Genomic DNA, 57,671 nt, shown 5'->3' on the forward strand with positions numbered 1-57,671 from the left:
TGGCTAAACATCTAACAAGCTAGCAAAGAAGCGAAAAATAGCTTCTCTTCTTAGAGTTGGCCAAAAGCAGATCAAAACATGGTGTAGAGTGGGGACCTTGACAGTTTCGTTCATATCAGGAGGCTCAGCGCCCACCCCGCGGAAAGCGAACACCTGGAGCGCAAATCAACCTCTACCAACTACATTTTATTTAGTGATATTTATTAAAACAGGCTAATTTTATAAAAGAACAATTGAACGGAGGATACAACAATGACTGTAAAAAAACTAATGGTAATCGGTGCTGGTCAAATGGGTTCCGGGATAGCACAAGTATGTGCGCAAGCTGGGTACACTGTTTTATTAAATGATCTTAAGCCAGAGTTCGTTGAAAGAGGACTTGGTGTCATCAAAAAGAATCTCTCCCGCCAAGTAGAAAAAGAGAGAATGACAGCACAACAAATGGAAGAAGTACTAAGTAATCTCACAGCATCTACTGACTTAAATGATGCAGCAAACGTGGATTTAATCATCGAAGCAGCAGTCGAAAATATGGAAATCAAAACAAAGATTTTCAATCAACTGGATGAAATTGCACCAGCACATGCCATCCTTGCTAGTAACACATCTTCACTGCCTATTACAGAAATTGCAGCTGCTACAAAGCGTCCTGAAAAAGTAATTGGCATGCATTTTATGAACCCTGTGCCAGTGATGAAACTTGTTGAAATAATCCGCGGCCTGGCAACAGCTGATGAAGTCTATCAAACCATTGAGGATATGACAAAGACATTGAAAAAAGTCCCAGTTGAAGTAAATGACTTCCCAGGATTTGTTTCAAACAGAATTCTCATGCCAATGATCAATGAAGCAATCTTCACCTTATACGAAGGGGTTGCGACAAAGGAAGCCATTGACGAAGTAATGAAGCTTGGCATGAATCATCCAATGGGCCCATTAACATTAGCTGATTTCATCGGACTAGATACATGCCTATACATTATGGAAACCCTCCACGAAGGCTTTGGAGATGACAAATACCGCCCATGCCCACTACTAAGAAAATATGTTAAGGCAGGCTGGCTCGGAAAGAAAACAGGCAGAGGTTTTTATACTTACGAATAACACTAACCAAGATAAACGTTCGACGAAACTATAGCTTTGACATGCAATATGAATGGAAATGGTTGACTAAAAAGCTCGGTTGATTGGAGCGGAAGGTGGCGAGACTCCTGCGGGAAGAGTGGGACAGCTGAGACCCCGCAGACGCTTTAGCGTCGAGGAGGCTCAGCGCCCACCCCGCGGAAAGCGAGCCGCCTGGAGCGCAAATCAACCTCTACCAACTACATTGTATCTAGAAACAAAACTCTTAAATATCACCGAAGATTAAAGTCTGGAGGGGAAACAGATGAACTTAAGATTTACAGAAGAACAGGAAATGATGAGAAAAATGGTGCGTGACTTCGCACAAACAGAAATCGCACCATTCGTAGAAAATATGGAGAAAGGCGAGTTTCCACGTGAGATTTTGCGGAAAATGGGGGAGCTTGGCTTAATGGGCATTCCAATTCCTGAACAGTACGGCGGATCTGAAATGGACTTCACCTCTTATATTATCGCGATCAATGAATTATCAAAGGTAAGTGCAACTGTAGGGGTTATTTTATCCGTCCATACATCAGTTGGTACGAACCCAATTTTATATTTCGGAACAGAAGAGCAGAAACAAAAATACATTCCAAAGCTTGCAACAGGTGAGTACCTTGGGGCATTCTGCTTAACTGAACCGAGCGCAGGCTCAGACGCAGGAAGCTTAAAATCAAAAGCGGTTAAAGATGGCGACCATTATGTCATTAATGGCTCAAAAGTGTTTATCACAAATGGCGGTGAAGCAGATGTGTATATTGTCTTCGCTTCAACCAATCCAGAGCATGGCAGCAGAGGAGTTTCTGCATTTATAGTGGAAAAAGATACGCCAGGACTAGTCATTGGAAAAGATGAGCATAAAATGGGACTGCATGGATCAAGAACCTTACAGTTAAGCTTTGAGGATATGCGTGTTCCGGCTGAAAATCTGCTTGGTGAAGAAGGGCAAGGCTTTAAGATTGCGATGGCAAACCTTGATGTCGGCCGCATCGGAATTGCAGCACAAGCCCTTGGTATTGCAGAAGCAGCGCTTGAGGCCGCAGTGGGGTACGCAAAAGAACGTGTTCAATTTGGCAAACCAATTGCAGCCCAGCAAGGAATCGGCTTTAAGCTAGCAGATATGGGAACAGCTGTTGAAGCAGCAAAGCTATTAATCTATCGTGCCGCAGACCTTCGCCAAAGAGGAATCAAATGTGGGAAGGAAGCATCCATGGCAAAGCTTTTTGCTTCACGCACAGCAGTAGAAGTAACAACAGACGCCATTCAAGTATTTGGCGGCTACGGCTACACAGAAGATTACCCAGTAGAGCGCTACTTCCGTGACGCAAAAATCACCGAAATCTACGAAGGCACAAGTGAAATCCAACGTATTGTAATAAGCAAACAGCTGTAATAGAGCGAGGCAGTTTCTAAAATATTGTAGTTTGCGAGTAAGCTGTCAATTGCCAGAAAAGCTTTGTTGATTGGAGCGGAAGGTGGCGAGACTCCTGCGGGACGTGTGGGACAGCTGAGACCCCACAGGCGCTTTAGCGCCGAGGAGGCTCAGCGCCCACCCCGCGGAAAGCGAGCCACCTGTAGCGGAAATCAACATCTACCAACTTTATCATCATTAGCAAATGAATTTACGGAAAAATCCAAAATATACATTTGATAATCAAAATGGGGGATAGACAAATGAACTTTCAATTAACCGAAGAGCATGAAATGATTAGAAAAATGGTACGAGATTTTGCGAGAAATGAAGTAGCCCCAACAGCAGCTGAACGTGACGAAGAAGAACGATTTGACCGTGAAATCTTCGACAAAATGGCAGAGCTTGGCCTAACAGGAATCCCATGGCCGGAAGAGTACGGCGGCATTGGCAGCGACTATTTAGCCTACTGTATAGCGGTAGAAGAACTTTCAAGAGTGTGTGCTTCCACAGGTGTAACACTGTCAGCACATACATCACTTGCTGGCTGGCCAATTTATAAATTCGGCAGCGAGGAACAGAAGCAAAAGTATTTAAGACCAATGGCTCAAGGAGAGAAAATTGGCGGCTACGGCTTAACAGAACCTGGCAGCGGATCAGATGCTGGCGGAATGAAAACAACAGCCCGTCTTGAAGGGGACCACTACATTTTAAACGGTTCGAAAATCTTCATTACAAATGGTGGCATTGCGGATATTTATGTTGTATTTGCGCTTACAGATCCATCCTCTAAGCATAAAGGAACAACAGCATTTATTGTAGAAGCTGATTTTGAAGGTTTCTCTGTTGGTAAAAAGGAGAAAAAACTAGGCATCCGTTCATCACCAACAACAGAAATTATTTTTGAAAACTGCAAGGTACCAGTTGAAAATGTGTTAGGTGAAGTGGGCGAGGGCTTTAAAGTTGCGATGATGACGCTTGATGGCGGCCGTAACGGGATTGCAGCTCAAGCTGTGGGAATTGCACAAGGTGCTTTAGATGCATCAGTGGAATACGCGAAAGAGCGTGTACAATTCGGAAAGCCAATCGCATCACAACAAGGCATCGGTTTTAAGCTTGCAGACATGGCAACAAGCATTGAAGCATCAAGACTACTAACCTATCAAGCAGCATGGTTAGAATCAGCTGGACTTCCATACGGAAAAGAATCAGCTATGTCTAAATTACTTGCAGGGGATACAGCCATGAAGGTAACTACAGATGCGGTACAAATTTTTGGCGGCTACGGGTATACGAAGGATTACCCTGTTGAGCGCTTCATGCGGGATGCAAAAATCACCCAAATTTATGAAGGAACACAAGAAATTCAGCGCCTCGTTATCTCACGTATGCTGACTAAATAATTAAAGTTGACTTTTTCTAAAAGTTTGTTGTTTTTTTGTTAAATTTCTCGTTTGTCAAAAAGCTTGGTTGATTGGAGCAGAAGGTGCGAGACTCCTGCGGGAAAAGTGGGACAGTTGAGACCCCACAGGCGCATGGCGCCGAGGAGGCTCAGCGCCCACCCTGCGGAAAGTGAGCCGCCTGAAGCGGAAATCAACCTCTGCCAACTACATTTAAATTAGCAACAATTTTTACAAAAACAGCCTTTACATGAAAGCAGGATGCCTCGAGAAAGTTCGTCTTAGTCTGCCAAAACCTGCTGAAGTCTTGCCATCATGGCATATTGGAAATTGGGGATGCAAAAAGGCGGTAGGAATATGAAAAAACGCGAAGTACAGGCGTCGGTTAAAGATGAACGCCTTGTTAAAAAGAGGCGGGATCAAATGATTAAAGGTGCGGTAACCCTTTTTATTCAAAAAGGGTTCCACCGTACAACAACAAGAGAAATTGCAAAGGCCTCCGGGTTTAGCATCGGCACATTATATGAATACATACGGACAAAGGAAGATGTCTTATACCTTGTCTGTGACAGCATTTACGATCAAGTCAGTGAGCGTCTGCAAAAGGATCTTGATATGAACCGGGGAACACTTGAAAGCTTGAAGCTAGGGATTGCTGATTATTTCCGCGTTGTTGATGAGATGCAGGACGAGGTGCTTGTCATGTATCAGGAAGTGAAATCCCTCTCTAAGGATGCACTGCCATATGTACTGAAAAAAGAAATCGAAATGGTTGAGATGTTTGAAAAACTCATTAATGGCTGTATAGAGAATGGTGAGTTAGACCTAGTGGAGGACCAGGTCAAGATGATTGCCCATAACATCTTTGTGCAGGGGCAAATGTGGGCCTTCCGCCGTTGGTCCTTGAAAAGAATATACTCAATAGACGATTACATCAAACTGCAAACAGACTTGCTTTTTCAAGGAATCCTTACTAAAAATGCCTTATAAAATTGCTTGAAATCAGCAATTGTTCGATAACTACCTGAAGTTGCTCGATAAAATTCAAAAAACAAGAAATCAATTATAGGGGGAGAAGAATGAGTAATCCAGAAGTTTATAAGCCAAAGAATCATATTCGTTTTGTTACAGCTTCCAGCCTTTTTGATGGTCACGATGCCTCCATTAATATAATGAGAAGAATTATTCAGGCGAGTGGTGCAGAGGTCATTCACCTTGGCCATAACCGTTCGGTTGAAGAAGTAGTCAATGCAGCGATTCAAGAGGATGTGCAGGGAATTGCGATTTCTTCCTACCAAGGCGGACATGTTGAATACTTTAAATATATGTATGATCTTTTAAAAGAAAAAGGTGCCCCACATATCCGAATTTATGGCGGTGGTGGCGGCGTTATTATCCCTAAGGAGATAAAGGAGCTGCATGAGTACGGAATCGCAAGAATTTTCTCTCCAGAGGATGGACGCCAAAATGGCCTTCAAGGCATGATCAATGTAATGCTTGAAGAATGTGACTTCCCTACATTCACTGCAGAAGCAACAGAGCAAATTGAAAAGCTTCAAGGCGGGCAAGTGAATGCAATTGCGAAGCTCATCACGCTTGCTGAGCATCATGTCAGCATGGAAAAAGAAGCGGCAGCTACACTGGATTCAGTAATGGAGAAGGTAAAGTCACTTGAAAAAACAGTTCCTGTACTAGGGATTACTGGAACAGGCGGAGCAGGAAAAAGCTCATTAACGGATGAACTAATCCGCCGATTTATTAATGAAATTCCAGAAAAGAAAGTTGCGATCCTATCAGTCGACCCGACAAAGCAAAAAACAGGCGGCGCACTTCTTGGAGACCGAATTCGCATGAATGCGATCTTTAATCCTCGTGTATATATGCGAAGCCTGGCAACAAGAAAGTCTAAGAGCGAACTATCACTTGCCATTAAAGATGCAATATCCGTTGTAAAAGCAGCAGGCTTTGATCTAATCGTTGTTGAAACAAGCGGTATTGGCCAAGGGGATGCTGAAATAACTGAAATTTGCGACGTTTCGATGTATGTCATGACTAGCGAATTCGGTGCTCCGTCCCAGTTAGAAAAAATCGACATGATTGATTATGCCGATTTAATTGTTATTAATAAATTCGAGCGAAAAGGCTCTGAGGATGCACGTCGTCAAGTTCAAAAGCAATACCAAAGAAGCCGGATGCTGTTTGAAAAAGAATTCGATGACATGCCTGTATATGGTACGATTGCAAGTCAATTCAATGACCCAGGAACAAACGCGGTGTTTGCTGCCTTAATCGAAAATCTGAATGAAAAATGTGGAATAGACTGGCAAACGAGTTTTTCGAAAAATGCTCTAGTTGAAAAACAAAATGTGATTATCCCGAATGAGCAGCGCTATTATTTAAGAGAAGTATCTGAAACTGTTCGCGGCTATCATAAGAAGGCAGAGGAGCAGGCGGATTTAGCACGAAAAGTGTTCCAGCTTGAAGGCGCAATTCTTGCAGTGAAAGAGCAGGATGCGAACGAGGAGGTACTTGCAGCTCTTGTGGCGCTCAAAACAAGCACTGAATCTAAGCTTACACCAGAAACGCAGAAAATTCTTGCTGGCTGGGAAGAGTTAAAGGAGAAATATACAGGTGATCAATTTGTCACAAGAATTCGTGATAAAGAGATTGTGACGATTTTAAAGACAAAAAGCTTGTCTGGTCTTTCCATTCCGAAGGTGGCCTTGCCGAAATACAAGGATTATGGAGAAATCATCCGCTGGGTATACAGAGAAAACGTTCCAGGATCCTTCCCATATACAGCAGGTGTTTTCCCGTTCAAGCGTGAAGGAGAAGATCCGAAGAGACAGTTTGCCGGAGAAGGAACACCAGAAAGAACGAATCGCCGCTTTCATTACTTATCGAAGGATGACTCAGCTAAGCGTCTAAGCACAGCATTCGATTCGGTTACGCTTTATGGGGAAGATCCAGATTACCGCCCAGATATTTATGGAAAAGTTGGCGAAAGCGGAGTTAGCATTTGTACATTGGATGATATGAAAAAGCTTTATGATGGCTTTGACCTTTGCCATCCATCAACATCTGTTTCGATGACGATCAATGGACCAGCACCAATTATTTTGGCGATGTTTATGAATACAGCGATTGAGCAGCAAATAGAAGCGAAGGAAAAGGAGCTTGGCCGAATTTTAACAGAAGCAGAATTTGCTGAAGTAAGAGCGATTACCTTACAAACAGTAAGGGGTACGGTTCAAGCAGATATTTTAAAAGAGGACCAAGGACAGAATACATGTATTTTCTCAACAGAATTTGCACTGCGGATGATGGGCGATATTCAGCAATATTTCATTGACCAAAAGGTTCGCAATTACTACTCTGTGTCTATTTCTGGCTATCATATTGCTGAAGCGGGAGCCAATCCGATTTCACAGCTAGCATTCACATTAGCGAACGGCTTTACGTATGTAGAATACTATTTAAGCAGAGGAATGAACATTAACGATTTTGCTCCGAATTTATCGTTCTTTTTCTCAAACGGCTTAGATCCAGAGTATACGGTGCTTGGCCGTGTAGCTCGCCGCATTTGGGCAACAGTCATGAGGGATAAATATGGAGCAAATGAAAGAAGTCAGAAGCTGAAATATCATATCCAAACTTCTGGTCGCTCACTTCACGCTCAGGAGATTGATTTCAATGATATTCGCACAACATTGCAGGCGTTAATGGCCCTTCAAGATAATTGTAATTCACTGCATACAAATGCTTATGATGAAGCGATTACGACTCCGACCGAGGAATCAGTGAGACGTGCGATGGCGATTCAAATGATTATTACGAAAGAGCATGGATTAACGAAAAATGAAAATCCGCTGCAAGGGGCATTCATCATTGATGAATTAACCGATCTTGTTGAGGAGCAAGTGCTTCAGGAATTCGAACGAATCAATGACCGCGGCGGCGTGCTAGGCGCAATGGAAACACAATATCAGCGCGGAAAAATTCAAGACGAATCCATGTACTATGAAATGAAAAAACATACAGGTGAACTGCCGATTATCGGTGTGAACACTTATTTAAATCCAAATCCTCCATCTGAAGAGGAAATGGACAATATGGAGCTTGCGCGTGCAACAAAAGAAGAAAAAGAAACACAAATTCAAAACCTGCGCAGCTTCCAGGAACGAAACAAAGAAAAAACAGCAGAAGCACTTACACAATTAAAACAAACAGCAGTCAGCGGCGGAAACATCTTTGCAGAATTAATGGAAACCGTCAAAACAGCCAGCCTTGGCCAAATCACACAAGCCCTTTACGAAGTAGGCGGCCAATACCGCCGGAATATGTAAGTGTGAAAAGATATATTATTAATGATTCTTTTTTAAAAAACTTGTAGCCCACGCTACAAGTTTTTTGCAATATTTTTATAACTTGCTTATACTTTTTATCTTGAATCCGATATAATCGAGATAATAATGGAGAGTTGTATGAATGACTTCACAGTTTTTAAAGAGCAGGGTGTGGAATAAGTGAAACGGTTATTGACTTTTATTGGCCTACTAGGGATTATTATCGGATCAATTTATCTTTATCAAAAGCAACTTGGGGCAATCCCTTTCTTATTATTATCCATATACTTTTTTGCTCAAGCCTTTAAACAGCTCTCAAACAAACCAAAACAAAGTGATGAAGTAGAAAAAGAGAATAAAAACGATAGATATAGCTAGCATAAACAGAAAAATTTTGTTTATAATGAAGAATATGCATTCTAGAGGATGCTTATTAAAGCTGGGAAAAATATAGTTTTAATGAAAATGTGTAATATGTATGATTAAGGCTGTTTTCTATAAGATTGTTGTTTTGAATAAATTGCATGAATGGAAACTTTTCTTAGAAAAGATTGGTTGATTGGAGCGGAAGGCGCGAGAATCCTGCGGGAGAAGTGGGACAGGTGAGACCCCACAGGCGCTTTAGCGCCGAGGAGGCTCAGCGCCCACCCCGCGGAAAGCGAGCGTCCTGGAGCGGAAATCAACCTCTACTCATTCATGTAAAAAGCAACAATGTTTGCGAAGAGAGTCATGATTAAACATGGTTGAAATTGCCTAAAGATATGTAGGCAAACTTTGACATTCAACATAAGAGTTTTGCAAAGTTGTTCCTTCAAATGGAATTTAGTGAAGGCGTTACATAGAGAAAGGAAGTGCTTGTAATGAGTTTAGAAACGTATTCAAAAGAGGAATTGCACGAAATGTCTTTAATTGAAATAACATTTGAGTTATTAAAGGGTAAAAAAGAAGCAATGCCTTTTAAAGCAATTATGGATGAGCTAACAAGCCGTCTAGAGCTTACTGATGAACAAGTGAAAGCGAAAATTGCCCAATTCTATACTGATCTAAATATTGATGGACGTTTCCTTGGTTTAGGGGATAACACATGGGGCCTTCGTGTTTGGTATCCGTTTGAGCAGGTAGAAGAGGAAGTCGTAACAGATATTAAGCCGAAGAAGAAAAAGGCGAAAAAGGCTAAGGATGAAGAAGATTTAGATTTAGAACTAGATGATTATGATGAGTTGGATGAAGAAGATATCGATTATGATGATATTGATGATTTAGAGGATGACGAGTTACTAGATGAAGATGACGATGATGATTTGTTAGACGATGATGAAGAAGAGCTAGAGGATGAGGATCTTCTCGATAAAGACGAGGAGTTTGACCTTGGCGATGAAGATGAAGATCTAGACGATGAAGAAGCTGAACTTGATGAGGAAGAAGATTTATAATCTTGACTTTTTCCCTACAGGCTTGTAGAATCATTTTTGGGCTCCTTTTAAAAAGGAACGATAATTAAAAGCGTATAGCGCTCCCTTACTTTTTATAAGTAAGCGGGGCGCTTTTTATTTTTGAATGGCATCGTAACCCTCTAATTGGAAAAAAGAATCCGGTGATTCGGAAACGGATGATTTCGTTAATTATGTCTTTAAATAAAGGCGATTATGTACAAACTGTTACTTAAGGGGGAATAATGATGACAAAGTATATTTTTGTGACAGGCGGCGTGGTGTCGTCACTAGGAAAGGGTATTGTAGCTGCTTCACTTGGGCGCCTTCTAAAAAACAGAGGGATGAGTGTAACAATTCAGAAGTTTGATCCCTACATAAATGTGGATCCAGGAACAATGAGCCCGTATCAGCATGGAGAGGTTTTTGTAACAGATGATGGTGCGGAAACGGACTTAGACTTAGGTCATTATGAGCGTTTTGTTGATATCAATGTAACAAAGTATAGCAGTGTGACAACTGGTAAGATCTATTCAACAGTGCTTAGAAAAGAGCGCCGTGGGGATTATAACGGTGGAACGGTTCAAGTCATTCCACATATTACAAATGAAATTAAAGATCGTGTTTTCCGTGCAGGCCATGAAACAAACTCAGATGTGGTCATTACTGAAATTGGCGGAACAGTAGGGGATATAGAATCTCTACCTTTCCTAGAAGCGATTCGTCAAATTAAAAGTGATGTTGGCCGAGATAATGTGATGTACATTCACTGTACATTAGTTCCGTATATTAAAGCGGCAGGAGAAATGAAAACAAAGCCAACCCAGCATAGTGTGAAAGAGCTAAGAAGCTTAGGGATACAGCCGAATGTCATTGTTGTTCGTACTGAAATGCCAATTTCTCAAGATATGAAGGATAAGCTTGCTTTATTCTGTGATATTGATAAAGATGCCGTTATCGAATGCCGAGATGCTGACACATTGTATTCCATTCCACTAGCTCTCCAAGATCAAAATCTTGATAATATTGTCTGCGAGCATTTGAAGCTAAATTGTGGAGAAGCAGACATGACTGAATGGAAGCAGTTAGTTGATAAAGTAACCCATTTATCTAAAACAACAAAAATTGCCCTAGTCGGAAAATATGTGGAACTTCAGGATGCCTATATTTCTGTCGTTGAAGCATTAAAGCATGCAGGTTATGCCCATAACTCAGATATTCAAATTGAATGGATTAACGCTGAAGAGGTTACAGAAGGAAATGTAACTGAATTATTAAAGGATGTAGATGGAGTCCTTGTTCCTGGCGGTTTTGGCGATCGTGGAATCGAAGGGAAAATCCTTGCGATTCAATTTGCCCGTGAACAGAAGAAACCTTTCCTTGGGATCTGCCTAGGTATGCAATTAGCATCGATTGAATTTGCACGAAATGTGTTAAACCTTAAAGGAGCACATTCAGCAGAAATCGATCCGTCTACTGAACATCCAATTATTGATCTTCTTCCAGAGCAAAAAGATATCGAAGATCTTGGCGGAACATTAAGACTTGGTTTACAAGCTTGTAAACTTATTGAAAATACAAATGCGATGCATGCTTACCAAGATGAAGTTGTTTATGAACGCCATCGTCATCGCTATGAATTTAATAATCACTATCGTCAAGAAATGGAAGAGAAAGGCTTTATTTTCTCAGGGACAAGCCCAGACGGACGTCTTGTTGAGATTATTGAAGTCAAAGATCATCCATGGTTCGTGGCATCACAATTCCATCCTGAATTTATTTCAAGACCTAATCGTCCACAACCATTGTTCCGCGAGTTTGTTGGTGCATCATTAAAGTTTAGTGAGAAATAATAAAAATAGCCCTACTAGATGATTTAGATTCTAGTGGGGCTTTTGTTTAAATATAGGTAAAATTGATAACTGACGGGTAAAGTAGAGTAACCGATTGGTAAATCAATTAAAGTGACGGGTAAAATAGAGTAACTGACGGGTAAATCAGTAAAACTGACCGGTAAAATAGACAAAGTGACGAGTAGATCAGTCATACTGCCCGAAAAATTCAAAAAGAAACGAAAAAATCCATCTAAATGGACTTACATATTAAAAATTCTCTAGAAATCATTCATAGTCTGCAAGTATTTCTTCTATTGTAAATCGAATGCCGTAATAAACATATAAAGCAGCCATTGATGCAGGGAAGCCAAATCGATTTCCTTCATCGTCTGGCAGAAGCCCCTTTGACACGGACAAATCGATATGAACATCCGCTAAATGAACCAAGCTTTCACCCTCAACAGTAGAAACGGTAGAGATAGCGGTGAAGGGAATCCCCTTTTCTAATAAATATTTCCCCATCTTTACAGCTTCTTCATCAGTTGAGTATCTAGAGACGATTAGAAATCGGTCTGCTTCGGAAATTTCGTCCAAGCCATTTTTTGAATCCCATATGCTGCTCTTCTTTAAAGGCTCCTGACTTAATGTAGCCTCATAAGCGACAGCATTCATTTCCTTTGTTGCAAATATGTATAACTGCCCGCTGCCAATAATGGCTTGTGCCAATAAGCGTGCACTGTCTTCCATCGCCAATTCTTCTTTTTCCTGAATCCTTTTGAACAACCCAGTAAGCTGAGTAGTAAACATCTTTAACATCTTCTCGCTCCTTAATCATTTAGTAACAGTGTGAAATTTAGGCTCTTTTTTAAAATTGCTGTTTTAAATAATGAAAACAGTCGACAAAAAAGGTCGTTGATTGGAGCAGAAGGTGCGAGACTCCTCGAAAATGCATCCGCATTTCCTCGTGCGGTGTCAATTCAAGAAGCCTATTCAACGTCCTGCGGGAGTAGTGGGACAGGTGAGACCCCGCAGGAGCTTTTGCTCCGAGGAGGCTCACCGCCCACCCCGCGGAAAGCGAGCATCCTGGAGCGGAAATCAACTTCTATCAACTATATGTTATTAGCAACAATGTTTAGGGAAATAGCCTAAATTTAATGCCTTTCAATTAACTATTATAAGGAACGCTGGTGAAAAGGTAAAATTCCTATGATGAAATAATTGAACAGGCAGGAATTGTCAGAGTGGGGGTAGAAATATAGGAAGGGGAGTAAAAAGGAAAGCCGGCGAAGACATCATGGTGAAAAAAAGAAACAATCGTTTTGATACGAAGGGAAGAGGTGGCTTAATGAAGGGGAAAATTTTAATTGTTGATGATCAATTTGGGATTCGTATTTTACTTAACGAAGTATTACAGAAAGAGGGGTACGATACATACCAGGCTGCCAATGGCATACAGGCACTGGAAATTGTCACAAATCATTCACCTGATTTAGTCTTGCTTGATATGAAAATACCTGGAATGGATGGTATTGAAATATTAAAGCGAATGAGAGTCATCGATAAGGAAATTTGCGTAATCATTATGACAGCTTATGGAGAATTGGACATGATACAAGAGGCAAAAGACCTTGGGGCTCTAACCCATTTTGCAAAACCTTTTGATATTGACGACATCCGTGCTGCTGTAAAAAAATATTTACCAATCGCTAAATCACTTTAAAAGAAGCCCTTTTTAGGCTTCTTTTTAAATGGTTACAATAATGAAGGCTGCACTGTTAATTATTGAACCTTGTTGATTGGAGTGCATGGAGCGGAAATCAACAAGCAAGTTTTAAAGAGCCATAATGAAAAAAGTGTGGGATTAATAGCAATTCTTTTTCTGTTTTGGTATGATACAAATGAATTCCAAAGGATTGGCTTCATTTGGGCACGGATAATTCGTACATATTCATTTGAAATGCAGGAAAGACTTTAATAAGAGTATCCGTGAAAAAAAGAACCGTTCATTAATAAGGAGGAAAAAAGATGCCTTTAGTTTCAATGACTGACATGCTTAACAAAGGAAAAGCCGAGGGCTATGCAGTAGGTCAATTTAACTTAAATAATCTTGAGTTCACTCAAGCAATTTTACAAGCAGCAGAGGAGGAAAAATCCCCTGTTATTCTTGGTGTCTCCGAAGGTGCTGCCCGCTATATGGGTGGGTTTAAAACGGTTGTGAAAATGGTAGAAGGATTACTAGAAGATTATAAAATCACCGTTCCTGTAGCGATCCACTTAGATCATGGATCAAGCTTTGATAAATGTAAGGAAGCCATTGATGCAGGTTTCACTTCTGTCATGATTGATGCTTCACACGATCCGTTTGAAGAAAATATTGCTACGACTGCAAAGGTTGTAGAATATGCACACGCAAAAGGAGTATCTGTAGAAGCTGAGTTAGGTACAGTAGGTGGACAAGAAGATGATGTCATTGCAGATGGCGTTATTTATGCAGATGCAAAAGAATGTGAAGAGCTTGTCAAACGTACGAAAATTGACTGCTTAGCACCTGCATTAGGTTCAGTACATGGTCCATATAAGGGAGAGCCAAACTTGGGCTTCGCTGAAATGGAAGAGATCGGAAACCTAACTGGTGTTCCTCTTGTTCTACACGGCGGTACAGGAATTCCAACGAAGGATATTCAAAGAGCTGTTTCTTTAGGCACAGCAAAAATTAATGTTAATACAGAGAATCAAATTGCTTCCGCGAAAACCGTTCGTGAAGTATTAGCTGCAAATCCAAATATTTATGATCCACGCAAATACTTAGGACCAGCACGTGAGACCATTAAAGAAACGGTTATCGGAAAAATGCGTGAATTCGGTTCATCTGGTAAAGCTTAATACAACTGACTTTTAAGTGGAAACCGCCATCTAGACAAGAGGCGGTTTCCATTCATTTGTCATCTATTTTAAATGAAAGTATAGGAGGAAATATAAATGAAGTTTTTTATTGATACAGCAAACATGGATGAGATTAAAGAAGCCTTTTCATTAGGTGTAGTAGCAGGAGTAACAACAAACCCATCATTAGTAGCTAAGGAAAAAAACGTTTCTTTTCCTGACCGTCTACGTGAAATTACCGCTCTTGTTCCTGGCTCAGTTAGTGCGGAAGTAATCGCACTTGATGCAGAAGGAATGATTAAAGAAGGAAGAGAATTAGCGGCTATCGCACCTAATATTACGATTAAAGTACCGATGACTCCAGATGGCTTAAAAGCAGTCAATGTTTTTGCAAAAGAAGGAATTAAAACAAATGTTACCTTAATCTTTAGTGCAAACCAAGCATTGCTTGCAGCAAGAGCTGGAGCAAGCTATGTTTCACCTTTCGTAGGAAGACTAGATGATATTGGCCATAATGGACTTGATTTAGTTTCTGCGATTGCTGAAATCTTCGCCATCCACGATATTGAAACAGAAATCATCGCAGCGTCTATTCGACACCCACAGCATGTCACAGATGCAGCTTTAAGAGGGGCGCATATTGCAACGGTTCCTTATAAAGTAATTCAGCAATTATTTAATCATCCGTTAACAGATAAAGGGATTGAAGCCTTTCTTGCGGACTGGAATGCTCGTTCATAAAAAGCTATGTTCACGTTGATTATTGATTAAGAGCCATTGGTGTACATGCGAATGGGTTTTATTCGTATGAATAACTTAATGAGCGGGTATACCAATGGCGATTTCGTGCACTATTTAATAAAGTTTAATAAAAAGGGCTGTGGGATTTATATCATCTCTCACTAGGTCTTCCGACTTAATTTAAACTTTTTTGCATATCCATACATGAGATTTATATTTTCGTGTAAACTAGATGATATGGATATTGTCGGACTGCGTAAAAATATGGTAATAGCATTCTTTAGCGTGTTCGTCCATCATCTTTTTATCATGCTTAAATAGGACAATCCTATTCAGATTCTAATAAATTTTTTTAATGAGATGTTGAGGTATGCTGAAAAAAACATGCCTCACCTCTTTAGAAAGACGCGCAGCGTTTTTCTTCATACATCACGGCTTAGAAAGGGGTTAACAATGGAAAAGCTTATGATTGCTGGCGGCTATCCTTTGAAAGGAACTGTTCGAATTAGCGGGGCGAAAAATAGTGCAGTGGCGTTGATTCCAGCTACGATACTAGCGGATTCTCCCGTCACAATTGAAGGGCTGCCAAATATTTCGGATGTTCAAATTTTGAAAGGGCTGCTTGAAGAACTTGGAGGAACGGTTCATTTCGATGAAAATGATATGACTGTTGATCCATCTTCTATGATCTCCATGCCCTTGCCGAATGGAAAAGTAAAAAAACTGCGCGCCTCTTATTATCTAATGGGTGCCATGCTCGGACGCTTTAAAAAGGCAGTCATTGGTCTTCCTGGCGGGTGCCATCTAGGGCCAAGACCTATCGATCAGCACATAAAGGGTTTTGAAGCCCTTGGTGCCAGTGTGACAAATGAGCAGGGTGCGATTTACTTGCGTGCAGATGAACTTCGTGGTGCACGGATTTATCTAGACGTTGTCAGTGTAGGTGCAACGATAAATATCATGCTTGCTGCCGTGAGAGCAAAGGGAAGAACAATCATTGAAAATGCCGCTAAAGAGCCAGAAATTATTGATGTAGCTACCCTTTTAACGAATATGGGAGCAAAAATCAAAGGTGCGGGTACAGATGTCATTCGGATTGACGGGGTCGATCAGCTCCATGGATGCCAGCATACAATTATTCCAGACCGAATTGAGGCTGGGACCTATTTGATACTTGGAGCAGCAGCTGGTGAAGGGGTACTCATTGATAATGTCATCCCTCAGCATCTCGAATCCTTGATTGCTAAGCTAAGGGAAATGGGTGTCCCAATCGAAGCTGGGGATGATCAAGTTTTTGTAGGGCCAGCAAAGGAAATGAAAGCGGTTGATATTAAAACGCTTGTTTACCCTGGATTCCCAACGGATCTTCAGCAGCCCTTCACCTCCCTGTTAACAGGTGCTATTGGGACAAGCATGGTGACTGATACAATTTATAGTGCTCGATTTAAGCATATAGATGAGTTAAGAAGAATGAATGCTAATATTAAGGTAGAAGGTCGTTCAGCTATCATTCATGGCCCGATCAAGCTTCAGGGAGCAAAAGTGAAAGCCAGTGATTTACGGGCTGGGGCTGCATTGGTCATTGCAGGCTTAATGGCTGAAGGTGTGACTGAAGTGACGGGTGTTGATCATATTGATCGTGGATACAGCCATTTAGTGGAAAAATTAAATGGGCTAGGCGCAACAATCTGGCGTGAAAGCTTAACAAAAGAAGAACAAGAACAATTCAAAAACGCGTAAGTAGAATAGAAAAGTGTAGGCGACTGTTCAGGGGCGACAAGCATAAGACAGGCCGTCGGGAAGGTTGTACTTTAACCTTCATGACGGAATGGCTTATGACCTCGAGCCCCTAGGAGCCGGAACTGGACAAAAAAGTGTAGGCGACTGTTCAGGGGCGACAAGCATAAGACAGGCCGTCGGGAAGGTTGTACTTTAACCTTCATGACGGAATGGCTTATGACCTCGAGCCCCTAGGAGCCGGAACTGGACAAAAAAGTGTAGGCGACTGTTCAGGGGCGATAAGCATAAGACAGGCTGTCGGGAAGGTTGTATTCTAACCTTCATGGCGGAATGACTTATGACTTCGAGCCCTTAGGAGCCGGAACTGGACAAAAAAAGTGTAGGCAACTGTTTAGGGGGAAATAAGAATGGAACGAAGCTTAACGATGGAACTTGTCCGTGTAACAGAGGGTGCTGCTTTAGCATCTGCACGCTGGATGGGAAGAGGGAAAAAGGACGAGGCGGATGATGCAGCAACTTCTGCTATGCGAGATGTGTTTGATACCGTTCCGATGAAGGGAACAGTTGTTATTGGTGAAGGGGAAATGGATGAAGCACCAATGCTTTTCATTGGAGAAAAGCTTGGTACTGGATACGGCCCACGAGTGGATGTAGCTGTTGATCCAGTTGAGGGAACGAATATCGTAGCATCTGGTGGATGGAACGCGCTTGCTGTTCTTGCAATTGCTGATCATGGCAATTTGCTGCATGCACCAGATATGTATATGGACAAAATTGCAGTAGGTCCGGAAGCAGTTGGACAAATAGATATTAATGCATCTGTTTTAGACAACTTGAAAGCTGTAGCCAGAGCAAAGAATAAAGATGTCTCTGATGTAGTGGCAACTATTTTGGATCGTCCGCGACATGCACATATTATCAACCAGCTGCGTGAAGCAGGTGCCAGAATCAAATTAATAAACGACGGGGATGTAGCAGGTGCATTCAATACAGCATTTGACCATACTGGCGTTGATATTTTATTCGGACAAGGCGGAGCACCAGAAGGCGTTCTTGCTGCCGTTGCACTTAAATGTCTTGGCGGAGAAATTCAAGGAAGACTTCTTCCACAAAATGATGCTGAAGTTGAGCGTTGTATAAAAATGGGCTTAGATGTGAATAAAGTTTTACTGATGGAAGACCTTGTAAAAGGCGATGATGCCATTTTTGCTGCTACAGGTATTACCGATGGGGAATTGTTACGTGGTGTTCAATTTAAAGGCTCATACGGCTCTACCCATTCAGTTGTTATGCGCGCAAAATCAGGCACAGTCCGCTTTATTGAAGGCAGACACAGTTTAAACAAGAAACCCAACCTTGTCATTCGTTAATAGAGTGAATTAAATAAAGGCTATTTTTAAAAAATAATGTTGCTTTTGAAAAGGTACTATGAATGAAAATTGCTAAAAAAAAGATTGGTTGATTGGAGCGGAAGGCGCGAGACTCCTGCGGGAGTAGTGGGACAGTTGAGACCCCACAGGCGCTATGCGCCGAGGAGGCTCAACGCCCACCCCGCGGAAAGCGAGCGTCCTGGAGCGGAAATCAACCTCTACCAACTATTTTTCATTAGTAACAATATATTATAACGGCAAAATATAAAAAGGGTCTGGCAAATAGCCAGACCTATCATCTCTTCCTCCTTCCAAATATACAAATCATTCTCATAAAAAAGCGGAAAGTCTATTATTTTATATTAATAAACACTTCATACTCTTCCATCAATCAAAATGTAGTTGTTAAACCCCGAATTAAGGGGTAAAATAGTAATTGTTTTTCAAATAGTAGAGGAAACCCTCAATATATGACCATTCAACTTAGTTTGTGATAGAAAACATAGCTCCTTATTCGGATCTATCCTCGGTATCCTTATTTACTTTGTAACAGATATTTATTGCCTCAATAAAAGTTAAATTCCTATTTCTTTCCATATGTATGGTTTGTTTGTGGAAAAAGAGATTGAAAATTCAAAAGTGTGGTGTCGATATGGGATTAAATATTTCAAGTTTAGATAATATGAAGTTAAAGGAGCTTTATGAGCTTGCACGCGAATATAAAGTTTCTTATTACAGCAAATTAACAAAAAAAGAATTGATTTTTGCTATTTTAAAGGCAAGGGCTGAGAAGGAAGGGTACTTCTTTATGGAAGGTGTCCTTGAGATCATTCAATCAGAGGGCTTTGGATTTTTGCGGCCGATTAACTATTCACCAAGCTCTGAAGATATTTATATATCTGCTTCCCAAATCCGTCGTTTCGATTTAAGAAATGGGGACAAGGTTTCTGGTAAGGTTCGTCCGCCAAAAGAAAATGAACGCTATTTTGGGCTTCTGCAAGTGGAAGCAGTTAACGGGGATGACCCTGAAACGGCAAAAGAACGTGTGCATTTCCCTGGATTAACTCCTTTGTATCCGGACTGTCACATGAAGCTTGAAACAACGCCAAAACATCTTTCGACCCGAATCATGGATGTACTTGCTCCAGTTGGATTTGGTCAGCGTGGATTAATTGTTGCCCCTCCAAAAGCAGGTAAAACAATGCTATTAAAAGAAATTGCTAATAGTGTGACAACGAATCATCCTGATGTCGAACTAATTGTCTTATTAATTGATGAGCGTCCAGAAGAAGTAACAGACATTGAGCGTTCTGTTGCAGGAGATGTAGTCAGCTCAACGTTTGACGAGGTTCCAGAGAATCATATAAAAGTAGCTGAGCTAGTTCTTGAGCGTGCGATGCGTCTTGTTGAACATAAACGGGATGTTGTTATTCTAATGGATAGCATTACAAGATTGGCGAGAGCTTATAATCTCGTGATCCCGCCAAGTGGAAGAACATTGTCTGGGGGGATAGACCCAGCAGCATTCCACCGTCCGAAACGCTTCTTCGGTGCAGCCCGTAATATTGAAGAGGGTGGAAGTTTAACAATCTTAGCAACTGCCCTTGTTGATACAGGCTCACGTATGGATGACGTTATTTACGAAGAATTTAAAGGAACGGGAAACATGGAGCTTCATCTTGACCGTTCACTTGCAGAGCGAAGAATTTTCCCTGCAATCGATATTCGTCGTTCAGGTACACGTAAAGAGGAACTGCTTATCCAGAAGGATCATCTTGATAAGCTGTGGGCGATTAGAAAATCTATGACTGATTCACCAGATTTCGCTGACAAGTTCTTACGTAAACTAAGACAAACGAAATCCAATGAAGAATTCTTCGCGAATCTATCGGAAGAAATGAAAGCAAAGAAAAGCGGAAGTGCATTGAAGTAATATAGGCTAAATTCCTAAGCCAATATTTCCCTTCTTATGAATTGAGAAATCAAATATTGCAAAATAGGATTTGCCTTGTTATAATAATTCCAGTGTGTTTTTTGATTATACGGGATCAATAGGTTACCCGTACTATATACTCTGTTTCGGTATGATTCAGGGCGGAAGGAGATGAAAAGAATGAAAGCAGGAATTCATCCAAATTACAATAAAGCAATGGTGAAATGTGCATGCGGTAATGAGTTTGAAACAGGTTCTGTTTCAAAAGAGATCCGCGTTGAGACTTGTTCTGAATGCCATCCATTCTATACAGGACGTCAAAAATTCGCTGAAGCTGGCGGACGTGTTGACCGTTTCAATAAGAAATACGGCATGAAGCAACAACAACAATAACAACCAAAACAGGCAAGTTTTCTTTCTTGCCTGTTTTTTATTGCCCTTTCTAGCATTTTTAATGCTTATAATAGAGTCCCATTTGGGAAATGCCGATTTGAAATCATGCACGACAGCAAGGAGGAGAGGTGAGTTCATGTATGTGATGCAGCATCATGGGTGGGTAGAGGTCATTTGTGGAAGTATGTTCTCTGGGAAATCAGAAGAACTGATCCGACGTGTACGTAGAGCCGAATTTGCCAAACAAAAAATCGTTGTTTTTAAACCGCAAATAGACAACCGTTACAGTGATGAAGAAGTCGTTTCGCATAATGGAACAGCTTTTACCGCTTTACCAATTGCCCACTCAACTGATATTTTTAAACATATAAATTCTGATATTGATGTCATTGCCATTGATGAAGTTCAGTTTTTCGATTCTGAAGTTGTCAATGTGATCCAGCATCTAGCGAATAGTGGTCATCGTGTGATTGCTGCTGGACTTGATCAAGATTTCCGTGGGGAACCATTCGGCCAGATGCCTGCACTAATGGCTATTGCTGAATTAGTTACTAAGCTGCAGGCTGTGTGTGCCGTTTGTGGCTCACCGGCGAGCCGTACTCAGCGTTTGATTAACGGCAAACCTGCATCATATGATGATCCAGTTATTTTGGTTGGTGCCTCAGAAGCATATGAGCCTCGTTGCCGCCACCATCATGAGGTGCCGAAGTCTCCTGGCACAATGGACGAAAAACCAGCATCTAATTCATTATCATAAATGTTCCTGTCTGAATTTCTTCAGGCAGTTTTTTTTATGGGAAAAATTCAATTTGGCTAATAAATAAATACATTGATAAAAAACCAAAATGCGATATATTAGTTATATGTAAAATTAACGAAATTTTTAAAATAGGTGGTGAATCGACTTGCGTCCAATCCTTTTAGGTATTTTATCTGCATTCTTTTTTGCTTTTACGTTTATATTGAATCGGTCAATGGAGTTGTCAGGGGGCAGCTGGATCTGGAGTGCCTCGCTGCGCTACTTATTTATGGTACCCTTTCTTCTTATTCTTGTTATGTGTAGACGCAATTTAAAGTCTCTATTACTTGAAATGAAGAGAAGGCCGGGAGTATGGTTCTTATGGAGCTTTATTGGATTTGGTCTATTTTATGCACCGATAAGCTTTGCAGCTGCGTATGGACCGGGTTGGCTCGTTGCGGGCACCTGGCAAATGACGATTATTTCGGGGGCATTGCTTTCCCCTTTCTTCTTCGAGACGAAACAAACAGATTGTGGACCAGTTAAGGTACGGGGTAAGATCCCGTTAATCGGCCTGCTGATGTCTCTCGTTATTCTAATTGGGGTGGCAATGATGCAGATAGACCAAGCAAATGGTTTATCTGCAAAGGTATTACTATGGGGAATCCTGCCTGTAATAGTTGCCTCCTTTGCTTATCCGCTCGGCAACCGAAAAATGATGGAGGTATGTGGAGATCGATTAGATGCCTTTCAACGCGTTCTAGGTATGACGTTAGCTAGTCTCCCTTTTTGGCTCCTTCTTTCTATCTATGGGATGGCAACAGTCGGTTTGCCAAGCAAAGGACAAACATTTCAAGCGTTCTTAGTCGCTCTTTTATCAGGTGTGGTCGCTACTGTCCTATTCTTTAAGGCAACGGACATGGTAAAAGGGAATATGCAGAAATTAGCTGCGGTTGAAGCCACTCAATCATTTGAAGTCTTATTTGCTGTTTTCGGTGAATTGCTGTTATTATCAGCACCTTCTCCGTCCATTCTGGCATGGACCGGGATGCAGCTTGTCATTATCGGCATGATCTTGCATAGCTATGTTTCCAAGAGATCCTCGAATAAGATACCAGTACTTAAATATAAGTCGCTTTAAGATTGACCTATCAAATAGAGATTGATATATTCGTTTTATGAAAACAATAAAAACAATTATGCGGCCGGCTTTAAGAGATCAAGTATATGAATCATTAAAAAAGGCGATAGTGACGTTGGAGTTAGAACCAGGTGGGCGTATTAAGGATAAGGATCTAGCCTCTGAATTTGGGGTCAGTCGAACACCTGTAAGAGAAGCGCTTAAGAGGCTAGAAGATGAGGGGCTTGTCGAATCATTACCAGGTTCGCAAACCCGAATAGCAGAAATTCATTTAGAGGAGGCAAAGAACGCATTTACGGTTGTTGCTGCATTGCATGGTTTAGCAGTGCGTCTGGCGATTCCATTAATCTCAGATGAAGAGCTTACATCAATGGAAGAAAGCAATGCTCAATTGGCAAAGGCATTGGATAATAAAGATGTACAATGTGCAGTTGAAGCAGATGATCAATTTCATGCTGTTTTTCTAAAAACATCAGGCAATGATGAAATTGAACGAGCATTAGAGCGATTAATGTCCAAGATTCGGAGACTAGAGTTCTCAAAATTCAGCTCAGTCGGTGCACGTCAATCAATCGAGCAGCACAAGGCCATTATTTCAGCCTGTCGATCAAAGGACCTTAACCTAGCCAGCTCCTTAATGGAAGAAAACTGGCTCAGCTTAGGAAGAATCCTAATCGATGAAAAAGATGCAAAAAGAGAAAATGAACCTTCTGATTAATATGGAATCTTTGGAAATATCACAGTTGTTTTGGCTGTGGTATTTTTTATGGCCCTTTTCTAAAAAAGATGCTTGTTATTGAATCAGTTTCATGAAAAATACCGCCAAAAATATTTGGTTGATTGGAGCGAAAGGTGCGAGACTCCTGCGGGAGCAGTGGGACAGCTGAGACCCCACAGGCGCGTAGCGCCGAGGAGGCTCAGCGCCCACCCCGCGGAAAGCGAGTACCTGTAGCGCAAATCAACCTCTACCCAACTAAATAAAAAAGCCTTTAATTATAGGATTGCTCGATAAATTGGAAGAAGTGCTCGATAAAATGCAAAAATTGCCCGATATACTTCAAGAACTACTCGATCCATTCCACAAAGAGACATTTACACATCCCATTTGTAAATGTTATCCTTCTCAATTGAATTTGTTTTTGACTGCATCTTTTGCCTATACTATAATTAGAATGTTATGGATATGTGTATTGATGAACAAATGTATTTGATATAGAGGACCCCCGGAAAAGTGATAAGGGTCAATGGAAAAATTGAGGTGAAATGCTGTGTTTGATCGTCTTCAATCAGTAGAGGACCGCTATGAAAGATTAAATGAGCTTTTAAGTGATCCTGATATTGTAAATGATCCGAAAAAATTACGTGAGTATTCAAAAGAACAATCAGATATACAAGCGACTGTTGATGTGTACCGTGAATATAAAGAGGTACGTGAGCAGTATCAAGATGCAAAAGCAATGCTTGATGAGAAATTGGATGCTGACATGCGTGAAATGGTAAAAGAAGAGCTAAATGAGCTTGAGGAAAAAGTAGAGGATCTAGAGGCCCAACTGAAAATCCTATTAATTCCAAAAGATCCAAACGATGATAAAAACGTTATTATGGAAATCCGCGGAGCTGCCGGCGGTGATGAAGCTGCTCTATTTGCAGGCGATTTATATCGTATGTATAGCCGCTTTGCTGAGTCGCAAGGCTGGAAAACAGAAGTAATCGATGCCAGTACAACGGGTGTCGGCGGTTACAAAGAAATTATCTTCATGATTAACGGAAACGGAGCCTATTCAAAATTGAAGTTTGAAAATGGGGCACACCGTGTACAGCGTGTTCCAGAAACAGAATCTGGCGGCCGTATTCATACTTCAACTTCAACAGTTGCTGTTCTTCCCGAGGCAGAGGAAGTTGAAATTGAAATTCATGAAAAAGATATTCGAACAGATACATTTGCTTCAAGCGGACCAGGAGGACAAAGTGTAAATACAACAATGTCAGCTGTCCGCCTTACCCATTTGCCAACAGGAACAGTCGTGTCCTGTCAGGATGAAAAGTCACAGATTAAGAATAAGGAAAAAGCGATGAAGGTTCTACGTGCCCGTGTATATGATAAATTCCAGCGTGAAGCACAAGCGGAATATGATCAAGTGCGTAAATCAGCTGTTGGTACTGGCGACCGTTCGGAACGGATTCGTACGTACAACTTCCCGCAAAATCGTGTGACTGATCACCGCATTGGGTTAACAATCCAAAAGCTTGACCAAATTCTTTCTGGGAAGCTAGATGAAGTCATCGACGCGCTAATCCTTGAAGAACAATCTGCGAAGCTTGATAGTGCTTCAAATGAGTAAGTCAACAATGAAAGTATTTGAAGCCCTCAACTGGGCTTCTTCTTTTTTAAAAGAAAAAAATCGGGATGAAAATGCGGGAGAATTGTTGCTGCAGCATTATATGGGGTTAAGCCGATCAAGTTTTTTAGCAAGTTTACGCGATGAATTAGAGCTAGAAGTGTTTGAAAAGTTTGAGAAGGCGGTTATTCTGCATGCAGAAGGGAAGCCGATCCAATATATTATAGGGTTTGAAGAATTTTATGGACGCAAATTTCAGGTGAATGAAGATGTTCTCATTCCACGTCCGGAAACAGAAGAGTTAGTCCTTGGGGCATTGCAGCGTGTGGACAGGCTATTCGGTGATCAGGAAAATGTTAAACTAGCTGATATAGGGACGGGGAGCGGGGCTATTGCCATAACTCTAAAGCTGGAAAACCCGAGTTTAAATGTGGTAGCGACAGATATTTATGAACCAACCTTAATTTTAGCGCAGGAAAATGCACGAAGCCTTAGAGCGGACATTCAGTTTGTCAAAGGCGATTTACTAAAGCCACTGAAGGCAAGCGGAGAAAAGTTCGATGTAGTTATTTCCAATCCCCCGTATATTCCAGTAGGGGATATGGAGTGGATGTCGGAGATTGTAATAGAGCATGAACCCCATCGCGCACTATTTGCAGGTGTGGATGGCCTGGATCTATACAAACGGTTAATAGAAGAACTGCCAGCTGTATTAAAAGCCAAAGCTCTAGTCGGACTTGAAGTAGGGGCTGGCCAAAGCAAGGCAGTATCCCAACTACTCACACAAGCCTTTCCACAAGCAAAAGTTGAAATCGTCTTTGACATAAATGGCAAAGATCGAATGGTATTCGCCGAAATTGGCTTTTAAATTTGGTGTCAGGCACCATTTGTGGACAAAAATCGTAAATTGGTCCATCGATGGTTCCGGACACTTATTTTCTTTAAGGCAGTGTTAAAGTTAATTGTTGATTATACACCCTATTAATTGGAGCGAAAATCAACAGGTCAGTTTAAGAGAACCTACTTTTTTTATGTTAGTAGTTTAAGAATCTATCACTTTGTCCATAATGTGTTACTGAAGGGGCGGTGGCAGATTTGAAAACAAAAATGACAGTGAACTTATATATTATTATATTATGCTTAGGAACGATCGTAAGTTTATATATTCCCAAAAACGAGGTTATGGCGGATGAACCGCTTGTGATTCCAAATGAGGCGATTCGACTTCGAATTCTAGCAAATAGTGATCATGAATCAGACCAAGCATTAAAGAGACTTGTAAGGGATGCCGTGAATGAGGAAATCACTAAGTGGGTAGCGGAACTAACTTCGATTGAAGAAGCGCGAAGCTTAATTCGTTCACGACTTCCAGAAATACAGAAAATAGCAGAAAGTATTGTAGAAGAGAAACAAGCTGGACAGTCTGTGAAAACTGAATTTGGGACTGTAGATTTTCCTACAAAGCTGTATGGGCAATTCCTATATCCAGCTGGAGAATATGAAGCGATATTAATTACCCTTGGAGAAGGGAAGGGGGCAAACTGGTGGTGTGTGCTTTTCCCGCCGCTATGCTTTTTAGATTTCTCCAACGGTGTGGCTGTAAGTGATGGATTTGAGGAAGAGCAAGTGCTAGAAGACAGTGAAAAAGCCGAGGAGAAAGTAGCAAGTGAAATCAAAACCAATGTACAGGAAGAACCAGAAGAAAAAGAAGAAAAAGTAAAAGAAGAAATCGAAGAACAAGCGGAAGAAGAGATAGAAGTAGCTGAACCTCCTGTATATGTGGAAGAAGACGAACAGCCAGTAGAAGTAAAGTTCTTTATTATAGAGCTTTGGGATAAGCTTTTCAGTTAAAAGCCTTGCTGCGTGCAAGGCTTTTTTCTAAGAGATTATTGTTTTCTTGAATAATTGTTGTGAGTGTAAATCATAGACAAATATGGTTAGTTGATTGGAGCGTAAGGTGCGAGACTCCTGCGGGAGTAGTGGGACAGATGAGACCCCACAGGCGCTCTAGCGCCGAGGAGGCTCACCGCCCACCCCACGGAAAGCGAGCAGCCTGGAGCGGAAATCAACTTCTACGAATTCAAGTTAAATGCAACAATGTTTGCAAAAATAGCCTTTTGTAAAAATAAATAGTTGTTCTAATAATTGAGCATGCCTTTATGTTCTACTTTTCCTATTCTTTCATATTCATAGAAATAGAATATGAAAAATGGGGTGGATCAAATGGAGTCTATCATTCGATGTGCACAAGCAGAAGATGTTACGAGATTGGAAAGTTTTTTGGAAGAGGCAAAGCTAAGTGTAGAGGGTATTCAGTCATCCATTGAAAATTTTTTGATTATGGAGAATCATTTGGGGGATATTAAAGCGACACTCGGTATTGAACCGCTTGGGAAATTGGGCTTGCTTCGTTCACTTGTAATGCGGTCAGAAACAGCCGAAAGAGATCTTTTCATTCTTTTTGAACAAATGTTAATGTTGGCGAGGGATAGGCAACTAGAATCCATATACTTAGCATCTAATAAAAAGAACTCATTCGAATTCTTCCGCTTGCTCGGATTTACAGAGGAAGCAGCAAGCCATCTGCCAGAAGCACTTCTTGAATCACAGCATGTCAAGCATATTTTAGCTGTGGACAACTCATTCTTTTTGAAATTATCTATCTGAATTGTGGGTATCTTCCCAAAGTTATTCACAAAATCACTTAATCTATCCACAATTTGTGGATAATACTTGAGTTATCCTCTGCCTTCTTTTATACTTTCAAAAGAAAACAACAAAAAACTCACGTCAATAAAGGAATAATCAAAGCAAGGGAACGTGATTAAAGAAGGTGGAACAGAATGGAGACGAAAAGATGGTCGGTGGATAAATATGTGGATGATCTAGGAAGTTATCCACATATTTCACAAGCGGCTGATTTTTTAATAAATAATGAAGTTGTCGCTTTTCCAACAGAAACAGTATATGGGCTTGGTGGAAATGCAGAAAGTGATGATGCGGTTGCAAGAATTTTTGCAGCGAAAGGAAGACCCAGTGATAATCCACTGATTATCCACATAGCTGAAGAACAGCAATTATCCTCATTTGTTGAAGAAATTCCTGAAATGGCTACTCGATTAATGAAGGCGTTTTGGCCAGGGCCATTAACCCTTATTTTCAAAAAGAAAGAGGGCAAGATTTCAGAGAAGGCAACACCTGGGGTATCCACAGTTGCTGTTAGAATGCCTGACCATCCTGTAGCATTAGCTCTTCTAAAGAAAGCGGGAATTCCAATTGCTGCGCCAAGTGCCAACCGCTCTGGAAGGCCGAGTCCAACGACAGCTGATCATGTATGGGATGATTTAAATGGGGATATTGCTGGATTAGTGGATGGGGGACCAACAGGTGTCGGAGTGGAGTCAACCGTATTGGATTGTACGGAGCCGGTCCCAGTCATTCTAAGGCCAGGCGGAGTAACGAAAGAGCAGATTGAAGCAGTGATCGGTGAAGTGAGAGTTGATCCTGCGCTTGCAGATGTTGATCATGCACCGAAATCGCCAGGAATGAAATACCGTCATTATGCACCAGATGCTCCACTTCATCTTGTGGATGGTTCAAAGGAATTTCTCCAGATGCTTGTGGATGAAAAAAAAGCAGAAGGGCTCTCAGTAGGTGTGTTAACAACAGAGGAGAATCAGGATTTTTATCAAGCTGATTTTGTTGTGGCCTGTGGAAAACGTGTGAATCTAAATACAGTCGCAAGTTCACTATACGATGCCTTAAGAAAATTTAATCATACGAAAGCCGATGTCATATTTAGCGAAATGTTTCCATTAGAGGGTGTGGGGCATGCCGTTATGAATCGCCTAATGAAGGCAGCTGGGCATCGAGTAATTAATAGTTAAAGCCGTACCTTGTGGAAAGGACGGCTTTTTCCTTATTTATTGACACAGATGCTTGTTGATGATGTGGATAACTTTGTGGATTCCCACAAAGAAGAAGAATAGTTAATTGTTTCTTTAAGCTTGGAGAGGGTGTTTCATCTTCTAAAATCCTTTGGACGTGCATATGTTGAATTAGCAAGTCCAAGGGGGCGGAATAATGGAAGAAATGATAGGCGTAATATTCACACTGACTTTAATGGCATTCGCCTTAGCGATGGATGCCTTTTCAGTTGGTTTGGGAATGGGCATGTATAAGCTTCGGCTCAGACAAATCTTGAAAATCGGAATAACCATTGGCTTTTTCCATGTGTGGATGCCGCTGCTTGGCATGATTGCAGGCAAGTTCTTATCTGAGAAATTTGGTGCGTTTGCCACATATGTAGGTGGTGGACTGCTTCTTATATTAGGCGTTCAAATGATTTGGTCGGGATTTAAAAAGGAAGAAAGCAGTTTGATTACACCAGTGGGCTGGGGATTACTCCTCTTTGGCTTCAGTGTCAGCTTAGACAGCTTTTCAGTAGGTTTAACTCTGGGGATCTATGGGGCAAAGACATTTATCGTTCTAACATGTTTTGGCATTACAGCCACTGTACTTACATGGTTTGGCCTGCTTATAGGCCGAAAGGTTCAAGGATGGCTTGGCTCCTACAGTGAAGCACTAGGTGGCAGCATCCTCCTCGCCTTTGGGATTAAACTGCTGTTTGGGTAAAAGAAAGGTCTCGATGCCCTTTCTTTTTTCGTGTGAAAAAGCAAAATAATTGATGGATATGTATCTGCTAGATTGAGAGTAGAATCTCCCAAAGGATTTTTTCAAAAAGTATTAATACTTTTTTATCGAAGGGCACTATTGAATCTGGGAACTTTGGCTTATAATAGGGAAAAGGAGGCACAGCTATGACTCGCATTTTATTTATCTGTACAGGAAATACGTGTCGGAGCCCGATGGCTGAAGCCATTTTGAAAAGCAGGAATCTCCCTGGAGTTGAAGTGAAATCAGCTGGTATTTATGCTCAAGCCGGGAGTGCAGCATCAGAAAATACAAAAAGGGTTTTAGCCGAATACGGAATTGAATTCGATACCCATCAGGCATCCATGCTGAATGGGGAGCTAGTACGTTGGACGAGCTATATCTTGACGATGACAATCAGCCATAAAGCAGCCGTCATCAGTATGTTTCCTGATGCCGCGGGAAAAACATTCACTTTAAAAGAATTTGCAATTGGTATAGAAAATAGTGATATTGTTGACCCTTTTGGCGGGCCAATTGAACGATACAGAAGCACATATAATGAACTAAACGAAATGATTTCACAAGTGACGCAGCGACTACAAAAAGATAATAGTTAACTAGGGGGACAAAAATGGAGGAGAAACAAAAGTATAAATTTGGCTTAAGAAAGAAACTTGTCCTGTTTATTACGGTTTTGGCAATTATTACGTATACAACAAGTGCTTTCTTTATTTATTTCCTATATCCAATGATCCAGGAATCCCTCCCAATGGACGAAGTGCTTTTTACAATCATTACACTTAGCCTAGGGATTATATGGTCGGGGATATTAGCCTTTTTTGCAGCAGGCGTCATTATCAAGCCTTTGCAGAAGTTAGAAAAAGTTGCGTTAAAGGCGGCTCAAGGGGATATTCGTGAAAATGTAGAAACGACAAAGACGGATGATGAAATTCAATCGCTTGGTAATGCTTTTAATGAAATGCTTTCAAACTTAAGAGGTATGGTCCATCAGATTGATGAGAACTTTCGTGAAACAAATGATAAAGTGATTACTATTTCAAAGGAATCCTCTTTTGCAGCAGAACAGGTAGATTCCATTTCTAGGACGATTAATGAGATATCTATAGGTGCCGATAATTCAGCTATTGCGATTCAATCAACAGCTGAATCGGTTGAAGACGTAATTAGAATTGCTCAAGAAGTACAAGCAAAAGCAAAAGCATCTGAGATTGTTTCTGCTGAAATGGTTCAAGATCTTCATGATTCGAAAACAGTTATTTATTCTCTAGTTGCCGGAATTGAAAGATTAGCAAGTGATAATCAGCAATCCCTTCAGACGGTGAAACATTTAGAAGAAAATGCTTCAAAGGTTGAGCAAATCATCCAACTTGTCGGGGATATTGCGGCCCAAACCAATTTGCTTGCGTTAAATGCTTCGATTGAAGCAGCGCGTGCGGGAGAACATGGTAAAGGCTTTGCTGTAGTTGCAGAGGAAGTCAGAAAGCTGGCAGATGAGAGTGCCAAAGCCGTTCAAGGAATTTCAGAGTTAATTAAAAACATTCAAGGAGAAGTCCAGAATGTTGTGCGGCAAATTTCTGAGCAAGTAAAGACTGCAAATAGTGAGGCGAAAAAGGGAACAGAAACAAATGCAGTCATCGAAGAGATGACAAAAACAGTCAATGAAATGGCCTCATCTGTTTCAGCCATTACAGTATTAGTAGATCGCCAGATGGAAAGTATTCAGCACACATCCACCCAATCACAGGAAGTAGCGGCAATCGCAGAAGAAACATCCGCAGGCGCCCAAGAGGTTGCAACAGCAACTGACCAGCAAACCGAAGTAATGGCGAACGTAGAAAATTTAGCCAATGAACTAAAGGGACAAGCCGAAAAATTAAAAAATACAATTACTAGATTTCAGATATAATTAAAAGGAGCTGTCCAATAAGTCTATTTTCAGACTATTGGACAGCTCCTTTTCTTGTTTAATAATATTGCTATCGAACAAAAAGCCAGTTAAGCCCAAACCAAACGCAATAGGACTCATTGGCTCCCCAAAAGGAGTAAATTAAGTTCGAGTTGAACCCAATAGGGCTTATTGGCTCCCCAAAAAGAGTAAATTAAGTTCGAGTTGAACTCAATAGGGTTCATTGGCTCCCCAAAAAGAATAAATTAAGTTCGAGTTGAACTCAATAGGGTTCATTGGCTCCCCGAAAAGAATAAATGTAGTTCAAATTGAACTCAATGAGAAAATTTAGTTTAAGCCGAACGCAATAGGGCCAATTGGCTTCTTGAAATACCAGCGCAAGTGAAATGAGGTAGAGCAACATTACATACTCGGCTGTGTGCAGATGCTCATGAATGTTTTTTCGCATTGGAAAAGCTTGCTTTATATTTTCTGTTTTTTGTGCCAAAATAATAGTAGTTTAAAAAGGCTCTTTTCTAAAAAATGTTGTTATTGAATTAGTCTAGGACAAGGAAAATAATTAGACAAATAGCTTGGTTGATTGGAGCGAAAGGTGCGAGACTCCTGCGGGAGGAGTGGGACAGGTGAGACCCCACAGGCGCAGCGCGCCGAGGAGGCTCACCGCCCACCCCGCGGAAAGCGAGCATCCTGGAGCGGAAATCAACCTCTACCCACTACTTCTTCATTAGTAACAATGTTTGCAAAACAGCCTTAATAAAGCCGGATTTATTATCAGGAGGGAAAAGAATGAAGGTAGCAATTGCATCTGACCATGGCGGAGTAAATATTCGTGAAGAAATAAAAGGTTTAATGAGTGAGATGGGGATTGAATTTGAAGACTTTGGCTGTGAGTGCGGGACTTCTGTTGATTACCCGGATTATGCATTGCCAGTTGCTGAAAAGGTAGCAAGTGGAGAATTCGATAAAGGAATCTTAATTTGTGGAACGGGTATTGGTATGAGCATTGCGGCCAACAAGGTGAAGGGCATTCGCTGTGCGCTTGTACATGACCTTTTCAGTGCAAAGGCGACACGTGAACATAATGACAGCAATATGCTGGCAATGGGTGAGCGGGTAATTGGTCCAGGACTTGCTCGTGAAATTGCAAAGGTGTGGCTAACAACTGACTATGAGGGCGGCCGTCACGAAAATCGAGTAGGGAAAATTAAGGATTACGAAAATAAATAGAGCCAAAGCTTCCGTGAAAGGGTGAGCTTGATTGACTGAATTCATTCATGAATGGGAAAAGCAACTAAGCAGCATTATACATGAGTTTGCGGAGCAAGTGCCATTAACGAACAAGCATCTATTTGTCGTTGGCTGCAGCACAAGCGAAGTAGCTGGGAAAAAAATCGGCACAGCTGGAACAGAAAAAGTTGCAGAAATGATTTTTTCACAGGTGAAAAAACTTCAGGAACAAACAGGAGTAGCTCTTGCCTTCCAATGCTGTGAGCATCTGAACCGCGCATTAGTAGTTGAGCGACAAATAGCTGAGGAAAAGCAGCTTGCTGAAGTTAGTGTGATTCCTGTTCGAAAAGCAGGTGGAGCCATGGCGACATATGCGTTTGAACACTTTGAGGATCCCGTCATGGTAGAACATATCACTGCTGATGCAGGAATAGACATTGGCGACACATTCATTGGCATGCATTTAAAGCATGTGGCTGTTCCAGTAAGGACTGCACAGAAATCTGTTGGTGAAGCTCATGTAACATTAGCGAAGACAAGGCCGAAATTGATCGGTGGAGCTCGCGCGGTTTATGACGGAAGCCCTGAGAATGAATCATGCAGATAATTGGTCAGAAGAAGCTGCAGGCATGATTGGTAAACTTAGCAAACTGACTTCAAATGTATGGATTCAGTTTGTATTCTTCTTTTCATCACGAAAACATGATACTATATAATAGAATTTTCAAAATAGGACGTTACCTATCTATTGAAGATAGTTTAGTTGAAAAGGGAGGATTACATAATGAAGCATTTAGCACAGCAGGATGAACAAGTTTTTCAATCCATTCAAGACGAGTTGGGAAGACAAAGAACGAAGATAGAATTAATCGCATCTGAAAACTTTGTTAGTGAAGCGGTAATGGAAGCACAAGGATCTGTGTTGACGAATAAATATGCTGAGGGCTATCCGAGCAGACGCTATTACGGCGGATGTGAGCATGTTGATGTCGTAGAAAATCTAGCTCGTGATCGTGCGAAGCAAATATTTGGCGCAGAACATGCCAATGTGCAGCCGCACTCAGGAGCACAAGCAAATATGGCTGTTTACTTCACGATTCTAGAACAAGGGGATACAGTCCTTGGTATGAATCTTTCCCATGGCGGTCATTTAACACATGGAAGCCCTGTTAACTTCAGTGGCATTCAATATAACTTCGTAGAGTATGGTGTCGATGAAAAGACGCATATGATTGACTATGATGTCGTTCTTGAAAAGGCCCGTGAGCACAAGCCGAAATTAATCGTTGCTGGTGCAAGCGCTTATCCGCGTGCAATTGATTTCAAACGTTTCCGCGAAATTGCGGATGAAGTGGGCGCATATCTAATGGTTGATATGGCACATATCGCTGGCCTTGTTGCTGCTGGGCTTCATCAAAATCCAGTACCTTATGCAGATTTCGTGACGACAACAACACATAAAACACTTCGTGGCCCACGAGGCGGAATGATTCTTTGTAAAGAAGAGTATGCGAAGAAAATTGACAAGTCGATTTTCCCTGGCATCCAAGGCGGTCCATTAATGCACGTCATTGCTGCAAAAGCGGTTGCATTCGGTGAAGCGCAACAAGATGATTTCAAAGGCTATGCAGGCGACGTAATTGCCAATGCAAAGCATTTGGCGGAGGGCCTTCAGAAAGAAGGACTCACTCTTGTTTCTGGCGGAACGGATAATCACCTATTGCTCATTGATCTTCGTTCACTAAGCTTAACTGGAAAAATCGCTGAAAAAGTGCTAGACGAAGTTGGTATTACCGTGAATAAAAATACGATTCCATTCGATCCAGAAAGCCCATTTGTTACAAGCGGTATCCGTATCGGAACAGCTGCTGTCACTTCTCGCGGCTTTGGGGCAAAGGAAATGGAAGAAATCGCTTCAATTATTGCATTTACATTGAAAAATCATGAAGATGAAGCAAAGCTTGAAGAAGCAAGCAAGCGTGTGGAAGCATTAACAAGCAATTTTACTTTATATCCTGAAAGATAATACATGTCAAACTGCTCTCTCATTTCGGAGAGCAGTTTTTTTTCGGGATCAAGAGATCAAATCGAGCGAGAAGTTGAATATTTTTAGTAACATTTAGTATTTATCGAGCAACTAATCGAATTTATCGAGTAGATTACTAACTTTATCGAGCAACTTTCAACTTTTATCAAGCAACATTCCAAAAATATCGAGCAATCTCCCAAAAAAGGAAGTACTTTAATAAATTATAGCGATTCTCCAACAATTTCTGCTTATAGTTGCCCTGTTAAATTTTTTTCTGTAAAATTAGACGAAGTGCAAGAACGAACCATCTTATTTAGTAAAAAGGAGAGATAGTTAATGGCAAAGGTATATGTATTCGACCATCCGCTTATTCAACATAAACTTACATACATTCGTGACAAGGCAACAGGAACGAAGGAATTCCGCGAGCTAGTCGATGAGGTAGCTACATTAATGGCCTTCGAAATTACACGTGATATGTCATTAGAAGATATTACGATTGAGACGCCTGTAGGTCCGGCTAATTCAAAGATTCTCTCTGGCAAAAAATTAGGGATCATTCCGATTCTGCGCGCTGGAATTGGGATGGTTGACGGGATATTAAAGCTAATCCCTGCTGCGAAGGTTGGGCATATTGGACTTTATCGTGACCCTGAAACATTGCTGCCAGTTGAATATTACGTGAAGCTTCCTAGTGATGTGGAAGAAAGAGAGTTCATCGTTGTTGATCCTATGCTTGCTACAGGTGGATCTGCCGTTGAAGCGATCAATTCATTGAAGAAGCGCGGCGGGAAACATATTAAATTCATGTGCTTAGTTGCTGCTCCAGAAGGTGTGAAAGCATTGCAAGAAGCGCATCCAGATGTGGATATCTATATCGCTGCTCTTGACGAAAAGCTAAATGACCACGGCTATATCGTACCAGGTCTAGGTGATGCTGGTGATCGATTATTTGGAACGAAATAATAGTCGAGAGTCTAGCGGCAAATTTGCCAAAGTATGTTAGTTAACGCATTGTGCAAAGCCATTCATATGTGAATACCTACTATGAGTAGTAAAAAAATAGAGGATGGTGTTAAAAATGAATCGCCCTATTAAGGTGATGACAATTTTTGGGACAAGGCCAGAAGCAATTAAGATGGCTCCGCTTGTTCTCGAATTGCAGAAGTACCCTGAACAGTTTGAATCAATTGTAACTGTAACCGCACAGCATCGTGAAATGCTGGATCAAGTGTTAAACATCTTTGAAGTGACACCAAATCATGATTTAAATATTATGAAAGAACGGCAAACATTAATTGATGTAACAACACGGGGTTTAGAGGGCCTTGATAAAGTAATGAAAGAAACAAAGCCTGATATTGTGTTGGTTCATGGTGATACAACCACTACTTTTATTGCGGGCTTGGCTGCTTTTTATAATCAAATTGTCATTGGACATGTGGAAGCAGGGCTCCGGACGTGGAATAAATATTCTCCTTTTCCAGAGGAAATGAATCGCCAGCTAACGGGTGTAATGGCTGATTTGCATTTTTCGCCGACAACAAAGTCAGCTGAAAATCTTTTAAATGAGAATAAACAAGCGGAGCAAATCTTCATTACTGGAAACACTGCGATTGATGCACTGAAAACAACGGTTAAAGAAGAATACCATCATGAAGTTCTGGACAAAATCGGAACCGATCGATTAGTGCTTCTAACGGCACATCGCCGTGAAAATCTAGGCGAACCGATGAGGAATATGTTCAGTGCCATTAAAAGGATCGTTGAGGAGCAAAACGATATTCAGATCGTCTATCCAATGCACCTGAATCCATCTGTAAGAGAAATTGCTCAGGAAATACTCGGAAATAATGAACGCATTCATTTAATCGAACCGCTTGATGTGATTGATTTCCACAATTTCGCCGCAAGGGCTTACTTAATCCTAACTGATTCAGGCGGGATTCAGGAGGAGGCTCCATCTCTTGGTGTTCCAGTCCTCGTATTGCGTGATACAACTGAAAGACCAGAAGGAATTGAAGCCGGTACCTTAAAGCTTGCGGGAATAGAAGAATCGCCAATTTATGAACTGGCCACACAATTGCTAACAGACCCTGCCGAATATGAAAAAATGGCTAAAGCAGTCAATCCATATGGTGATGGGGATGCGTCAAGAAGAATTTGTGAAGCCATTCGTTTCTATTTCAAGCAAACAAGTGAACGCCCAGAAGAATATAAACCGCTATAAATGAAAACTGGTCCTCATTGGGGCCGGTTTTTTTACAACTTGCATATTCCCCGCCTAAAAAGAAAACCCTAAGACAAAAAGGGTGATTTTAATGAAAAGTCTGATCTCCAGTTTGATGATTATCCTCTTATTTCTTTCTTCGCCAACCGCATTCGCTCGAACACTTAATCACCCTCCGATACCAATAGATTCGCCAGATATTGAAAAAGTAGCGATTGTTGTTTTGGAAAAGGAGCATAGTGTGGCTGAAATTGAACAGCTTATTCGTGCGAACCCCCGCATAGAATTAAGGCAAATTTACAAAAATGCATTGAACGGTTTTTCAGTTAAAGGGAAGCCTGCTGACATTGAGAAACTTTCAAAACATATGGGCATTTCCGTGATTTCACCTGTAAACACTTACGAAGTTCATGCTGAGGAAAGTATTAAAATGATTGGCGGAGAAGAGGTCCGCGGCTTTTTTGATGGGAAAAATCGACGGCTGACTGGAAAAGGTGTAAAGGTTGGAGTAATTGATACGGGTATTGACTACACACATCCTGATTTAAGTGCTAACTTTGGCGGTGGGTATGATCTGGTGGACGGAGACGATGATCCGATGGAAACGAATTCTTCCGATGGCAAGAGCACCCTTCATGGCACACATGTGGCCGGTATCATTGCGGCAAATGGAAGAATCCAGGGAGTTGCCCCAGAGGCAACGATTATCGCCTATCGTGCACTCGGGCCAGGCGGCAGTGGAACAACCGAGCAGGTTATTGCAGCGATTGATCAGGCAGTTAAGGATCAAGTGGATATCATAAATCTATCACTTGGCAATAATGTGAATGGCCCAGATTTGCCGATTAGTATGGCATTAAATAAAGCAGTAGAAAAAGGCATTACAGCTGTAACCTCTTCTGGAAATTCGGGTCCTAATTATTGGACAGTGGGGTCACCTGGTACGGCTTCAAAGGCGATCTCTGTCGGTGCATCCACACCTAAAATGAATATTCCTTTTCTAAATGTATTCGGGCAGAGTTTCCGGCTTGAGCCACTTCAAGGATCAGTTGACTGGGATTTAAATCAATCATACGAAATGGTCTTTGCTGGATTAGGCAGGAATGAAGAGTTGAAGGATGTGGATGGGAAAATCGCTTTGTTAGAAAGAGGCGAGCTCACTTTTACTGAAAAAGGAATAAATGCGTATAAAGCAGGAGCGAAAGCAATCATTATTTATAATAATACGAAGGGTAGTTTTTATGGAAATCTAGAAAAGGAGCTGCCGATTCCAGTAATGGCTCTATCAAAAGCCAAAGGGGATCAGTTGAAAAAGCAGCTAGCCAAAGGGAAACTTTACGCAAGGACAAATATAATAGAAGAAAAGGATATAATTGCAGACTTTAGCTCACGTGGTCCGGTTACCTCAACATGGGAAATCAAGCCAGATCTTGTCGCTCCAGGGGTTGCCATCAATAGCACAGTGCCTGGAGGATATTTGCCACTGCAAGGGACAAGCATGGCGGCACCGCATGTTGCTGGTGCAAGTGCACTGATTAAGCAAGCCCATCCTGATTGGGGGCCTGACAAAATTAAAGCGGCACTGATGAATACTGCCAAACCGCTTTTAAATAGAAAAGGAAAACTTTACAGAACATATGAGCAAGGTGCGGGAAGAATCCAAATGGAAAAGGCGATAACAACGAATACGCTTGCCATGCCTGCTTCCCTCCAATTTGGCAAGTTTCAGCTAGCAGATCGGATGCATGAGCATAGCGGATTTATTACAGTTGAAAACGTAAGCTCTGCCCCATTAAGTTATTCATTCTCTATTCCCTATGCTGAAGAGGGCTTGAGCTGGGAAATGCCTCTCTCCTTCTATTTAAAACCAGGAGAAAAGAAGCGGCTTGAAATAAAGCTTTCAGTGGATCCAAAAGTGTTTAAAAAGAAGGTGTATGATGGCGTTCTTGAATTAAATGCAGGCTCCCAAGAAATAAACATTCCTTATATCTATGTTCTCGAAGAACCTGATTATCCAAGGGTGATGGGATTTGGAATAGGAAAAGGGGACAAGGAAGGAACCTATCGATATGAGGTATATCTTCCAGGAGGGGCTGAGGAGTTTGGCATAGCAATGTTTGACCCAGATAGCCTGCGCTTTATCGACTTTTTAGATTGGAAAAGAGGAGTAGGAAAAGGGCAGCTCATGCAGGAGATAAAAAGTGAGCACCTTCCAAAGCCAGGCCTTTATATAGTCAAAGTATTTGCCAAGAAATCAGGCAAAGAGGATGCAATTGAATCGTATATGTATATATTACCAAATGGCCAAATCGAAGCAGCATCCAGTGCATCATTTGAAAATACTATTACAAAATGAGTATGAGTACTGCGCTAAAAAATTAGTTGATTGGAGCGGAAGGTGCGAGACTCCTCAAAAATGCATCCGCATTTCCTCGTGCGGTGTCAATTCAAGAAGCCTATTCAACGTCCTGCGGGAGTAGTGGGACAGGTGAGACCCCGCAGACGCTTTAGCGTCGAGGAGGCTCAGCGCCCACCCCGCGGAAAGCGAGCAGCCTGGAGCGGAAATCAACCTTTACCAACTACGTATTTACTAGCAACAATAATAGCCTTTGAAATTAAGTAAGCATTTTGAAGGAGCGAATCAAACTCTCGCTCCTTTTTCAATAGGGTAACGAAGAATTATTATGATAATCATGTGACACATCTTGATTTCTCCTTGGTATGTATGACTTTTTTCATTTTAAATGCATTGACATTGACAAGCCCCTATTGTATGCTTACAAAGGGTATAAAATGATAGGGTTTTCAAAATATTTGGGCAGTCATTATTCCCACGTCTGCATGTTGCTAATAGTGATTAGTAACACCTCAAAAACCCACTTACCATTCTCTTCTTTCTATCGAGGGGATGCGTTTTTTATGTGTCAACAAGCCCGCAACTCATTCTAAACGATTGGCATAATGTCCGCTTTCATAAATTAGTCGGATCATCCTAATCGGCATGTACACTTTGCTACATCTAGTCCAACATTTCTTTACAGGAGAATAAACGATAATGCCGGAATTTAAAACTACCTTTGTTCGACAACGAAAATACATATTTCTTCTGTTGTCTATTTATGTTCTTGGTTGGGGCTTTACTTCTTATCAATCTATCTTTCTTGGGTTAATACTAGGTACAAGCTTAAGTTTATTTAATTTATGGCTTATTGTAAGGAAAACACAGAGGTTTGGAGATGCGGTTGTAAGAGGGGAAAAGGTGCGCTCGCTCGGAACTATTACTAGGATGGCATCAGCATTGCTTGCTGTTATGCTCGCACTAGAATATCCGAAAGAATTGCATCTAGTCAGCGTTGTATTTGGATTAATGACATCTTATATTGTCATTATGATAGATTATTTTCTTCAATCTTTTTATTTACGTAAATAGCGGGAAGAGAGGTGAATACTATTGCATCATGAAGCTCCTTTGAAGGAATTATTCGGTTTAACTTTTAACTTATCTAACGTCCTAATGATTACAGTCGCAAGCGCCATTGTTTTCATTATTGCACTAATTTCCACACGTCGTCTTGCCATGAAACCAACGGGAATGCAGAACTTCTTCGAATGGATTATGGATTTTGTTAAGAACATCATTAATAGTACGATGGACTGGAAAGATGGTGGAAGATTCCACATACTTGGAATTACGCTGATCATGTATATTTTTATTTCGAATATGCTTGGGCTGCCGTTTTCCATCTCTTATGACCATACATTATGGTGGAAGTCTCCAACAGCCGACCCTGCTGTAACCTTAACATTAGCGGCATTGGTTATTGCACTTTCACACTATTATGGAATTAAGCTTACGGGAGTAAAGGCATATGGCAGCACTTTTGTAAAGCCAATGTGGTTCTTGTTCCCGCTGAAGATTATTGAAGAATTTGCCAATACGCTGACACTTGGTTTGCGTCTTTATGGTAACATCTATGCTGGGGAAATTCTCCTAACGCTTCTTGTAGGAAGTCTTGCTACTGGATGGGGCGGTCATTTGGCTGCTATTATTCCAACACTAGTTTGGCAAGGATTCTCAATATTTGTAGGTTCAATCCAGTCATTTATTTTCTGTATGTTAACAATGGTTTATATGGCACACAAAGTGAGTCAGGACCATTAATATATTCCCTGTTCATTCTATGAACAAAATATGATAATAATAAAATTTTTATACAATTTAAGGAGGAACACAATAATGGGTGTTTTAGCAGCAGCAATCGCAATCGGTTTAGCAGCACTAGGTGCTGGTATCGGTAACGGTCTTATCGTATCAAAAACAGTTGAAGGTATCGCTCGTCAACCAGAAGCACGTGGTATGCTTCAAACAACAATGTTCATCGGGGTTGCACTAGTTGAAGCTGTTCCGATCATTGGCGTAGTTATCGCGTTCATGGTTATCGGTCAATAATTATACGGTACTAATCGTTCAAAAGTGGCGAAGAGAATTCTATGTGAACCTTCGCCATTCCTTTATGTCTATTAATCCTGAATTGGTTTTTATATAACTGTACTTTTTCGTAAGTGAACGACTCTTGAAGGGAGTGAACCTTAGGGTGTTAACAAACAGTTTCGTTTTAGGCGCTATATCTGATTTTAATGGCGGAGATATTTTATTCCAGCTTGTTATGTTTATTATATTGTTAGCGCTGCTTAAAAAGTTCGCATGGGGTCCGTTAATGGGCATCATGAAGCAGCGTGAAGAGCATGTTGCAAATGAAATTACAGCGGCTGAACAAAGCCGTTCTGAAGCAAAGAAACTTTTAGAAGAGCAAAGAAATCTTTTAAAAGAAGCACGAACAGAAGCACAAGGTCTAATTGAAAGCGCGAAGAAACAAGGCGATGTACAACGTGAGGAAATCATTGTTGCTGCACGTGCTGAATCAGAGCGTATTAAAGAATCTGCTAAGCTTGAAATTGAGCAGCAGAAAGAACAAGCAGTTGCAGCTATTCGTGAACAAGTGGCTTCACTGTCTATCCTAATTGCTTCTAAAGTAATCGAGAAGGAATTAAGTGCAGCAGATCAAGAAAAGCTTATTAATGAATACATTCAAGAGGCAGGAGAAGAGCGATGATGGGCTCTACAGTAGCAAAACGCTATGCGTTAGCTCTTTTCCAGCTTGCGAATGAACATCAGCTTCTTGACCAAATGGAAGAAGAGCTTCGTGCAGTGAAGGAAGTAATCAACCTTAATTCTGATTTATATGCAGTTTTAAAGTCTCCGAAACTTCCAATTGAGAAGAAGCAGGAGATCCTAAAGGGTGCATTTGCATCTGTAAATACTTATGTATTAAACACATTAATGATATTAATTGAACGCCACCGCGAAGATCATATTTCTGATGTAGCGGATTACTTTATAAGCATGGCAAACGATGCAAGAGGCATTGCAGAGGCAAAGGTTTATTCCATCCGCCCGTTAACGGAAGCGGAATGTGAAGCATTGTCTGCATCATTTGCAGCAAAGGTTGGCAAGCAATCACTTCGTATTGACAATATCGTAGATACTAATTTACTCGGCGGCATCAAGCTTCGAATCGGAAACCGAATTTTCGATGGCAGCTTGCGCGGTAAGCTAGATCGTCTTGAACGTCAATTGTTAGGATAAGATTCGAAGATAGGGGTGAAACTCATGAGCATCAAAGCTGAAGAAATCAGTGCGCTGATAAAAAAGCAAATCGAAAACTATCAGTCGGAAATTCAAGTGAGCGATGTAGGTACAGTTATTCAAATTGGTGACGGTATCGCACGTGCTCATGGCCTCGACAATGTCATGGCTGGAGAACTTCTTGAGTTTTCAAACGGCGTTATGGGTATGGCACAAAACCTTGAAGAAAATAACGTCGGTATTATCATTTTAGGACCATATACGGAAATCCGTGAAGGCGACGAAGTACGCCGTACGGGCCGCATCATGGAGGTTCCTGTTGGGGAAGAGCTAATCGGCCGTGTTGTTAACCCATTAGGACAACCACTTGATGGAATGGGTCCAATCAATACAACAAAAACTCGCCCAATTGAAAGCCCGGCTTTCGGTGTTATGGATCGTAAATCTGTACACGAGCCACTTCAAACGGGTATTAAAGCGATTGACGCTCTAGTGCCAATCGGACGTGGACAACGTGAGTTAATCATCGGTGACCGTCAAACAGGTAAAACATCTGTTGCAATCGATACAATCTTGAACCAAAAAGGTCAAGATATGATTTGTATTTATGTTGCTATCGGACAAAAAGAATCAACAGTTCGTGGACTAGTTGAAACTTTACGTAAAAATGGCGCAATGGAATATACCATTGTCGTTACAGCTTCTGCATCACAGCCTGCTCCATTGCTATACTTAGCTCCTTATGCTGGGGTTTCAATGGGAGAAGAATTCATGCTAGATGGAAAGCACGTATTAGTTGTTTATGATGATTTAACGAAACAAGCAGCAGCTTACCGTGAATTATCATTGCTACTACGCCGTCCTCCAGGTCGTGAAGCATATCCAGGGGATGTATTCTACTTACACAGCCGTCTTTTAGAGCGTGCTGCTAAGTTAAGTGACGCTAAAGGTGCTGGTTCAATTACAGCATTGCCATTTATCGAAACACAAGCAGGCGACGTTTCTGCTTATATCCCAACAAACGTTATTTCCATTACTGATGGACAAATTTTCTTACAGTCAGATCTATTCTTCTCAGGTGTTCGCCCAGCGATCAACGCAGGTCTTTCTGTATCACGTGTAGGTGGATCCGCGCAAATTAAAGCGATGAAAAAGGTAGCAGGTACATTACGTCTTGACCTTGCTTCATACCGTGAATTAGAATCATTTGCCCAATTCGGTTCTGACCTTGATAAACAAACACAAGCAAAATTAAATCGTGGTGCACGTACAGTAGAGGTTCTTAAACAGGATCTAAACAAGCCGTTAAAAGTTGAGAAGCAAGTAGCTATTCTATATGCACTTACTCGCGGTTTCTTAGATGATATTCCTGTACAGGATATCCGTCGTTTCGAATCTGAGTTCCTATCATGGTTAGACCATAACCGCAAAGATTTGTTAGACCATATCGCTACAACAAAAGAACTTCCTGCTGATGACGATATGACTGCTGCGATTAACGACTTTAAGAAGACTTTCGCAGTAACCGATAAATAAGAAATTTTCTTATAATCGGTCTGACAATAAGAAAGGCGGTAGTGTCCTGATAGATGCTGCCGCTGGACATTCTTTGAAAAAGGGTGGTGAGAACCTGTGGCATCATTACGCGATATAAAATCTCGGATTACTTCTACGAAGAAAACGAGTCAAATAACAAAAGCAATGCAAATGGTATCTGCTGCGAAAATGAACCGTGCAGAAGCAAATGCAAAATCATTTGTTCCCTATATGGAAAAGATTCAAGAAGTTACTGCCTCTATTGCACTTGGAAGTAAGGATGCAGGACATCCAATGCTAACAAGCCGTCCAGTGAAAAAGACCGGCTATTTAGTTATCACTTCTGACCGTGGTCTTTGTGGAGGATACAATAGTAACATTTTAAGAGCAGTTTACCAAACAATTGAAAAGCGTCATAAGTCTAGTGATGAGTATGCAATTATCGCCATTGGACGTAAAGGACGAGACTTTTTTAAGAAACGTAATATGAATGTCATTCTTGATATCGTAGGTGTAGCTGATCAGCCTGCATTTGCAGAGATCAAAGATATTGCCAGCAAAACAGTTGGCATGTTCGCAGATGACACATTCGATGAATTATACATGTATTACAGCCATTATGTAAGCGCGATTCAACAGGATGTTACAGTGAAGAAGCTTCTTCCACTGACGGATATCTCATCTTCTTCAAAGCTTACATCATATGAATTTGAACCGTCTGCTGAAGAAATTCTAAAAGTTTTGCTTCCACAATATGCTGAAAGCTTAATTTACGGAGCACTTTTAGATAGTAAGGCAAGTGAGCATGCTGCGGTTATGACAGCAATGAAGAGTGCAACTGATAATGCAACTGAGCTTATCAATTCACTCAGCTTAAGCTTCAACCGTGCTCGTCAGGCAGCAATCACACAAGAAATTACCGAAATCGTCGGCGGAGCAGCCGCGTTAGAATAATCTTTTGAAACAGATATTGTCTAGCTTGGGCGTCTACCCCCCTTTAGACCACAAGTCAATCCTCTTAAGATTGGTAATGAATAATACCTCTCTATGAGGCTTGTCTTGTGTTCTGACTACGGGGAACAAAGACGTCTGCGTATTTCTTTATTAGGAGGGAAAAAGATGAACAAAGGACGCGTTCTTCAAGTTATGGGTCCGGTTGTTGACGTAAAGTTCGAAAGCGGACAACTTCCTGAGATCTATAATGCATTGACAATCACAAATACAGCGCGTAATGAATCTGAAGTTGACATCAACTTGACCCTTGAAGTTGCCCTTCATTTAGGTGATGATACAGTTCGTACAATTGCCATGTCTTCTACTGACGGTTTAACACGTGGTATTGAGGTAACTGATACGGGTTCAGCAATCTCTGTACCTGTAGGGGATGTTACACTTGGTCGAGTATTTAACGTATTAGGTGATTCAATTGACTTGGACCCTGCTATCCCAGCAGATGTTCCTCGTAATTCAATTCATAGAGAAGCACCTAGCTTTGAGCAGCTTTCAACAGAAGTTGAAATCCTTGAAACAGGTATTAAAGTAGTTGATCTACTTGCTCCATATATTAAAGGTGGAAAAATTGGTCTATTCGGTGGTGCCGGTGTAGGTAAAACGGTATTAATCCAAGAATTAATCAATAACATCGCTCAAGAGCACGGTGGTATCTCTGTATTCGCTGGCGTTGGTGAGCGTACACGTGAAGGTAATGACCTTTATCATGAAATGACAGATTCAGGCGTTATCAAGAAAACAGCGATGGTATTCGGTCAGATGAACGAGCCGCCAGGAGCACGTATGCGTGTTGCCTTGACTGGTTTGACAATGGCAGAATTCTTCCGTGATGATCAAGGACAGGACGTTCTTTTCTTCATGGATAACATCTTCCGTTTCACACAAGCAGGTTCGGAAGTTTCCGCGTTATTAGGCCGTATGCCTTCTGCCGTTGGTTACCAACCGACACTTGCAACTGAAATGGGTCGTTTGCAAGAGCGTATCACATCTACTAACGTAGGTTCTGTTACTTCTATCCAAGCGATTTACGTACCTGCCGATGACTATACGGATCCGGCTCCAGCAACAACTTTCGCTCACTTAGATGCAACAACAAACCTTGAGCGTAAGCTTTCTGAAATGGGTATCTACCCTGCGGTGGATCCACTTGCTTCTACTTCTCGCGCATTATCACCAGAAATCGTTGGTGAAGAGCACTATGCAGTAGCTCGTGAAGTACAATCAACATTACAAAGATATAAAGAATTACAAGATATTATCGCAATCCTTGGTATGGATGAACTAGGTGATGAAGATAAGCTTGTTGTACAGCGTGCGCGTCGTATCCAAGTATTCTTATCACAAAACTTCCACGTGGCTGAACAGTTCACTGGTCAGGCAGGTTCATATGTACCTGTTAAAGAAACAGTTAAAGGCTTTAAAGAAATTCTTGAAGGTAAGTATGACCACCTTCCAGAAGATGCATTCCGTCTTGTTGGACGAATCGAAGACGTGATCGAGAATGCAAAACGTATGGGCGTAGAAGTCTAATCTAGGGACCTGGAGGGTAAAAAATGAAGACGATTAAAGTCAGTGTTGTTACTCCCGATGGCCCGGTGTATGAATCAGATGTGGAAATGGTAAGTACAAAAGCTGAGAGCGGTGAACTAGGGATTTTACCAGGTCACATTCCAATGGTTGCACCGTTACAGATTGGAGCCGTCCGTTTAAAAACGCAATCAAAAACAGATTTCGTAGCAGTAAGTGGTGGATTGCTTGAAGTCCGTCCGGACCAAGTAACAATTTTGGCACAATCTGCTGAACAAGCAGATGAAATTGATGTAGAACGTGCTATTCGTGCTCGTGAGCGTGCTGAACAGCGCCTTCAAGAGCAAAAGCGCGAAAACGTTGACTTCAAACGTGCTGAACTTGCTTTACAGCGTGCAGTAAACCGTATTACTGTTTCAGAAAAACATTTTTAATATTAATGAATCAAACACCCTTCAGTATTTTTACTGAAGGGTGTTTTTTTATGTGGAAAATATACTGCAAATTAAGGGAGCGTACAAATTATAGGAATACCGCCACAAAGCGAAGTGACGGGTAAAAGCAGGAAAGCGACGGATAAAGGCTTCAAACAGACGGGTAAAAGCGGGAAAGTGACGGGTAAAAGTTAAAACAGACGGGTAAAAGAGAGAAAGTGACGGATAAAAGCTAAAAAGAGACTAATAGATGAGAGATTGAACGAAGTAATAGTCTAAATAAGCTTGAATTCCTGTGGAATTTGCCCTTTTTGTTATAAAAGATCGGAAAAAGTATAGAACGTCAAAAAAACTTCTTAATTTTTATAAAGTGAATAGGCTTATGTTAAGAGAAGATTCATAGGATAGTGAAATAAGTGAATATTTGTTGACATATCTCACTGACAGTTAAGTGAATTTAAACTTTAATGGTAGATGGACTGGTGGGAGATAGAGGAAGTAGTAGGTAAAGATGGTATGTCCGTTTGCTTTTGCGCATCTTGGATGAGGATTCAGGGAGATGTGCAATTGCTTGGGGGAAGGGGGAGCATGTCGGGATTTGACTACGAAGATGTGTACTCTTTCATTTGGAGTTAGTGATTGGCTGTGTATAGGGATTTTTATTGGGGAATGAGGATGTCTGTTCGCATTAGCGCCATCTCGGGTGTGGATTCGGGGGAGTGATTCAGGAGATGGCGCTAATGCTCAGGGGGAGGGGATGTGTGTCGATGCCTAGGTGTGGTAGATGGAAAATCTCTCACCCGGATGTGCTGGCGCACCTCCGGCTTCAGCTTTCGCTGAAGCTTGCCAAACAAAGCTTTTTCCGCTTTTTGAGAGCGAGCTCTCAAACGCTGCAAAAGCTTTGTTTGGCAGGTGAGAGATTTTCCAATAATAGTCTAGGGCTTGTCGACACACATTTGGAAGAGTGCTATAATGGTTACGGTTACAAATATTAAAGAATTAAAAATTTTACAACATTGGAGGGGATAGACATGGAAATGCTAAATTTATATCAAAATAACTATTTGATCGTGTTTGTATTCCTATGTCTGGGGATCTTGTTACCTGTGGTGGCGTTGTTTATAGGAAAGCTGTTGAGGCCCTATAAGCCATATGAAGCGAAGTACACCACGTATGAGAGTGGGCTTGAACCATTCAGTGATTCAAGAGTGCAGTTCAATGTACGCTATTATATTTTTGCCCTTATGTTTGTTATTTTTGATGTAGAGACGGTGTTTTTGTATCCTTGGGCAGTTGCATACGAAAAACTCGGAATCTTTGCATTAATTGAGATGTTAATTTTTGTATTTATGCTTGTCATCGGGCTTATTTATGCTTGGAAGAAGAAGGTGTTGAAATGGATCTAAGAATAGAGAATATTCCAGAAGAGGATATGCAAGAGATACAGCGGACGGTATTTATGTCAACGCTAGAACAAATTAAGGCTTGGTCACGAAGTAATTCATTGTGGCCAATGACTTTTGGGCTTGCTTGTTGTGCTATTGAAATGATGCAGGCGAGTAATGCGCATTATGATTTAGAACGCTTCGGTACATTCTATCGTAACTCTCCTCGCCAATCAGATGTAATGATTGTTTCAGGCACTGTAACAAAGAAAATGGCACCGATTCTTCGCAGGTTATATGATCAAATGCCTGAACCAAAGTGGGTTATTGCTATGGGTTCATGTGCTACGGCTGGAGGCCCCTACGTTAAGTCTTACTCGGTTGTAAAAGGGGTCGATCAAATTGTCCCTGTTGATGTATACATACCTGGATGTCCACCAAATCCAGCAGCACTGATTTATGGAATAAATAAATTAAAAGAAAAAATCCGTTATGAGGCCAAGACTGGGAAGAAGGTGATCTAACCTATGAGCGGGGAAAAGGATCTTGAACAGCTCAAAAGAGAAGCTGCTGAAAAAGCAAAGGCCGCCGCACTGGCAAAAATGAAAGCGAAGGAGCAAGGCGAAGCAAAAGAGAAAGCTCCAACAGAAGACCTTGATGTCGCGAAGCAAAAAGCCGCAGCAGCAGCGAAAGCAAAGGCCGCCGCACTGGCAAAAATGAAAGCGAAGGAACAAGGTGAAGCAAAAGAGGAAGCTCCAGCGGAAGACCTTGATGTCGCGAAGCAAAAAGCCGCAGCAGCAGCGAAAGCAAAGGCCGCCGCACTGGCAAAAATGAAAGCGAAGGAACAAGGCGAAGCAAAAGAGGAAGCCCCAGCGGAAGACCTCGATATTGCGAAGCAAAAAGCAGCAGCCGCCGCAAAGGCAAAAGCCGCGGCAGCAGCGAAAGCGAAAGCCGCCGCTCAAGCGAAACAATCAGGTGAATCTGGAGACGATGCGAAAGCAAAAGCAGCAGCCGCCGCAAAGGCAAAGGCTGCCGCAGCCGCGAAAGCAAAAGCTGCCGCACTGGCAAAGCAATCGGGTGAATCTGGAGATGATGAGAAGGCAAAAGCTATTGCCGCCGCAAAAGCGAAAGCCGCAGCAGCCGCGAAAGCAAAGGCCGCTGCAACAGCTAAAACTGAAGGCGGGGCTGGTGATGATGCGAAAGCGAAAGCAATTGCCGCTGCAAAGGCAAAAGCAGCCGCAGCAGCAGCCGCAAAAGCCAAAGCTGGAGGCGGAAGTGCTAAAGCTGAACAAGCGGAAGAAGCCAAGCCTTCACCAAATCAGCCGTATCTTGATAAATATATAAGAGTCATAGAAGAACATCTTGGAAAGGATCTAATAGAAGATTCCTATATTAATAATCTTTCCAAGGATGTTCCAACTTTAGTAGCCAAGCCTGAAAGCTATTTTAAAATAGCAGAGTTTTTGAAATATAACGAGCAATTAGGCTTTGATTATTTATCAGAGCTGCATGGCACAGATTTTGTAACACATATGGAAGTGTATGTTCACTTATATTCGTATAAAAATAGTCAATCTGTTGCTTTAAAAGTGAAGATTGATCGTGATGGACCAACGATAGATTCATTGCAGCCGCTTTGGGCAGGGGCGGATTGGCCGGAGTGCGAGGCGTATGATTTGTTAGGCATCAAATTTAACAATCATCCGAATTTGCATCGCATCATGCTTGGTGAAGATTGGATTGGTCATCCACTAAGGAAAGACTATGAACCGTATGATGTGGAGGTGTAACCAATGTTGCGAACAGAAGAAATGCTTTTGAACGTAGGACCTCAGCATCCAAGTACGCACGGTGTTTTTCGTCTCGTCTTGAAGATTGATGGAGAAACCATTGTAGAAGCAAAGCCAGTAATCGGCTACCTTCACCGCGGAACAGAAAAGCTGGCAGAAGATCTTCAATATACACAAATCATTCCTTATACAGACCGGATGGACTATGTATCTGCCATGACAAATAACTATGTAATCTGTCATGCAGTTGAAACGATGATGGATATTAAAGTGCCAGATCGTGCGGAGTATCTACGTGTAATCGCGATGGAACTAGGCCGTGTAGCCAGTCATCTCGTTTGGTTTGGAACATACTTGCTTGACCTTGGGGCAACAAGTCCACTCCTATATGCCTTCCGAGAAAGGGAAATGATCATTAATATGCTCAATGAGCTATCAGGCGCTCGTCTAACATTCAACTATATGCGTGTGGGCGGAGTGAAATGGGATGCACCTGAGGGCTGGATTGATAAAGTAAGAGAGTTTGTCCCTTATATGCGTGAACAATTAAAAGGCTATCATACGCTTGTAACAGGAAACGAAATCTTTATGAACCGTGTAAAAGGAATTGGTACATACACGAAGGAGGATGCGCTTAACTATTCTCTAAGTGGAGCCAATCTCCGCTGTACAGGAGTGAAATGGGATCTTCGTAAAAATGAACCTTACTCCATCTATGATCGCTTTGATTTTGATGTGGTGGTTCGCGAGACAGGAGACGCATGGGCACGCTATCATGTTCGCTTGGATGAAATCGAAGAATCACTGAAAATATTAGAACAAGCCTGTGAGCAGTTCCCTTCAGAAGGAGATATTTTGGCAAAGGTGCCAAAAATCATTAAAGCTCCTAAAGGGGAGACCTTTGTGCGAATTGAGTCGCCTCGTGGGGAAATTGGCTGTTACATTGCTAGTGATGGAAAGAAAGAACCATATCGTCTGAAATTTAGAAGACCATCATTCTATAATCTTCAAATTCTCCCGAAGCTACTAGAGGGAGAAACAATTGCAAATTTAATTTCCATTCTAGGAGCAGTTGATATTATCCTAGGGGAGGTGGATGGCTAATGGTAGAGGATTTATTGCATTCCCAGCCAGGAATACTGAACTTTGGAATTTTCTTTTTACTCGCAGTCGTTCTACTAATGGTTATTTTGGGCTTCGTTACATATGCGATTTTGGCAGAACGGAAAGTCATGGGATTCATGCAGCTCCGCCAAGGTCCGAACCAGGTCGGTGGACGATGGGGATTATTACAAACCGTTGCAGACGTTTTAAAGCTTCTATTAAAAGAAGATACAATTCCAAAGCTCGCAGATAAACCATTATTTATCATCGCACCAGTCATTGCCTTTGCACCATCTTTTATTGTAATGGCGACGATACCGTTAACAGATAAATTCCAATTTGCAGATCTTGGTGTTGGCTTACTTTACTATATTGCCATCTCTGGATTAACTACGGTTGGGATGCTGACGGGTGGCTGGGCATCAAACAACAAATACGCCCTGCTCGGTGGTATGCGTGCAGCGGCCCAAATGATTTCCTATGAAGTTCCGCTTGTTATGTCAGTGCTCGGAATTGTTTTATTAACGGGCAGCTTGAATTTGAATGAAATTGTTGCTGCACAAGAAAATGTTTGGTATATCGTGCTTCAGCCAATTGCATTCATCATCTTTTTGATTGCATCAGTGGCAGAGTTAAACCGTGTTCCGTTTGACCTTCCAGAAGCAGAGAATGAACTTGTAGCCGGGTTCCATGTTGAATATTCAGGTTTCCGTTGGGCCATGTTCATGCTGGCAGAATATGTGTATATGTTTGCAATGGCTTCACTAACAACCGTTTTATTCTTAGGAGGATGGCTTCCGCTATTCTCATTCCTAGACTTTATTCCAGGTGCGGTCTGGTTTGCACTTAAGTTTATGTTTGTTGTCTTTTTACTTATCTGGTTCCGAAGTACATTCCCACGTATTCGGGCTGATAAACTAATGGAATTTGGTTGGAAGGTGCTCTTGCCAATCGCGTTAGCTAATATTTTCCTAACAGCCATTCTAAAGGAAATTCTAAATTTATTCTAAAGCTCATTGAACAAAGATTACTCTAACTGCAAGGGGTGAAAAACATGCTTGGATTTGGATTAGCAAAAGGTTTAAAATATACCCTAAAAAATTTAACAAGAGAAAAGCCGACCTATGATTATCCGAATGAACCGCTTCCATTACCGGATCGTTTTCGCGGCATACAAAAGTTTTATCCGGAGAAGTGTATTGTTTGTAATCAATGTGCGAATATTTGTCCAACAGATTGCATTCAACTGACTGGGAAGAAACATCCTGACCCGACTAAAAAGGGAAAAATCATCGATACGTATGATATTAATTTCGAAATCTGCATTCTTTGCGATTTATGTACAGAGGTTTGTCCGACAGAGGCGATCATTATGTCGAATAACTTTGAATTAGCTGAATACAGCCGGGATGAGTTATTCAAAAACCTTGAGTGGCTAGATGAAAATGATGAGAATGTACGGAAGGTGAATAAGCCATGACGTTTTCAGGTGAATTATTGGCATTTATGTCACTCGCACTCGTGGCGATAATCGGCGGCATGCTATTATTAAACCTTTCCAAGGTCGTGCATATGGTTGTAGCACTTGTTTTTACATTTGTGAGCATTGCCGGGATTTTTATCTTACTATCAGCGGAGTTTCTAGCTTCCGTGCAAATATTAATCTATTCTGGAGCCATTACAATTGTTATGTTATTCGGGATTATGTTGACCCGTCATAATGATACGAATGAGCCGAAAACAGGACGTATGAGGAAGCTGCTGCTGTTCCTAGGTATTCTTGGATTTGCGTTTGCCTTCTATATCGGAATTTATAATCTAGATTTCGGAGAGGCAACAACCACATTACATGAGAATAATACAGAACAGATTGGTGTAGCGCTTTATTCAAAGTATATTATTCCATTTGAATTAACATCTGTCCTGCTGTTGGCAGCATTAATTGGAGCTATTGTCTTGGCCAAAAAGGATAATGAGAAGGAGGCAGAGAAGGAATGAGTTCAGTCCCACTTTCACTCTATCTAGCGCTGGCCTTAATTCTTTTCTGTATTGGCCTTTATGGCGCTTTAACGAAGCGAAATATTATTATTGTTTTAATTTCAATCGAATTAATGTTAAATGCCGTGAACATTAACCTTGTGGCATTCAGTAAATTTGGGATCATGCCATCGATTACAGGCCAGATCTTTGCATTATTCGTGATGGCTGTTGCTGCTGCAGAAGTGGCCGTTGGTGTAGCGATATTGATCGCTCTATACCGCAATCGAAATACGGTTAATATTGATGAAGTAAATACATTAAAACACTAGAGGCGCAAGGAATGTCTTTTTTAAAAATAGGTTTAAGTCGAGAGTGGAATTGTGACAGTTATCGGCCCGTTCGCCGGTATCTTAGAACCTCACCTCTAGTAATCTAACACGTTGACTCTATGGCCAATTTCTTCCTACAAAACTATAAACGTGTTCAAAAAGGGGATTGTGATATTGATGGAGAATGCATGGATCATACCGCTTTTCCCGCTTTTATCGTTTTTGTTCCTTATCTTTTTCGGCAAAAGGCTAAAAGGTGCGAGTGCATACATAGGAATCCTCCTCTCGCTTGCATCATTCGTCTACTCCTTGTTGGTGCTGTTCGAAAGATTTACGTCGCCGACACATAAGGCAGAGTCGGTTTGGCTAACGATAGGGGATGTTCAGTTAACAGCGGGTTTTGAAGTTAATCAGTTAAATGCGTTAATGCTGGTGATCGTATCGCTCGTCAGTTTCCTAGTACATACTTATTCAAAGGGTTATATGCACGGTGACGAGCGCTTGCATGTTTACTACGCATATCTAGGACTATTTACATTTGCGATGTTAGGGCTGGTTCTTTCACCAAACCTTCTGCAAACGTATATTTTCTGGGAACTTGTTGGGTTAGGTTCATTCTTATTAATTGGTTTCTACTTTTATAAGGAAGAAGCCAAGAAGGCTGCCAAGAAGGCGTTTATTATGACGCGTATTGGGGATGTTGGCCTTTTAATCGGGATGATTCTATTATTCTGGCAAGTTGGAAGTTTCGAATATGATGAGATCTTTGCTGCTGTTGAAGCAGGAGCGGTTTCAACAACAATGATTACATTAACTGCAATTTTGATTTTTATTGGAGCGATGGGGAAGTCAGGTCAATTTCCACTTCATACATGGCTTCCGGATGCGATGGAAGGGCCGACACCGGTTTCTGCTCTCATCCACGCCGCAACAATGGTTGCAGCAGGTGTCTATTTAGTAGCATCCCTGTTTCCTCTCTTTACAGCGAGTGAGACCGCATTGATGACGGTTGCTATTATTGGGGCATTCACAGCTATTTTTGCAGCAAGCATCGGACTTGTGCAGAAAGATATTAAAAGAGTGCTAGCTTATTCAACTGTCAGCCAGCTTGGCTATATGATGCTTGCACTTGGATCTGCCGGATATGTTGCTGGTGTATTCCATTTAATGACTCATGCTTTCTTTAAAGCATTGCTTTTCCTTGCAGCAGGTAGTGTTATTCATGCGGTTCATTCGCAGGATATCGAAAAAATGGGCGGATTATGGAAAAAGCTTCGTATAACAGGTCCGCTATTTTTAATCGGGACATTAGCGATCAGTGGAGTACCACTATTTTCTGGATTCTTTAGTAAGGATGAAATATTAATTGCTGCATGGGCGCACGGGAATACCGTTTTATTCTGGCTTGCAGTGATTGCAGCGTTCTTTACTGCTTTTTATATGTTCCGTCTTTTCTTCATGGTGTTCGCAGGGGAATCCCGCAGCGACATGAAGCATGTGAAGGAGTCGCCAAGTGTAATGACGGTACCGATGATTGTGCTTGCCGTTCTTGCTGTTGTAGCAGGATATGTAAACACCCCTTGGTTCGGTACATTCCTTGGAGATTGGTTAACCGATGGAAACCCGGCACTTGGGCATGGACATATCGAAGGTCCGGCATGGATTATGATTGTTGCGACGGTTGTCTCTTTACTGGGTATTTTCCTTGCTTGGCTCATTTACAGCAAGCGTTCCATTTCACGTGACTGGCTTGGTGTACCAACACTCTACAACATCTTATTTAATAAGTATTATATGGATGAGTTTTATGAGCTAACAGCTGTAAAGGCAACAAAGGGATTCAGCCTGTTTCTTCGCTTTATTGAAACCTTCCTTGTAGAAGGAATTGTCAAAGGGGTTGCTGGAATTGTTTCCGGGCTTGGAAGCCTTGGCTCTAAGTTCCAAAATGGACAGGTGCAAAGATATGGAACCGTTGCATTTGTTGGTGTAGCTATTTTAATTGTTGTATTTGCTGTAACAGGGGGGTATTTGAAATGAACTTTGCTTATTTATCCATCTTAGTATTCTCCCCTTTACTTGGTATTTTGGCTTTACTTTTTGTCCCAAAGACAAAAGAATCTGTGATCAAGACAGTTGGGCTGTTAGCTACTTTACCTGCGCTGATTTTGTCCCTTGTCGCCTTTTTTCAATACCAATCAGGGACATCGCTTGCAAGCTTTGATGAGAAGGTCGATTGGATCCAATTCGGTGATCCAACCCTGTTAGGCGACTTGTTTTCTATTTATTATGAGTTAGGTGTAGATGGCTTTTCACTTATTATGATTGTATTAACAGCGATCCTTTCTACACTTGCTGCAATTGCTTCTATGTATATTAAGAAGGAATGGAAGGGCTATTTCATGCTATTCCTCCTTTTACAGGTTGGAATGCTTGGCGTATTTGCCGCTGAGAACTTAATATTATTCTTTGTCTTTTTTGAAATTACATTGATTCCAACATTTTTCCTAATCGGAAAATGGGGTTATTTTGAAAAGGAAAAAGCAGCATTCAGCTTCCTAATTTATAATGGACTAGGCTCTGCGGTGCTGTTGATTGTCATTATGGTATTGTTTGCCCGTACAGGGACTTCCAATATTGATCTATTGACATCAATGATTGCTGCAGACAGCAATCATCAAATCTTCTCAGCTGGTGCTAAAATGGGCTTGCTGATTGCTATGCTGATTGCTTTCGGAGTTAAGCTTCCAATTTTCCCACTACATAGCTGGATGGTGCGAGTTCACGTTCAAGCCTCTCCATCTGTCGTTATGCTTCACGCAGGGGTATTGTTGAAAATTGGTGCATACGGAATGATTCGTTTCGGAATGGGGATCTTCCCTGAACAGTTCAAGGAGCTAGCTGTTTTACTAGCTATTCTAGGTGTGGTGAATGTACTTTACGGGGCATTCTTAGCACTTGTACAAACCGATTTCAAAATGGTACTTGCCTATTCGTCTATTTCCCATATGGGAATCGTCTTAATTGGTTTGAGTGCTTTAAATGAAGCGGGAATTCAAGGAGCGATTTTCCAAGTTGTCTCACATGGATTAATTGCTGCTCTTCTTTTCTTCCTTGTGGGTGTATTCTATGAGCGCCTGCAAACGTCTACTATTAACAACATTGGCGGACTGGCAAAGGGAATGCCGATCACAGCAGGGTTCTTGCTAGCTGGGGCAATGGCTTCACTTGGAATGCCAGGCATGTCCGGGTTCGTTAGTGAATTCATGGCTTTCCTTGGACTATTTAAGGAAATGCCTGTAATTGCAGCGGTTGGTGCGCTAGGCATTATTTTAACAGCTGTCTACCTTCTACGTGCAGTCCTTGGGATTACGTATGGCAAAGCCCATCGAGAATTTGCTGGAATTACGGATATTCGAAAAGCCGAATGGATTCCTGCTTTAGTTCTAATGGGGATCATTATCTTAATCGGTGTTTACCCGAGTGTATTAACCGAGCCGCTTACATCAACACTTGAAACTATCATGCTTGGGATTGGAGGGTGATGAAGGATGGATCTCGAAACATTACTATCATTTAAATGGAGCATTATGACACCTGAGTTCATCATCCTCGGAGTCGCAACATTATTATCATTATTAGATTTATTTATGCCAAAGAATGTGAACCGAAAGCTTCTCGGCTGGCTTGGCTTAGCAGGGATTGTCATTTCCCTTGTTTCATTACTCAGTCTAATGGGCAATGGGCCAGAATCAATCCTGTATGACACGTTCCGTTTGGACTCATTTGCGATTGCATTCAAGTTGCTTCTGCTTCTTGGAGCTGCGCTTGTGTTCCTTATCGCGATAAGCTATGAGCCAAAGGAAGGGCTTAATGAGTATAGAGGAGAGTTTTACTACTTATTCTTAGCAGCCTTACTTGGCGCAATGATGATGTCCTCGAGCGGTGATTTAATTACACTGTTTATCGGACTTGAACTTCTTTCCATTTCTTCATATATCCTTGCTGGAATGAGAAAGAAAAATATTCATTCAAA

Annotated in this window: 53 protein-coding genes (1 of these 53 running past the window's edge); 52 read left to right on the forward strand and 1 reads right to left on the reverse strand. The window is 41.4% G+C overall.

Translation table 11 applies throughout. From position 1 onward, the window contains the following. The first annotated feature begins 252 nt into the window (after positions 1 to 252). The 8 genes from ACFYKT_RS16960 (at position 253) to ACFYKT_RS16995 (ending at position 11,565) form a co-directional block, all read left to right on the forward strand. Positions 253 to 1,104 (forward strand): 3-hydroxybutyryl-CoA dehydrogenase, encoded by an 852-nt coding sequence (locus tag ACFYKT_RS16960; protein ID WP_389222038.1) that lies wholly within the window; start codon positions 253 to 255, stop codon positions 1,102 to 1,104. Between the two features lie 283 nt (positions 1,105 to 1,387). Continuing rightward, entirely contained in the window at positions 1,388 to 2,518 is a 1,131-nt protein-coding gene (locus tag ACFYKT_RS16965) for an acyl-CoA dehydrogenase (RefSeq protein ID WP_389222040.1), read from the forward strand. A gap of 281 nt (positions 2,519 to 2,799) precedes the next feature. Continuing rightward, the gene (locus ACFYKT_RS16970) at positions 2,800 to 3,939 is read left to right on the forward strand and encodes an acyl-CoA dehydrogenase (RefSeq protein WP_389222042.1); all 1,140 of its coding nucleotides are present in this window, start codon (positions 2,800 to 2,802) and stop codon (positions 3,937 to 3,939) included. Positions 3,940 to 4,293: 354 nt separating this feature from the next. Continuing rightward, positions 4,294 to 4,926, forward strand: a complete 633-nt coding sequence (locus tag ACFYKT_RS16975; RefSeq protein ID WP_389222044.1) for a TetR/AcrR family transcriptional regulator — start codon at positions 4,294 to 4,296, stop codon at positions 4,924 to 4,926. An 89-nt stretch (positions 4,927 to 5,015) separates the two neighbouring features. Beyond that, the gene (gene icmF, locus ACFYKT_RS16980) at positions 5,016 to 8,282 is read left to right on the forward strand and encodes a fused isobutyryl-CoA mutase/GTPase IcmF (RefSeq protein ID WP_389222046.1); all 3,267 of its coding nucleotides are present in this window, start codon (positions 5,016 to 5,018) and stop codon (positions 8,280 to 8,282) included. 180 nt (positions 8,283 to 8,462) lie between these two features. Beyond that, on the forward strand, positions 8,463 to 8,660 hold the full coding sequence (locus ACFYKT_RS16985) for a hypothetical protein (protein WP_389222048.1): 198 nt from the start codon (positions 8,463 to 8,465) through the stop codon (positions 8,658 to 8,660). Positions 8,661 to 9,142: 482 nt separating this feature from the next. Then, positions 9,143 to 9,715 (forward strand): DNA-directed RNA polymerase subunit delta, encoded by a 573-nt coding sequence (gene rpoE / locus ACFYKT_RS16990; protein ID WP_389222050.1) that lies wholly within the window; start codon positions 9,143 to 9,145, stop codon positions 9,713 to 9,715. 245 nt (positions 9,716 to 9,960) lie between these two features. Next, a complete protein-coding gene (locus ACFYKT_RS16995; protein WP_389222052.1) occupies positions 9,961 to 11,565 on the forward strand; it encodes a CTP synthase in 1,605 nt (534 codons plus the stop codon). 267 nt (positions 11,566 to 11,832) lie between these two features. Here the strand turns inward: ACFYKT_RS16995 and ACFYKT_RS17000 are convergent, their stop codons facing one another. After that, positions 11,833 to 12,363, reverse strand: coding sequence for a DUF2529 domain-containing protein (locus ACFYKT_RS17000; RefSeq protein ID WP_389222054.1), 531 nt, complete (start codon positions 12,361 to 12,363; stop codon positions 11,833 to 11,835). 529 nt (positions 12,364 to 12,892) lie between these two features. Here ACFYKT_RS17000 and ACFYKT_RS17005 point away from each other — a divergent pair. The 44 genes from ACFYKT_RS17005 to nuoN form a co-directional block, all read left to right on the forward strand. Further along, positions 12,893 to 13,267, forward strand: coding sequence for a response regulator (locus ACFYKT_RS17005; protein WP_389222056.1), 375 nt, complete (start codon positions 12,893 to 12,895; stop codon positions 13,265 to 13,267). Positions 13,268 to 13,572: 305 nt separating this feature from the next. Further along, a complete protein-coding gene (locus tag ACFYKT_RS17010; protein ID WP_389222058.1) occupies positions 13,573 to 14,430 on the forward strand; it encodes a class II fructose-bisphosphate aldolase in 858 nt (285 codons plus the stop codon). A gap of 96 nt (positions 14,431 to 14,526) precedes the next feature. Beyond that, positions 14,527 to 15,171, forward strand: a complete 645-nt coding sequence (fsa, locus tag ACFYKT_RS17015; protein WP_389222060.1) for a fructose-6-phosphate aldolase — start codon at positions 14,527 to 14,529, stop codon at positions 15,169 to 15,171. Between the two features lie 453 nt (positions 15,172 to 15,624). Then, positions 15,625 to 16,911 carry a UDP-N-acetylglucosamine 1-carboxyvinyltransferase gene (locus ACFYKT_RS17020; protein ID WP_389222062.1) on the forward strand — a complete coding sequence of 429 codons (1,287 nt, stop codon included), beginning with the start codon at positions 15,625 to 15,627 and terminating at the stop codon, positions 16,909 to 16,911. 407 nt (positions 16,912 to 17,318) lie between these two features. Beyond that, on the forward strand, positions 17,319 to 18,281 hold the full coding sequence (gene glpX / locus ACFYKT_RS17025) for a class II fructose-bisphosphatase (RefSeq protein WP_389222064.1): 963 nt from the start codon (positions 17,319 to 17,321) through the stop codon (positions 18,279 to 18,281). Between the two features lie 652 nt (positions 18,282 to 18,933). Further along, positions 18,934 to 20,214, forward strand: coding sequence for a transcription termination factor Rho (gene rho / locus ACFYKT_RS17030; RefSeq protein WP_389222249.1), 1,281 nt, complete (start codon positions 18,934 to 18,936; stop codon positions 20,212 to 20,214). Between the two features lie 180 nt (positions 20,215 to 20,394). Next, positions 20,395 to 20,607, forward strand: a complete 213-nt coding sequence (gene rpmE, locus ACFYKT_RS17035; protein WP_389222066.1) for a 50S ribosomal protein L31 — start codon at positions 20,395 to 20,397, stop codon at positions 20,605 to 20,607. Positions 20,608 to 20,743: 136 nt separating this feature from the next. Next, positions 20,744 to 21,364, forward strand: coding sequence for a thymidine kinase (locus ACFYKT_RS17040; protein ID WP_389222068.1), 621 nt, complete (start codon positions 20,744 to 20,746; stop codon positions 21,362 to 21,364). A gap of 148 nt (positions 21,365 to 21,512) precedes the next feature. Further along, positions 21,513 to 22,487 (forward strand): DMT family transporter, encoded by a 975-nt coding sequence (locus ACFYKT_RS17045; protein ID WP_389222070.1) that lies wholly within the window; start codon positions 21,513 to 21,515, stop codon positions 22,485 to 22,487. A 37-nt stretch (positions 22,488 to 22,524) separates the two neighbouring features. Then, complete coding sequence (locus ACFYKT_RS17050; protein WP_389222072.1) at positions 22,525 to 23,205, forward strand: GntR family transcriptional regulator; 681 nt, start codon at positions 22,525 to 22,527, stop codon at positions 23,203 to 23,205. Positions 23,206 to 23,755: 550 nt separating this feature from the next. After that, entirely contained in the window at positions 23,756 to 24,829 is a 1,074-nt protein-coding gene (gene prfA / locus ACFYKT_RS17055; RefSeq protein WP_389222074.1) for a peptide chain release factor 1, read from the forward strand. A 7-nt stretch (positions 24,830 to 24,836) separates the two neighbouring features. Beyond that, positions 24,837 to 25,694: a peptide chain release factor N(5)-glutamine methyltransferase gene (prmC, locus tag ACFYKT_RS17060; RefSeq protein WP_389222076.1), complete on the forward strand. Its 858-nt coding sequence runs from the start codon at positions 24,837 to 24,839 to the stop codon at positions 25,692 to 25,694. Positions 25,695 to 25,921: 227 nt separating this feature from the next. Then, positions 25,922 to 26,677, forward strand: a complete 756-nt coding sequence (gene spoIIR, locus ACFYKT_RS17065; protein WP_389222078.1) for a stage II sporulation protein R — start codon at positions 25,922 to 25,924, stop codon at positions 26,675 to 26,677. A gap of 372 nt (positions 26,678 to 27,049) precedes the next feature. Next, positions 27,050 to 27,493 carry a hypothetical protein gene (locus ACFYKT_RS17070; RefSeq protein ID WP_389222080.1) on the forward strand — a complete coding sequence of 148 codons (444 nt, stop codon included), beginning with the start codon at positions 27,050 to 27,052 and terminating at the stop codon, positions 27,491 to 27,493. Between the two features lie 176 nt (positions 27,494 to 27,669). After that, complete coding sequence (locus ACFYKT_RS17075; RefSeq protein WP_389222082.1) at positions 27,670 to 28,713, forward strand: L-threonylcarbamoyladenylate synthase; 1,044 nt, start codon at positions 27,670 to 27,672, stop codon at positions 28,711 to 28,713. A gap of 196 nt (positions 28,714 to 28,909) precedes the next feature. After that, on the forward strand, positions 28,910 to 29,461 hold the full coding sequence (locus ACFYKT_RS17080; protein ID WP_389222084.1) for a manganese efflux pump MntP: 552 nt from the start codon (positions 28,910 to 28,912) through the stop codon (positions 29,459 to 29,461). Positions 29,462 to 29,646: 185 nt separating this feature from the next. Further along, positions 29,647 to 30,099, forward strand: coding sequence for a low molecular weight protein arginine phosphatase (locus ACFYKT_RS17085; protein ID WP_389222086.1), 453 nt, complete (start codon positions 29,647 to 29,649; stop codon positions 30,097 to 30,099). A gap of 14 nt (positions 30,100 to 30,113) precedes the next feature. After that, positions 30,114 to 31,409: a methyl-accepting chemotaxis protein gene (locus ACFYKT_RS17090; protein ID WP_389222088.1), complete on the forward strand. Its 1,296-nt coding sequence runs from the start codon at positions 30,114 to 30,116 to the stop codon at positions 31,407 to 31,409. A 786-nt stretch (positions 31,410 to 32,195) separates the two neighbouring features. Beyond that, entirely contained in the window at positions 32,196 to 32,636 is a 441-nt protein-coding gene (rpiB, locus tag ACFYKT_RS17095) for a ribose 5-phosphate isomerase B (RefSeq protein ID WP_389222090.1), read from the forward strand. A gap of 31 nt (positions 32,637 to 32,667) precedes the next feature. Beyond that, positions 32,668 to 33,243 carry a TIGR01440 family protein gene (locus tag ACFYKT_RS17100; protein ID WP_389222092.1) on the forward strand — a complete coding sequence of 192 codons (576 nt, stop codon included), beginning with the start codon at positions 32,668 to 32,670 and terminating at the stop codon, positions 33,241 to 33,243. 177 nt (positions 33,244 to 33,420) lie between these two features. Beyond that, entirely contained in the window at positions 33,421 to 34,662 is a 1,242-nt protein-coding gene (locus ACFYKT_RS17105) for a serine hydroxymethyltransferase (protein ID WP_389222094.1), read from the forward strand. A 339-nt stretch (positions 34,663 to 35,001) separates the two neighbouring features. Then, entirely contained in the window at positions 35,002 to 35,631 is a 630-nt protein-coding gene (gene upp, locus ACFYKT_RS17110; protein ID WP_389222096.1) for a uracil phosphoribosyltransferase, read from the forward strand. 115 nt (positions 35,632 to 35,746) lie between these two features. After that, positions 35,747 to 36,895: a non-hydrolyzing UDP-N-acetylglucosamine 2-epimerase gene (gene wecB / locus ACFYKT_RS17115; RefSeq protein WP_389222098.1), complete on the forward strand. Its 1,149-nt coding sequence runs from the start codon at positions 35,747 to 35,749 to the stop codon at positions 36,893 to 36,895. A gap of 91 nt (positions 36,896 to 36,986) precedes the next feature. Next, positions 36,987 to 39,251, forward strand: a complete 2,265-nt coding sequence (locus tag ACFYKT_RS17120) for a S8 family serine peptidase (RefSeq protein WP_389222100.1) — start codon at positions 36,987 to 36,989, stop codon at positions 39,249 to 39,251. A 699-nt stretch (positions 39,252 to 39,950) separates the two neighbouring features. Beyond that, positions 39,951 to 40,325 carry an ATP synthase subunit I gene (locus tag ACFYKT_RS17125; protein WP_389222101.1) on the forward strand — a complete coding sequence of 125 codons (375 nt, stop codon included), beginning with the start codon at positions 39,951 to 39,953 and terminating at the stop codon, positions 40,323 to 40,325. Positions 40,326 to 40,346: 21 nt separating this feature from the next. Then, positions 40,347 to 41,057 (forward strand): F0F1 ATP synthase subunit A, encoded by a 711-nt coding sequence (gene atpB, locus ACFYKT_RS17130; protein WP_389222103.1) that lies wholly within the window; start codon positions 40,347 to 40,349, stop codon positions 41,055 to 41,057. Between the two features lie 75 nt (positions 41,058 to 41,132). Then, a complete protein-coding gene (gene atpE / locus ACFYKT_RS17135; RefSeq protein WP_389222105.1) occupies positions 41,133 to 41,345 on the forward strand; it encodes a F0F1 ATP synthase subunit C in 213 nt (70 codons plus the stop codon). A gap of 145 nt (positions 41,346 to 41,490) precedes the next feature. Beyond that, positions 41,491 to 42,009, forward strand: a complete 519-nt coding sequence (locus ACFYKT_RS17140) for a F0F1 ATP synthase subunit B (RefSeq protein ID WP_389222107.1) — start codon at positions 41,491 to 41,493, stop codon at positions 42,007 to 42,009. Continuing rightward, on the forward strand, positions 42,006 to 42,542 hold the full coding sequence (locus tag ACFYKT_RS17145) for a F0F1 ATP synthase subunit delta (protein ID WP_389222109.1): 537 nt from the start codon (positions 42,006 to 42,008) through the stop codon (positions 42,540 to 42,542). The genes ACFYKT_RS17140 and ACFYKT_RS17145 overlap by 4 nt, the downstream gene beginning before the upstream one ends. Before the next feature lie 24 nt (positions 42,543 to 42,566). After that, the gene (gene atpA, locus ACFYKT_RS17150; RefSeq protein WP_389222111.1) at positions 42,567 to 44,078 is read left to right on the forward strand and encodes a F0F1 ATP synthase subunit alpha; all 1,512 of its coding nucleotides are present in this window, start codon (positions 42,567 to 42,569) and stop codon (positions 44,076 to 44,078) included. A gap of 96 nt (positions 44,079 to 44,174) precedes the next feature. Further along, on the forward strand, positions 44,175 to 45,032 hold the full coding sequence (locus tag ACFYKT_RS17155) for a F0F1 ATP synthase subunit gamma (protein WP_389222113.1): 858 nt from the start codon (positions 44,175 to 44,177) through the stop codon (positions 45,030 to 45,032). Between the two features lie 165 nt (positions 45,033 to 45,197). Next, a complete protein-coding gene (gene atpD, locus ACFYKT_RS17160; protein ID WP_389222115.1) occupies positions 45,198 to 46,619 on the forward strand; it encodes a F0F1 ATP synthase subunit beta in 1,422 nt (473 codons plus the stop codon). 23 nt (positions 46,620 to 46,642) lie between these two features. Next, complete coding sequence (locus tag ACFYKT_RS17165; protein ID WP_389222117.1) at positions 46,643 to 47,050, forward strand: F0F1 ATP synthase subunit epsilon; 408 nt, start codon at positions 46,643 to 46,645, stop codon at positions 47,048 to 47,050. A 1,031-nt stretch (positions 47,051 to 48,081) separates the two neighbouring features. Next, positions 48,082 to 48,456 (forward strand): NADH-quinone oxidoreductase subunit A, encoded by a 375-nt coding sequence (locus tag ACFYKT_RS17170; RefSeq protein ID WP_389222119.1) that lies wholly within the window; start codon positions 48,082 to 48,084, stop codon positions 48,454 to 48,456. Next, on the forward strand, positions 48,447 to 48,959 hold the full coding sequence (locus ACFYKT_RS17175) for a NuoB/complex I 20 kDa subunit family protein (protein WP_053478556.1): 513 nt from the start codon (positions 48,447 to 48,449) through the stop codon (positions 48,957 to 48,959). The genes ACFYKT_RS17170 and ACFYKT_RS17175 overlap by 10 nt, the downstream gene beginning before the upstream one ends. A gap of 3 nt (positions 48,960 to 48,962) precedes the next feature. Next, positions 48,963 to 50,225 carry an NADH-quinone oxidoreductase subunit C gene (locus ACFYKT_RS17180; RefSeq protein WP_389222121.1) on the forward strand — a complete coding sequence of 421 codons (1,263 nt, stop codon included), beginning with the start codon at positions 48,963 to 48,965 and terminating at the stop codon, positions 50,223 to 50,225. A 3-nt stretch (positions 50,226 to 50,228) separates the two neighbouring features. Beyond that, positions 50,229 to 51,329: an NADH-quinone oxidoreductase subunit D gene (locus ACFYKT_RS17185; protein ID WP_389222123.1), complete on the forward strand. Its 1,101-nt coding sequence runs from the start codon at positions 50,229 to 50,231 to the stop codon at positions 51,327 to 51,329. Further along, positions 51,329 to 52,339, forward strand: coding sequence for an NADH-quinone oxidoreductase subunit NuoH (gene nuoH, locus ACFYKT_RS17190; RefSeq protein WP_389222125.1), 1,011 nt, complete (start codon positions 51,329 to 51,331; stop codon positions 52,337 to 52,339). The genes ACFYKT_RS17185 and nuoH overlap by 1 nt, the downstream gene beginning before the upstream one ends. 44 nt (positions 52,340 to 52,383) lie before the next feature. Next, a complete protein-coding gene (gene nuoI / locus ACFYKT_RS17195) occupies positions 52,384 to 52,809 on the forward strand; it encodes an NADH-quinone oxidoreductase subunit NuoI (protein WP_389222127.1) in 426 nt (141 codons plus the stop codon). Further along, a complete protein-coding gene (locus tag ACFYKT_RS17200) occupies positions 52,806 to 53,327 on the forward strand; it encodes an NADH-quinone oxidoreductase subunit J (protein WP_389222129.1) in 522 nt (173 codons plus the stop codon). The genes nuoI and ACFYKT_RS17200 overlap by 4 nt, the downstream gene beginning before the upstream one ends. Continuing rightward, complete coding sequence (gene nuoK / locus ACFYKT_RS17205) at positions 53,324 to 53,638, forward strand: NADH-quinone oxidoreductase subunit NuoK (RefSeq protein WP_389222131.1); 315 nt, start codon at positions 53,324 to 53,326, stop codon at positions 53,636 to 53,638. Before ACFYKT_RS17200 ends, nuoK begins: the two co-directional genes overlap by 4 nt. Positions 53,639 to 53,812: 174 nt before the next feature. Further along, positions 53,813 to 55,675, forward strand: coding sequence for an NADH-quinone oxidoreductase subunit L (nuoL, locus tag ACFYKT_RS17210; protein ID WP_389222133.1), 1,863 nt, complete (start codon positions 53,813 to 53,815; stop codon positions 55,673 to 55,675). Further along, on the forward strand, positions 55,672 to 57,180 hold the full coding sequence (locus ACFYKT_RS17215; protein ID WP_389222135.1) for a complex I subunit 4 family protein: 1,509 nt from the start codon (positions 55,672 to 55,674) through the stop codon (positions 57,178 to 57,180). Before nuoL ends, ACFYKT_RS17215 begins: the two co-directional genes overlap by 4 nt. Positions 57,181 to 57,186: 6 nt before the next feature. After that, positions 57,187 to 57,671: the start of an NADH-quinone oxidoreductase subunit NuoN gene (gene nuoN / locus ACFYKT_RS17220; protein ID WP_389222137.1), read on the forward strand. 1,030 nt of this gene lie beyond the right edge of the window; the window shows 485 of its 1,515 coding nt (coding positions 1-485); its start codon is at positions 57,187 to 57,189; its stop codon lies beyond the right edge, outside the window.

It is taken from the genome of Cytobacillus mangrovibacter, assembly GCF_042865275.1.
GTDB classification, from domain to species: Bacteria; Bacillota; Bacilli; order Bacillales; family Cytobacillaceae; genus Cytobacillus; species Cytobacillus mangrovibacter.

Excerpts from the sequence above, each read along its gene's own strand:
- ACFYKT_RS17000 (WP_389222054.1), bottom strand. The coding sequence starts at position 12,363 with ATGTTAAAGATGTTTACTACTCAGCTTACTGGGTTGTTCAAAAGGATT.
- ACFYKT_RS17050 (WP_389222072.1), top strand. The coding sequence starts at position 22,525 with ATGAAAACAATAAAAACAATTATGCGGCCGGCTTTAAGAGATCAAGTA.
- ACFYKT_RS17125 (WP_389222101.1), top strand. The coding sequence starts at position 39,951 with ATGCCGGAATTTAAAACTACCTTTGTTCGACAACGAAAATACATATTT.
- atpD (WP_389222115.1), top strand. The coding sequence starts at position 45,198 with ATGAACAAAGGACGCGTTCTTCAAGTTATGGGTCCGGTTGTTGACGTA.
- ACFYKT_RS17175 (WP_053478556.1), top strand. The coding sequence starts at position 48,447 with ATGGATCTAAGAATAGAGAATATTCCAGAAGAGGATATGCAAGAGATA.
- atpA (WP_389222111.1), top strand. The coding sequence starts at position 42,567 with ATGAGCATCAAAGCTGAAGAAATCAGTGCGCTGATAAAAAAGCAAATC.
- ACFYKT_RS17020 (WP_389222062.1), top strand. The coding sequence starts at position 15,625 with ATGGAAAAGCTTATGATTGCTGGCGGCTATCCTTTGAAAGGAACTGTT.
- rpoE (WP_389222050.1), top strand. The coding sequence starts at position 9,143 with ATGAGTTTAGAAACGTATTCAAAAGAGGAATTGCACGAAATGTCTTTA.
- ACFYKT_RS16975 (WP_389222044.1), top strand. The coding sequence starts at position 4,294 with ATGAAAAAACGCGAAGTACAGGCGTCGGTTAAAGATGAACGCCTTGTT.
- rpmE (WP_389222066.1), top strand. The coding sequence starts at position 20,395 with ATGAAAGCAGGAATTCATCCAAATTACAATAAAGCAATGGTGAAATGT.
- atpE (WP_389222105.1), top strand. The coding sequence starts at position 41,133 with ATGGGTGTTTTAGCAGCAGCAATCGCAATCGGTTTAGCAGCACTAGGT.
- ACFYKT_RS17200 (WP_389222129.1), top strand. The coding sequence starts at position 52,806 with ATGACGTTTTCAGGTGAATTATTGGCATTTATGTCACTCGCACTCGTG.
- ACFYKT_RS17070 (WP_389222080.1), top strand. The coding sequence starts at position 27,050 with ATGGAGTCTATCATTCGATGTGCACAAGCAGAAGATGTTACGAGATTG.
- ACFYKT_RS16970 (WP_389222042.1), top strand. The coding sequence starts at position 2,800 with ATGAACTTTCAATTAACCGAAGAGCATGAAATGATTAGAAAAATGGTA.
- ACFYKT_RS17185 (WP_389222123.1), top strand. The coding sequence starts at position 50,229 with ATGTTGCGAACAGAAGAAATGCTTTTGAACGTAGGACCTCAGCATCCA.
- upp (WP_389222096.1), top strand. The coding sequence starts at position 35,002 with ATGGCAAAGGTATATGTATTCGACCATCCGCTTATTCAACATAAACTT.
- ACFYKT_RS17165 (WP_389222117.1), top strand. The coding sequence starts at position 46,643 with ATGAAGACGATTAAAGTCAGTGTTGTTACTCCCGATGGCCCGGTGTAT.
- ACFYKT_RS17180 (WP_389222121.1), top strand. The coding sequence starts at position 48,963 with ATGAGCGGGGAAAAGGATCTTGAACAGCTCAAAAGAGAAGCTGCTGAA.
- fsa (WP_389222060.1), top strand. The coding sequence starts at position 14,527 with ATGAAGTTTTTTATTGATACAGCAAACATGGATGAGATTAAAGAAGCC.
- ACFYKT_RS17040 (WP_389222068.1), top strand. The coding sequence starts at position 20,744 with ATGTATGTGATGCAGCATCATGGGTGGGTAGAGGTCATTTGTGGAAGT.
- ACFYKT_RS17085 (WP_389222086.1), top strand. The coding sequence starts at position 29,647 with ATGACTCGCATTTTATTTATCTGTACAGGAAATACGTGTCGGAGCCCG.
- ACFYKT_RS17170 (WP_389222119.1), top strand. The coding sequence starts at position 48,082 with ATGGAAATGCTAAATTTATATCAAAATAACTATTTGATCGTGTTTGTA.
- nuoH (WP_389222125.1), top strand. The coding sequence starts at position 51,329 with ATGGTAGAGGATTTATTGCATTCCCAGCCAGGAATACTGAACTTTGGA.
- nuoK (WP_389222131.1), top strand. The coding sequence starts at position 53,324 with ATGAGTTCAGTCCCACTTTCACTCTATCTAGCGCTGGCCTTAATTCTT.
- rho (WP_389222249.1), top strand. The coding sequence starts at position 18,934 with ATGGGATTAAATATTTCAAGTTTAGATAATATGAAGTTAAAGGAGCTT.
- wecB (WP_389222098.1), top strand. The coding sequence starts at position 35,747 with ATGAATCGCCCTATTAAGGTGATGACAATTTTTGGGACAAGGCCAGAA.
- ACFYKT_RS17010 (WP_389222058.1), top strand. The coding sequence starts at position 13,573 with ATGCCTTTAGTTTCAATGACTGACATGCTTAACAAAGGAAAAGCCGAG.
- ACFYKT_RS17005 (WP_389222056.1), top strand. The coding sequence starts at position 12,893 with ATGAAGGGGAAAATTTTAATTGTTGATGATCAATTTGGGATTCGTATT.
- ACFYKT_RS17145 (WP_389222109.1), top strand. The coding sequence starts at position 42,006 with ATGATGGGCTCTACAGTAGCAAAACGCTATGCGTTAGCTCTTTTCCAG.
- ACFYKT_RS16995 (WP_389222052.1), top strand. The coding sequence starts at position 9,961 with ATGACAAAGTATATTTTTGTGACAGGCGGCGTGGTGTCGTCACTAGGA.
- nuoI (WP_389222127.1), top strand. The coding sequence starts at position 52,384 with ATGCTTGGATTTGGATTAGCAAAAGGTTTAAAATATACCCTAAAAAAT.
- ACFYKT_RS17090 (WP_389222088.1), top strand. The coding sequence starts at position 30,114 with ATGGAGGAGAAACAAAAGTATAAATTTGGCTTAAGAAAGAAACTTGTC.
- ACFYKT_RS17215 (WP_389222135.1), top strand. The coding sequence starts at position 55,672 with ATGAACTTTGCTTATTTATCCATCTTAGTATTCTCCCCTTTACTTGGT.
- rpiB (WP_389222090.1), top strand. The coding sequence starts at position 32,196 with ATGAAGGTAGCAATTGCATCTGACCATGGCGGAGTAAATATTCGTGAA.
- ACFYKT_RS17120 (WP_389222100.1), top strand. The coding sequence starts at position 36,987 with ATGAAAAGTCTGATCTCCAGTTTGATGATTATCCTCTTATTTCTTTCT.
- prmC (WP_389222076.1), top strand. The coding sequence starts at position 24,837 with ATGAAAGTATTTGAAGCCCTCAACTGGGCTTCTTCTTTTTTAAAAGAA.
- ACFYKT_RS16960 (WP_389222038.1), top strand. The coding sequence starts at position 253 with ATGACTGTAAAAAAACTAATGGTAATCGGTGCTGGTCAAATGGGTTCC.
- ACFYKT_RS16965 (WP_389222040.1), top strand. The coding sequence starts at position 1,388 with ATGAACTTAAGATTTACAGAAGAACAGGAAATGATGAGAAAAATGGTG.
- ACFYKT_RS17105 (WP_389222094.1), top strand. The coding sequence starts at position 33,421 with ATGAAGCATTTAGCACAGCAGGATGAACAAGTTTTTCAATCCATTCAA.
- ACFYKT_RS17080 (WP_389222084.1), top strand. The coding sequence starts at position 28,910 with ATGGAAGAAATGATAGGCGTAATATTCACACTGACTTTAATGGCATTC.
- ACFYKT_RS17075 (WP_389222082.1), top strand. The coding sequence starts at position 27,670 with ATGGAGACGAAAAGATGGTCGGTGGATAAATATGTGGATGATCTAGGA.
- icmF (WP_389222046.1), top strand. The coding sequence starts at position 5,016 with ATGAGTAATCCAGAAGTTTATAAGCCAAAGAATCATATTCGTTTTGTT.
- glpX (WP_389222064.1), top strand. The coding sequence starts at position 17,319 with ATGGAACGAAGCTTAACGATGGAACTTGTCCGTGTAACAGAGGGTGCT.